We start from the raw sequence: 57372 nt of genomic DNA on the forward strand, positions 1-57372 counted from the left end.
CGTTTGCCGACAAGCACGCCGGCAACCGTAAAACCGTGATCGTCGGCGGCTTCAGCCTGCAGGGCGCGGACGCGGCCAACTATGACCTCGTGCAGCCAGGCAATATCACGGCCGACATCGCCAAGGCCAGCTTGCTCTACACGGCCGCCCCCGTGACCCTGACGGGTGGCCGCACGCCCGAGGGCTTGCGCGGCAGTGTCAGCGGCCTGCTCGGCAACGATAGCCTGGCGGACGCCACGAACGGCAGCCTGGCCTGGATCAGTCCGGCCACGGCCAGCAGTCCGGCCGGCAGCTACGCCATCACCGGTAGCGGCCTGAGCTCGACCGACTATGCCTTCGTGCAAGCCGACGCCAATGCCCATGCGCTGACCTTGCAGTCCGCCAGCCTGCCGCCGCCGGCCCAGGCAGCCGTGGTGCAGTTGCAGGCGCAAGTGCTGGGCAGCTTTGCCTACATGCGTCCCGGCACGCTGGCCGCCGCGCCGACACTCACCGTCACGCAATCCGATACGCCAGCCGAGACGGCCGCTGCGGGCAATGCCATGCCCAACACCACCATGCAGATCGGCAACCGCGGCCCGGCCCTGCAAGTCGTCCTGGGCGGCGTCAAGCTGCCCGCCAACATGCTCAACGTAAATCAATAACACCATGACTTATTCATCGACTCCGCGACACCTGATGCAACAACCGTTGCTGTCCCTGCTGCTGCTGGCCTTTGCGCCATGCGCCGCCGCCCAAACCACCCCGGTCGTGCCCGACGCAGGCGCCATCCTGCGCCAGTTGCAGCCGGCCACGCCCGCCAACGCGCCCGCCCAGGCGCCAGCGCTGCGCATCGAACAGAAAGAGGGCGCGCCGCTGCCCGCCAGCGCGCCATTTCTCGTCACGCAGATCGACATCGCCGGCAACAGCGCGGTCGACACGGCCACCTTGCAGGCGCTGGTGGCCGATGCGCGCGGCACCACGCTGACCTTGGAGCAGCTGGGAGAACTGGCCGCCCGCATCACCCGCCACTACCGCGCGCATGGCTATCCGCTGGCGCGCGCCATCGTGCCCGCCCAGACCATCCGCCAGGGCATCGTGCGCATCGACGTACTCGAAGCGCGCTATGGCCAGGTCGGCATCGACAACCGCAGCGATGTCAGCGATGCCTTGCTGAACGCCACCCTGGCGCCGCTGCAAACGGGCCAGACCATCGGCCAGGCGGAACTCGACCGCAGCCTGCTGCTGCTGTCCGACATGCCGAATGTCACCATCACGGCCACGCTCAAGCCCGGCGCCGAGGTCGGCAGCTCCGACCTGCTGGTCGATGCCTGGTCCGGTCCTCGCGTGGCCGGCGCTGCCTTCCTCGACAACAATGGCAACCGCTACACGGGCCGCGCCCGCCTTGGCGCCACCATGTACCTGTACAACCCGCTGCGCCAGGGCGACGTGGCCAGCGCCAGCGTGCTCAGCTCAGGCAAGGGCATGCACTATGCGCGTCTCGGCTATGACCTGCTGCTGAACGGTGCAGGCACGCGCGCCGGGGTGGCCATGTCCGCCCTGCGCTACCGCCTGGAAGGCGCCATGCGCCCGCTGGAAGCGCATGGCACGGCTCAGGTCGTCAATGGGTGGCTGCGCCATCCGCTGCTGCGCAGCCGCGATGCGAATATGTCGATCCAGCTGCAATATGACCAGGTGCACTTGCGCGACCGCATCGACGCCAGCGCCATGCGCAGCGACCGCCGCCTGGACAACTTGAGCGCCACCCTCGGCGGCGACGTGCGCGATGCCACCCTGGCTGGCGCCCTCACCAGCTGGAGCGTGGCCGCGACGGCTGGCAAGCTCGACATCAGCGACCCGTTGGCGCGCCTGAACGATGCCTTCAGCGCACGCAGCCATGGCACTTACGCAAAATGGAACGTCAACCTGTCGCGCCTGCAAAACCTGGACCAGCGCAATGCCGTGTATCTGACCTTCGCGGGGCAGTGGGCGGACGGCAACCTCGATTCGTCCGAAAAGATGAGCGTGGGAGGCCCGTACTCGGTACGCGCGTATGACGTGGGCGCGGCTGCTGGCGATCTCGGCTATTTCGGCAGCGTGGAATGGCGCCATGACTTCGATACCGGCAGCGCCGGGCAATGGCAAGCCGTCGCCTTCCTCGACAGTGCACGCGTGACGGTGAACCAGCAACGCTGGACGCCAGGCCCGAACAGCGCGCGCCTGCACGGCGCAGGGCTGGGCGTAAACTGGGCCGGCGGGCAACAGTGGAATGCCCGCGCATACGTCGCCAAGCCCTTCGGCAACACGCCTGCCCTGATCGCCTCACGCAGTTCGGCTCGCCTGTGGGTCGAGCTCAATCGCCGCTTCTGATGCAGCAGCACCAGCCGGAAGCCTGGCTTCCGGCTGGTGATTCATACACGCAATACTTACCCACCAGCTATCCACCGGCTGTGCAGGGCTTTTCCACAGGCTTACCCACAGCAATAATAGGCAAGCCAGTGGCAAAAAGACAGTTATCCCCACTTGTACCCAGACTATCCAGCGCTTATCCGCAGCCTTACACACAGACTTATCCACAATTGGCCGAGAAATGCGGCGGTGATGCCGGGGAACCCCTGAAATCGAAGCAGCATGAAGCGACAGGCGCATGACTGGCCATATTGCAGAACTTGCCAACAGCTTATGCACGGGCTTGCACACAGGCTTATGCGCCACTTCTGCAGCGGCTTGCCCACAGAGTTATCCACACATAAAAAAAGGCAGGCCATGCGGCCTGCCTGGGTGCAAGGGCTGACTGCGCCGCTTACTTTTTGATTTTCACGGGGCGCGTCCAGCCATCGATGGTTACCTGGCGCGCGCGCGACACGGTCAGCTTGCCGGCCGGCGCATCTTTCGACAAGGTCGTGCCGGCGCCCAGGGTGGCGCCCTTGCCGACGGTGACGGGCGCGATCAGCTGGCTGTCGCTGCCAATGAAGGCGTCGTCTTCAATCACCGTGCGGAACTTGTTCACGCCATCGTAGTTGCAGGTAATCGTGCCGGCGCCGATGTTGACCTTCGAGCCGATGGTGGCGTCGCCGATATAGGCCAGGTGGTTGGCCTTGCTGTGCGCGGCGATCTGGCTGTTTTTCACTTCGACGAAGTTACCGATATGCACGTCTTCCGCTAGGACCGTGCCCGGGCGCAGGCGCGCGTAGGGGCCGATGATGGAAGCGGCGCCGACGATAGCGTCCTCGATATGGCAGAAAGGCTTGATGTGCGCGCCAGCGGCCACGGTGGCATTGATGATGACGTTGTTGGCGCCCACGCGCACGCCATCGCCCAGTTCGACTCTGCCTTCGAACACGCAGCCGACGTCGATGGTGACATCGCGGCCGCAAATGAGTTCGCCGCGCACGTCGATGCGGGCCGGATCGAGCAAGGTCACGCCACGTTCCAGCAGCGCTTGCGCGATATTGCTCTGGTGAATGCGTTCCAGCTGCGCCAGCTGCACCTTGCTGTTGACGCCCGCCACTTCCCACACGGCGGCCGGGTGGGCCGAGGTGACGGCCACGCCATCGGCGACGGCCTGGGCGACGATATCGGTCAGATAGTATTCCCCTTGGGCATTGTCATTCGACAAGCCCGACAACCATTGCTTCAGTTGCACGGTGGGCGCGACCATGATGCCGCTGTTGATCTCACGGATGGTCCGCTCTTCTGGCGTGGCATCTTTTTCCTCGACGATGCGCACGATGGCGCCGTGCTCGCGCACGATGCGGCCCAGGCCAAAGGGATCGTCCTGTTCCACGGTCAAAATGGCCAGCTTGTCCTGGCCGGCCGCCTGTACCAGCTGCTGCAGGGAGGCGGTGCTGGTCAGCGGCACGTCGCCGTACAGGATCAGGGTCGGCACGCTGTCGTCCAGCAAGGACACGGCTTGCTGCACCGCATGACCGGTGCCCAGCTGCTGCGTTTGCTCAGCGGCATCGATCGCCAGGGCATGGTTCACTTTATAGCCGTCGAGCAACTTCAGCACCGCAGCGCCCCCATGTCCGTAAATCACGCATAATCGGGACGGCGCCAGGCCACGCGCCGTGTCGATGACGTGCGACAACAGCGGCTTACCCGCCAACGGGTGCAATACCTTGGGCAGTGCCGACTGCATGCGTTTGCCCATACCGGCAGCGAGAATGACAACGTTCATAGACCGTCTTTTATAAGTTAAGAATATGCAAAAGTTTAACACGCAGGCCCCGTCTTCCACGCCCTTTGGCCGTTTTACTTATGCCATGCTGGCCATCCTGCTCGTCGTCATGGCCGGCTGCAGCGGCTTGCGCCTGGCCTACAACAATGGCGATACCGTACTGTACTGGTGGCTGAACGCATATGTCGACCTGGACCGCGACCAGAAGGGCTGGGTGCGCGACGATATCGACAAGCTGTTCGACTGGCACCGCAAGACGCAATTGAAGGATTACGTGGAAATCCTGCGCACGGGCCAGAAGCAGCTGCAAGGCAATACCACGCAAGCTGACCTGATGGCGGACTACAGCGAGATCAAGCAGCGCACCCAGGCGCTGCTGCTGAAGGCGGCGCCCGAGCTGGCCGACCTGGCGCGCTCGCTCAAGCCCGAACAAATCGCGCAGATGGAAAAGAAGTTCAAGTCGAACAATGATGATTACCGCAAGAAATACCTGAGCGGCGACCAGGAGAAACGCCAGAAACTGCGCTACAAGAAAGCCATGGAGCAATTCGAACTGTGGTTCGGCAGCTTCAGCAGCGAGCAGGAAGCCATCATCCACAAGGCGTCCGATGCGCGTCCGCTGAACAATGAGATATGGCTCGACGAACGCATGCGGCGCCAGCAGAACGTGTTGAACCTGGTCAAGAAAGTCCACCAGGAAAAACCCGGCAAGGAAGCTGCCGCTGCCTTGATCACGACCCTGATCAAGGCAAGTTTCGAGCGCCTGGAACACTCGGAGCGCAAGGCCTTCTTTGATGCCTACGAAAGCGGCACGGCGCAGATGGTCATGACGGTCATCAAGATCGCCACGCCGGCGCAAAAAGCCCACGCCGTCAAGCGCATGCAAGGCTGGATCGACGATTTCAATTCCCTGGCCACGCAAGCCAAATAGAGGGGCAGCGCCAGCAGGGGGGAGGGGGCCATATGCTATAGTGGCCGCCACCGAATTGAAGAAATACCCATGCAAAAGAAAACTAAGAAACCCGCAAAAGTCCCCGTCCACCACGCGCCGCCACCGAACCAGGTGCGCATCATCGGCGGCCAGTGGAAACGCTCCGTGCTGCCTGTTTTGCAGGCACTGGGCTTGCGCCCGACGCCAGACCGCGTGCGCGAGACCGTCTTTAACTGGATCAACCACCTACGCGATGGCGACTGGTCCAACGCCCAGGTGCTGGACCTGTTCGCCGGCAGCGGCGCACTCGGCTTCGAGGCGGCCAGCCGCGGCGCCGCCGCCGTCACCATGGTCGACACGCATACGCCCGTGATACGCCAGCTGGAAGAGAACAAGGCGAAATTGCGCGCTGATAACGTGCAACTGTTGCGCGGCGACGCCCTGCTGACGGCGCAAGGCCTGGCGTCGCGCGGCCAGCGTTTCGACCTGATCTTCCTCGATCCCCCTTACCAGCAGGATTTCCTGGCAAAAGTGTTGCCGCTGTGCGCCAATCTGCTCAAGGAAGGCGGCATGGTGTACGCGGAATCGGGCTTGTCGATGGTGTTCGATGAAAACAGCGAACTGGACAAACCGGACTGGATGGCGCCGTGGGAAGTCATCCGCGCCGACAAGGCAGGCACCGTTTATTATCATTTGCTAACTTACAACAAAGTGCCGGCAACTGCCTGAATCTGCCTATAAATGAGGCAAAAAAGCTCGCTGGCCCGAGGCGCAGCACCAAGGTGGTCACCAATTTCAGGCATAATGCGCGTCTATATTGGTGCATCGTTAGGGAGCCGCAATGGTTGTAGCCGTTTATCCAGGAACATTCGATCCGCTCACGCGCGGTCATGAAGATTTGGTGCGCCGCGCATCGGGTCTGTTTGACAAGCTGATCGTCGGTGTGGCCGACAGCAAGAACAAGCAACCGTTTTTCTCGCTCGACGAACGCCTGGAAATCGCCAACGAAGTGCTCGGCCACTACCCGAATGTGCAAGTGGAAAGCTTTTCCGGCCTGCTCAAGGATTTCGTGCGCAAGCATGAAGCGCGTGTCATCGTGCGCGGCTTACGCGCCGTCTCCGACTTCGAATATGAATTCCAGATGGCCGGCATGAACCGCTACCTGCTGCCCGATGTCGAAACCATGTTCCTGACGCCGTCCGACCAGTACCAGTTCATTTCGGGCACCATCGTGCGCGAAATCGCGGCGCTGGGCGGCGACGTCTCCAAGTTTGTCTTCCCCTCGGTGAACCGCTGGCTGCAAAACAAGATTGCCGCCAACGCTGCATCATCGCAATAAGTAAGAGTGAAATCATGGCATTACTGATCACCGACGAATGCATCAATTGCGACATTTGCGAGCCCGAGTGCCCGAATGACGCGATCTACATGGGCGCGGAAATCTACGAAATCGATCCCAACAAGTGTACTGAATGCGTGGGCCACTTTGACGAGCCGCAATGCCAGCAAGTGTGCCCCGTCAGCTGCATCCCCTTCAATCCCGCCTGGCGCGAAAGCCCGGAGCAATTGATGGCCAAGTACGAACGCCTGCAGGCGGAACTTCCCGCCGCAAAAACCTAAGCGTTTCTCCCCCGCCGCCACTGCGCGCGGCCCTCTTTTACCAACTGTTCTACACTGTGTGCTGACTTATCCACAGCGCATGGTTTCCACGGAGGTAGAAGATGCAGATCAGCACATCCCGTTTGGGCCGCTCCCTGGCTGCCGCCTGCCTGTGCGCCGCCCTGGCACAAGGGGCGCTGGCCGTCGAGGTCGGCGGCGTCAAGCTGGACGACACGGTGCAGCTGGCCAGCCGCGAGTTGAAACTCAACGGCGCCGGCGTGCGCTACAAGGTCATCTTCAAGATCTACACGATTGCGCTATACCTGCCGGAAAAGAAAACCCGGCTGACCGATATCCTGGCTCTGCCCGGACCGCGCCGTCTGGAGATCGTCATGCTGCGCGACATCACTTCCGACGAACTGGGCCTTGCCTTCATGCAGGGCTTGAAGCGCAGTTCCGACCAGGCCGACCGCACGCGCCTGCTGAGCCAGACGATGCAGTTCGGCGCCATGTTCGAAATGGTGCCCGGCCTGAAAAAAGGCGACATTCTCACCGTGGACTGGCTGCCGGAAGAGGGCACGTTGTGCAAACTGAATGGCAAGCAGGTGGGCGACACGGTGCCCGAACTGGCTTTCTATAATGCACTGCTGAAAATCTGGCTCGGTGCCCATCCGGCCGACACCTTGTTGCGCGCGCATTTGCTGGGAGACATGGCGTAATCGACTGACGGCAGGCGTAAAAAAAGCCGGCGCATGCCGGCTTCTCATTCTGCAACAGTTGAACGCTCAGGCGCGCGTCGACAGGGCGCGCAATTCGGCGGCGTTGCTTGGCGATACGCCATCCATCTTGCCGAGGGTGCGCTTCAAGGCTTGCGCTTCGCGCATCTGCTGACGCGCCAGGCGCTCTTCGCGGCTCAGCTTGGGACGCACCAGCAGCACTGAGGCGCGGGCAATTCCCACCAGCAAAGGTTTGAACAGCAGGGCGAAGGCGCCCACGGCGACGATCACCAGCACGAATTGCAGGGCGTTGAGCAGGGAAATCTCCAGCACGGGTGCGGATACTGCGTACAGGGCGGAGGCGAAGGTAGACATAGTGTTCCAGTGCATTATAGAATTTGCCAGTACTATAGTGCAGTGCAACATATAAATCTAATTCCATTTCTTGATACCAATTATATGAATCGTGAATGGAAAACTGTAATATTTTTTTACGAGTGAAAATATTCGTGCCTGGCGCGGTTTACACTCTTAAGTAATCAATTCAACTTTTATCTTGGGCTTTCCATGAGTTTTCTGACGCTGGATCTGAACTTGCTGCGTGTTTTCGACGCCGTCATGACGGAACAAAACCTGACGCGCGCAGCCGGCCACCTGGCGATGACGCAGCCGGCGGTATCGAACGCCATCAAACGCCTGCGCGAGAGCCTCGGTGACGAATTGCTGATCCGTACGGCATATGGCGTAAAGCCCACGCCCCGTGCCGAAGCGCTGTGGCCGTCCGTGCGCTCGGCCCTGGCCAGCCTGGAAGCGGCCGTCACGCCGGAAACCTTCGACGTGTCGAAGACCCACGCCACCTTCCGCATGGCCATGGCCGACGCGACGGCCGCGTTCTGGCTGCCTTCCCTGATGCGCTCGATCGAGCGGGAAGCACCGGGCGTCAACGTGCGCATGATGCCGCTGACCACGCGCGAACCGCGTCCCATGCTGCTGCGCGGCGATATCGACCTGGCCGTGGGTTTCTTTCCCGGCGTGGCGGCGCAATTGTCGAGCGAAACGGGTTCGCCCATCCGCCACGAGCGCCTGTATTCCGGCAAGTATGTGTGCGTGATGCGGCGCGGCCATCCGCTGGCCGACAAGGAATTGACGCTGGATAACTACTGCGCGGCGAACCATTTATTGGTGAGCTTTTCCGGCCGCGCGCATGGCTTGATCGACGAAGCGCTGTCGCAGATCCACCGCGAACGGCGCATCCTGTTGACGGTCAACCAGTTCTTCACGGCCGGAAGAGTCGTCGCCAATTCCGACCTGATTACGGTCTTGCCGCGCCACCTGATCGCCTCGACGGGCATGACGGAATCCCTGCTGTACAAGGATTTGCCATTGACCTTGCCGGCCGTCCACCTGGACATGCTGTGGCACGAACGCGACGCGCGCAGCCCCGCCCACAAATGGCTGCGTAATCATCTGGAAAGCATGAACACGCCCACTTTACGGACGGCCACCGCGGCCGGCGGCGGCGTGGCGCCGAAACCGCACGTCGAGTGAAAAACATTAGCGGCACGAACGTCTGAGAAAATCGTAGCGAGCGGAAGTAAGTTGTGGCCGAGAAGCGGAACTGTGCTCAAGCACAGTGAGCATCGCAGGCCGCAAATGACGACGCGCAGTAGATTTAATCAGATGTTCATCATGCGTGGCTGCTGGAACGGTAACCGATCCTGAAACCGCCCCAGTGCTTGCCCTCGACGTGGATGGGCACGGATAAATCGTGCATGACTTCGCCCGTGTCACGCTTGTACGTCTGCAACAGGAACGGCTTGGTGTTGCTGCCGCAGCGCTTGCCCGTGCGGTCGCTGAAGATGCGCTTGGTGCGGTTATGCACCATGTCGGTGGCGTAGTCGCCCGTCAGTGGCTGGGAAAACTTCTTGTTATGCGTGGGAAAATATCCATTGTTGTCGACGGCGCCCGCATACGCCAGGTGGGGTAATGCCGCCAGCACGCCTTCCTGCAGGTCAGGCAGCACCTTGTCTGTAAACGCGTCGAACTTCGTGTTGTGCTTGGGCGGATTCGTGTTCGGGATGGGGCGGTAATGGCGGTCGAACAGGGCTTCGCGCGTGATGCGCCCCGAGGCGATGGCTTGCTCGAACAATTTGCCCACCTCGCGCGCGGCGCGCTGGGCCGCCTCGCGGATCTCGTCGTGCGGCGTGGCCACGCTCGACTCGCCGAGGGCGCCGGCGATCACTTCGGCACGCTCGGCCAGGGCCATGGCCGACTGCGTGGCGCGCGGCAATTCGGCATTCGTCGACAGCATGCTGTCGCGGATTTGCAGGATGGCATCGGCGATCACTTGCGTCGTATCGACGTGTTCGCGCGAGGCGCGGGCGATTTGCCCGATCTCCTCCTCGGACTCGCCCGATGACTGCTCGATATGGCTGAGCGAGGCGTGCACGCTTTCCACATTGCGCGCCGCTTCCGTGACGCCGGCCGCCAGCGAACTCATGCCACGCGCAGCTTTTTCCGACTGTTCATTGATTTCGCGCACCATCACGCTGATTTCATCGGAGGCTTCCTTGGTGCGCTGCGCCAATTGCCGCACTTCACCGGCCACCACGGCAAAACCACGCCCATGTTCGCCGGCACGCGCCGCCTCGATGGCGGCGTTCAGCGCCAGCAAGTTGGTGCGCGCGGAAATATCGGAAATGGCTTCCGTAAAGCCCGTGATGCGTTTGGATTTTTCCTGCAAGCTCAGCATGGTGCTGGAGGCGCCTTGCGCTTCTTCGCGGGCGATATTGATGCGGCGCAAACCCTGGTCCACTTCGGCACGCGCCGCCACGCTTTCCACGCGCACGCCGGCAGCCACCTTGGCGGCCCGCTCCGCATTGGCGGCGATCTTTTCCGTCATCGCGGCGTTTTGTACGGAACTGTCGGCAATGTCGCTGGCCGTGCGGACATCGAGTTCCACTTTCTGTTTGACGGAATCGACAAAATACGAGGTTTCCGCCGCGCCGATCATGATGGCATCGATGGCGTTGCCCACCGTGTCGGCGAACTGGTGCAAGCCCGGCTCGCCGCGTGGACGGCAGGCAAACGCCAGCAGCGCAGCACCGATGGCGGCGGCCACGCAAGCGATCAGATACGGATGTTCGCCGCCCGATAGCAGCAGCAGATAGGCCAGGCAGCAGGCGACGGCCATGGCCAGGATCGTGAATACAAAGAAACGCACCAGCTGATGCTGCAACTGCTTCATTTGTCCCCCGCTGCGCGAACCCGTCACGTCCCGCGAACGGGACGTGCTGTAACCGTATGCGGGTGGGCACGATTGCCCACCTTGCACCCTGAACACAACGTCTGCGCGTCGTTTTCAGGCCGGCTACCGGATAGCAGAATTGTAGTTCTACCCTACAACATTTGTTCCGATAGCTCAATCAGAAAAGTGGGGCGGCTACACCAGGGTCACTTAATTGGCAATTTGGTGGTGTTTTTGACCTCTTCCATGACGGCATAAGTGTGGGTTTCCCGCACACCTTTCTGCAACAGCGTCTTGCCCAGGAATTCGCGGTAGGCGGCCATGTCCTTGACGCGCGCCTTGACCAGGTAATCGAAACCGCCGGCCACCATATGACATTCCAGTACCTCTGGAATGATTTGTACGCTATGCTTGAAGGCGTCGAACACTTCCGGAGTCGTGCGATCGAGCACCACTTCGATGAACACCAGCAGCGACACGTCGAGCAACTGCGGGTTCAACTGGGCCGTATAGCCCATGATGTAACCGGATTCGTGCAATTTGCGCACGCGCTCCAGGCAGGCGGCCGGCGACAGGTTCACGCGCGCGGCCAGCTCCACATTGCTGATGCGTCCATCGCTCTGCAATTCCATCAAGATTTTCTTACTGATCTTGTCCAGCATTACCATCACCCCCAAATTAATATTATTTGGTTAAATTGTCGCATCAAAAACTATCTATTGCTAGCCCCCTGTATTACCAGAATTAATCCATAAGAATCCCCTTTACAATCGAATCATCTTAACGTCCGACTTTCTGTATTTTTTTGCACCAAAAAAGAGCAAGAATTACGTCAGTTTTCGTCCCCTTTTTCCTTGTAAAGAGCACTTATGCACCCTGCAGGCCCCTCGGCTTTTACCCCGATTCCCTTTGCTGCGTTCCAGGCAGAAATCCTGCCCGAAGCGACACCACACCGCGCCGCCATCACCGCCGCCTATAGGCGCGATGAGGTTTCCGCCGTGCAGTGGCTGTTGCAACAAGTGCGCCCCAGCAGCACCGAAACGACGGCCGAAGGGCAAGCGCTGGCGCACCGTCTGGTATCGAACGTGCGCCAAAAACGCACACGCGCGTCCGGCGTCGATGCACTGATGCACGAGTTCTCGCTGTCGTCGGAAGAGGGTGTTGCATTAATGTGTCTGGCTGAAGCGCTGTTGCGTATACCCGACAGTCAAACGGCCGATCGCCTGATTGCCGACAAAATCAGCAAGGGCGACTGGAAGAAGCACCTGGGCGTATCGCCGTCGCTGTTCGTCAACGCCGCCACGTGGGGCTTGCTGATTACGGGAAAATTGGTCAGTACCAGCAGCGAATCGGGCCTCGGTTCGGCCATGACCAAGCTCATCGCCAAAGGCGGCGAACCGCTGATCCGCAAGGGCGTCGACCTGGCCATGCGCATGCTGGGCAACCAGTTCGTCACGGGCCAGACCATCGAGGAAGCGTTGAAAAACAGCCGCGAGAATGAAACGCGCGGCTACCGTTACTCGTACGACATGCTGGGCGAGGCGGCCCTGACGCAGCAGGACGCGGCCAACTACTACGCCTCGTACGAAACGGCGATCCACGCCATCGGCAAGGCCTCGAACGGCCGCGGCATCAAGAACGGCCCCGGCATTTCCGTGAAACTGTCGGCCCTGCACGCGCGCTACAGCCGCGCCCAGCGCACCCGCGTCATGGAAGAATTGCTGCCGAAGGTCAAGGCGCTGCTGTTGCTGGCCAAGCAGTACGACATCGGCTTCAACATCGACGCGGAAGAAACGGACCGCCTGGAACTGTCGCTCGACCTGATGGAAGCACTGGCGTTCGATGCGGATCTGGCCGACTTCGACGGCATCGGCTACGTGGTGCAGGCGTATCAGAAGCGCTGCCCGTTCGCCATCGATTACCTGATCGACCTGGCGCGCCGCAGCGGCCGCAAGTTCATGGTGCGCCTGGTGAAGGGCGCCTACTGGGATGCGGAAATCAAACGCGCGCAAGTCGATGGCCAGGAAGGTTATCCCGTCTACACGCGCAAGGTCTACACGGACGTCTCCTACCTCGTGTGCGCGCAAAAACTGCTGGCCGCCAGCAGCCTGATCTATCCACAATTTGCCACGCACAACGCGCAAACCCTGTCGACCATTTATACCTGGGCCAAGCGCGACGGCATTACCGACTACGAATTCCAGTGCCTGCACGGCATGGGCGAGACCTTGTACGACCAGGTCGTCGGCCCCGACAACCTGGACAAGCCGTGCCGCATCTACGCCCCCGTCGGCTCGCATGAAACCCTGCTGGCCTACCTGGTGCGCCGCCTGCTGGAAAACGGCGCCAACTCGTCGTTCGTCAACCAGATCGTCGACGAGAGCGTGGCCATCGATAGCCTGATCCGCGATCCGCTCGAGCAGGCGCGCCTGCAGGGCGGCTTGCCGCACCCGTCGATTCCCCTGCCGCTGGACATGTTTGGCAGCGAACGCAGGAACTCGGCCGGCCTGGACCTGTCGAATGAAGATACCTTGCGCACGCTGGCCACCGGCCTGGCGCAGCAGCAGACATGGCAGGCCGCGCCGCTGATCGATGGCGCCGTCAGCCTGAACGGCCCCACGCACATGCTGCACAATCCGGCCCAGCACGACGATGTCGTGGGCAAGGTGATGGAAGCCGGTCCGGCCGACGTGGAAACGGCGCTGGCCAGCGCCAGCGCGTATGCCATGGATTGGCAAACGACGCAACCGTCGGTCCGCGCGCAAGCGTTACAACGCGCAGCCGACCTGTTCGAGGAACACCATATCGAGCTGATGGCCCTGGCCGTGCGCGAAGCGGGCAAGTCCCTGCCGAACGCGATCGCGGAAATCCGCGAAGCCGTCGATTTCCTGCGCTACTACGCGGCGCAGGTGGAACACGCGCCGAATACCCTGGCGCTCGGCCCCGTGACCTGCATCAGCCCGTGGAATTTCCCGTTGGCCATCTTCACGGGCCAGCTGGCCGCCGCCCTGGCCGCAGGCAACGTGGTGCTGGCCAAGCCGGCCGAGCAAACGCCGCTGATCGCCCACCGCGCCGTGCAATTGCTGCATGCGGCGGGCGTCCCGCGCGGAGCGCTGCAATTTTTGCCTGGCAGCGGCGAAATCGTCGGCGCCGGCCTGTGCAATGACACGCGCGTGAAAGGCGTGATTTTCACGGGCTCGACGGAAGTGGCGCAGTTGATCAACCGCAACTTGGTCGCGCGCGCCGTGGCCGAAGGCATCGACATTCCCCTGATCGCCGAAACGGGTGGCCAGAATGCCCTGATCGTCGATTCGTCCGCCTTGCCGGAACAAGTGGTGCAGGACGTCATGTCGTCCGCCTTCGACAGCGCCGGCCAGCGCTGCTCGGCCTTGCGCGTGCTGTTCCTGCAAGCGGAAATCGCCGACAAGACCATACACATGCTCAAGGGCGCCATGCAGGAATTACGCGTTGGCAATCCTGACCGCCTGGCCACCGATATCGGTCCTGTCATCGATGCGGAAGCGCAGGGTAACTTGCTGGCGCACATCAACAAGATGAAAACCATGGCCATCGACCATTATTCGCTCGATTTGCCGACCGTCAAAGGCACATTTGTCGCCCCGACCGTGCTGGAAATCAAGTCGCTGGCGCAATTGACGCAGGAAGTCTTTGGCCCCGTACTGCACGTGATCCGCTACAAGCGGGCCGAACTGCCGCAACTGGTGCAATCGATCAACGACAGCGGTTACGGTTTGACCCTGGGCATCCATACGCGCATCGATGAAACCATCGACTTCATCACCAAGCGCGCGCATGTGGGCAATATTTATGTAAACCGCAACATCGTCGGCGCCGTCGTCGGCGTGCAGCCGTTCGGCGGCGAAGGCAAATCGGGCACGGGACCGAAAGCCGGCGGCCCCCTGTACCTGAAACGCCTGCAGCGCAATGCGCCGGCTGGCGCGCAACACCAGCGCCAGGCGCCGCCGGCGCTCGACGCGCTGACCGTGTGGGCGAAGATGCATGGCCACGACCAGGTGCAGCAACTGGCGCAGGAATACGCACGCACCACCTTGCTGGGCAGCACTACCGTCTTGCCAGGCCCGACCGGCGAGCGCAATACCCTGAGCTTTGCCGCGCGTGGCACGATTTTATGCGCGGCCGCCACCTCCGGCACCTTGATGAACCAGCTGGCAGCCGTGCTGGCCACCGGTAACCAGGCCCTCGTGCTGGCGCAAGCGCCGGATCTGATCCCGGGCGACCTGCCGGCTGCGCTGAAGGACCGCATCCAGGTCGTCAGCAGCCTGGCGTCGGTCCAGCATGATTTCCATATTGCCATGATCGAGCCCAGCCTCGATGGCCAGCTCAAACCGCTGCTGGCGGCCCGGGAAGGGGCCCTGGTGGGCACCATCGCCACCACGCAGGAGGGTGTCATCCCCCTGTGGCGCCTGGTCGCTGAGCGGGCGCTGTGCGTGAATACGACGGCCGCCGGCGGGAATGCCAGTTTAATGATGCTCAGCGTCTAAAATATAAGCAGCTGTTGAATGTAAAAAGGGCGGAACCAGTGGTTCTGCCCTTTTTTTATGCACGCTTGATGAAGAATCAGCCAGCCAGGCGCTGGCACAGCTGTTGAATCACCGTCAACGCATACGGCGAAGCGACGGTTTGCACGAAACGCATGAAGTCGACGGCCGCCTCTTCGTTGGCGTTATCGGAAATGGTGCGCATGACCGTAAACGGCACGCCCAGTTCAAAACACACTTGCGCCACGGCCGCGCCTTCCATTTCGACGGCCAGCAGGTCGGGGATATCTTCTTTCAGCTGGTGCATATGCGCGGCACTGCTGATGAACTGATCGCCGCTGGCGATCAGGCCGCGGTGCACTTGCGCGTGCTGCAAGCCAAATGCCTCGATATCGGCCGCCTTGAGCACGCTGGAAACATCGTCACGCAGGAAATCTTCGGCGGCAGCTGCCAGTTGCGTGCTCAGTTCCAGGTCCGTGGCAAAGCGCTGCAAGCCCGTCAATGGCACTTCGAAGCGGGGAAACAATGGCCGGGCATCCATATCGTGCTGCAGCAGCGCTTCGGCCACCACGATATCGCCGACTTTCACGTGTTTATCCCCACTGCCGGCTACGCCGGTGAAGACGATGTGGGTAACTCCGTACTTTTCCACAAGGATAGAAGCTGTCATGGCAGCGGCAACCTTGCCCAGACGCGACAGGACGCACACAGCGTCGATATTCCACAGGGTTCCCAGGGTGTAGTCGCGCATGCCGTGCGAACGCCTCTGGGGGCCTTGCATGGCTTCTACCAGCCCCTGCTGTTCTTCGTGCAAGGCGCTGATGATGCCCAAACGCATTTTTTTGTGTGAATTCATGCTGTTTTTACAGGTTTTTTGGATTGCAAAACGGTTTATACGGTGAAAACAGCCGTTTCGGCGACTTTTCCACCGTCCGTGTTTGTTTCTGTGTTTTAAATAAAGATGTATACATAAAAATAGTAGTGATAGTAAACGGCCATTTTTTTGTGGATAAGTCGGTATACCGTATAAGAATCATCAACTTGGCGTACAAAAAAGTAGGCGCACAAGCATTGTATCTATGGAGGACTTGTTTGGGATAAAAATCGGGCTGTGGACAAAGATCGACTTTTCCCACATCTCATCCTGTGGATATGCAGGCACTTATCCACATGGGGTGGCAAAAATCCTGGGTTTTCTTGCTGTAGTGGCATGTTTGACGTGTTTCGTCAGCACGGATCCTTGCCTGGTAATCGATATTGAGCGAGCACGAACGCTGTTCTTTCATGGACGCCGGCATCCCCGTGATTCCTGGAAGACGGTTTGGCAGTGGGTCGCGATGTCGCCGTTGGCTTCTTTTTTTGATGTTTTGGCATGCTTTGTGGAAATATCCCCGGACTTCCGCTTTTTTTATCGGTTTACAATAAAGCTATATATAAAAATAGTAGTAATAGTAAACGCGTTTTTTTCTGTGGATAAGTCGCTTTTTTTCAACAGGATCAAGCGTTTACGCGCAAAATAAAGCGTGCATAATCGCTGTATCACGCGAGGAGCAAAATTGTATAAAATGCGGGCCTGCGCAAAAGTTCGTGTTTACGCACAAGTCATCCTGTGGATATCAAGTGACTTATCCACAACCGTCTTAAATTCCCCCTCTTTTCAACATCGAAGCGCTTGCTGGCCCAGTGCGTGCTCAGGCTGGTTGACGTTTGCATTTTGTAAAACGGTTTGGCAGTGCTGCGCGCGCGATGTTGGCCGTGCCGGTTTTCGTCGCTCAGTTGTTGGCTCGATTTTTTTTGTCAGCAGTAAGTCGATTTTTTTGAAGACAGGCTTGCGTTCCTTCCCGAAGGCGAAGGGCAGGCAAAGCGAGGTTGTCGGGTTTATCTTAACAAGATCGTATACAAGAATAGTAATAGTAGTTAACGGTGGCATCTTCTGTGGATAAGTCCCGATTTATCCTTGTAAACAATCGCTTGGCGTGCGGATAAGCGCTGAGTAAGGGTTGTATTTGCCGGGGATGGTTTCTGGACAAAAAAATGCCGCTGAAAAAATTTTTCGTTTACGCACATATCGTCCCTGTGGATATCCATACGCTTATCCACAGCTCGGCGACCCTGTTTTTGAGCTTGCCGTGACACGCGTGTGTATCGCGGGCCACGATTAATGTCGCCCTGACCCGGCACTGGTGGTAATCTCAAGGCGGCTCAGCAGCCATGCATGCATGAAGAAAGACAGACTCTGGTAATGGGACGCGGCGGGGAGACACGCCGCGCGACAGCTTGATGGCATACCGAAAGGAGCTTCATTGGAATCGGCAGGCGAATACGACTACATCATCGTGGGCGGCGGCACGGCAGGTTGCGTGCTGGCCAACCGGCTCACGCGCGACAAGGATGCCAACGTTTTGCTCGTGGAAGCGGGCGGCAAGGACGATTACGTGTGGATCCACATCCCCGTCGGCTATCTGCATTGCATCGGCAATCCCCGCACGGACTGGCTGTATTCCACGCAGGCGGACGCGGGCCTGGGCGGACGCAGCCTGATGTATCCGCGCGGAAAAGTGCTCGGCGGCAGCTCTTCCATCAACGGCATGATTTACATGCGCGGTCAGGCCGGCGATTACGACCACTGGGCCGACCTCACGGACGACGCTTCCTGGCGCTGGGACAAGGTCTTGCCGCTCTTTAAACAAAGCGAGGATTACTACGGCGGCGCGTCGGAAAACCACGGCGTCGGCGGCGAGTGGCGCGTGGAAAAACAGCGCTTGTCATGGGATATCTTGAACGCGTTCCGCGATGCGGCGCAGCAGGTCGGGATTCCGAAAACCAGCGATTTCAATGGCGGCGACAATAGCGGCAGCGCGTACTTCGACGTCAATCAGCGCCGCGGCATCCGCTGGAATACCTCGAAAGCGTTCCTGAAACCGGCGTCTCGGCGGCCGAATCTGACCATCATGACGGGTTGCCACGTGGAACGTCTGTTGCTGGAAACGACAGAAACCGGGCCGCGTTGCACGGGCATCGTGTTGACGGGCGGCGGCACGCAGTGGCAGGCGACGGCCAGGCGGGAAACCCTGCTGACGGCGGGCGCCATCGGTTCGCCGCAATTGCTGCAGTTGTCCGGCATCGGCCCGGCCGCCTTGCTGCGGCAGCATGGCATCGCGCCCGTGCTGGATGCTCCTGGCGTGGGCGGCAACCTGCAAGACCATCTGCAGCTGCGCATGGTATTCAAGGTGAGCGGCGTGAAAACCCTGAACGTGATGGCGGGCAATATGCTGGGCAAGATGCAGATCGGCTTGCAATATGCGCTGTTCCAGAGCGGGCCTATGTCGATGGCGCCGTCGCAGCTGGGGGCGTTCGCCAAGTCCGACCCGCAGCAAGCCACGCCGAACCTGCAATACCACGTGCAACCCTTGTCGCTGGACAAATTTGGCGAACCGCTGCATGCGTTTCCCGCGTTTACGGCCAGCGTCTGCAATCTGCGCCCCACCTCGCGCGGCCACGTGCAGATCGCCTCGGGCGACAGCTATGTGGCGCCGCACATCGTGCCCAATTACCTGAGTACCGAGCAGGACCGCGCCGTGGCGGCCGACGCCTTGCGCCTGACGCGGGCCATCGCCGCCGCGCCGGCGTTAAGTAAGTTTGCGCCGCAGGAATACAAGCCCGGCGTGCAATTCCAGAGCCAGGAAGAGCTGGCGCAGGCGGCCAGCCAGATCGGCACCACCATTTTTCATCCGGTCGGTACCTGCCGCATGGGCTTGGCCAGCGATGCGTCGAGCGTGGTCGACAGCACCTTGCGCGTGATCGGCGTGGCGGGTTTGCGCGTCGTCGACGCATCGATCATGCCGTACATTACTTCTGGTAATACGAACTCGCCGACGGTGATGATCGCGGAAAAAGCGGCGCAAATGATACACGCGGCCTGGAAATAGTTGCGTAAAGCCGCGTGTTTGCGCCATTCGGGCTGGTGAAAAATCCCCGTAGTTATACTGTATTGTGCGTTAAATTTAAGTTGTGTATTATAAAAATGACTAAGTAGTACAAAAAGTACAACTAGGAGACACGATGTCAAACGTAATCTTGGAAACAAGAAATTTGACCAAGGAATTCAAGGGTTTCACCGCTGTGAGCGACGTGAACCTGAAGGTAGAGCGCGGCCATATCCACGCCTTGATCGGTCCGAACGGCGCCGGCAAGACCACGTGTTTTAACTTGCTCACCAAATTCCTGGTCCCCACCGGTGGACAGATCCTGTTCAATGGGAAAGATATCACTGCCGCCAAACCGGCCCAGATCGCCCGCATGGGCGTGATCCGTTCCTTCCAGATTTCTGCCGTCTTTCCGCATTTGTCTGTGCTGCAAAATGTACGCATCGGCTTGCAGCGCCAGATGGGCACGTCATTTCACTTCTGGCAAAGCGAACGCTCCTTGAACCAGCTCAACGACCGGGCCATGGCCTTGCTGGCCGAAGTCGACCTGACGGAATTTGCCGACACCATCACGGTCGACATGCCGTACGGGCGCAAGCGGGCGCTGGAAATTGCCACCACCCTGGCGATGGAGCCGGAAATGATGCTGCTCGACGAACCGACGCAGGGCATGGGCCACGAAGACGTGCACCGGGTGACGGAATTGATTAAAAAAGTGTCGGCTGGCCGCACCATTTTGATGGTGGAACACAATATGAGCGTGGTCTCTGGTATCTGCGACAAGATTTCCGTTCTGCAGCGCGGCGCCATGCTGGCCGAAGGCAGTTATGCGGAAGTGTCGCGCAATCCGCAAGTGATGGAAGCGTACATGGGCACCACCCACGCCGAACTGGAAGGGGCGCATTGATGGCGACACAAGTGAATGGCGGCGCACCCGCGCTGGAAATTACGCAACTGCACACCTGGTATGGCGAATCGCACATCCTGCACGACGTGAACTTGAAAGTGCAGCCGGGCGAAGTGGTGACTTTGCTGGGCCGCAACGGCGCCGGCCGCACCACCACCTTGCGCGCCATCATGGGCTTGACGGGGGCGCGCACGGGCTCCATCAAAGTCAATGGCGTCGAAGCGATAGGTTTGGCCACGCACAAAATCGCCCACCTGGGCATCGGGTATTGTCCTGAAGAGCGCGGCATTTTTTCCTCGCTGTCGACCGAGGAAAACCTGCTGCTGCCGCCGACCCTGGCCAGCGGCGAGAAGGGCATGTCGGTGGAAGAAATCTACGCCATGTTCCCGAACTTGCAGGAACGCCGCCACAGCCAGGGCACGCGCCTGTCGGGCGGGGAACAGCAGATGCTGGCCGTGGCGCGCATCCTGCGCACGGGCGCGCGCCTGCTGCTGCTCGATGAAATATCCGAAGGCCTGGCGCCCGTCATCGTGCAAGGGCTGGCGCGCATGATCACCACGCTGAAAGCGAAGGGTTACACCATCGTCATGGTGGAACAGAATTTCCGGTTTGCCGCGCCGCTGGCGGACCGGTTTTATGTGATGGAGCACGGTCAGATCGTCGAGACTTTTGCTGCATCCGAACTGGAGGCCAAGATGCCGGTATTGACCGAGCTGCTTGGCGTGTAGTCCCCATGTAGTACGCGTACATCTTGTACGCGTCATCGTCAGCAATTGACTGAATAGCAAACAATAATCTCAACGGAGACACCATGAAACGTAACGCTATCGCCATTGCCACCGCCACACTTTGCGCCCTGGGCTTGTCCAGCGCCGCGCACGCCCAGGTATCGGGCGACACCATCAAGATCGGTTTTATTTCCGACATGTCGGGCGTGTATTCCGACGTCGATGGCCTCGGTGGCGCGGAAGCCATCAAGATGGCGATCGCCGATGCCGGCGTCGTTCTTGCAGGCAAGAAGGTGGAATTCATTTCCGCCGACCATCAAAACAAGGCCGATATCGCCGCATCGAAGGCGCGCGAATGGTTCGACCAGCAAGGCGTCGACATGCTGATCGGCGGCACCAATTCCGGCGCCAGCCTGGCCATGGCCAAGGTCGCGGCGGAAAAGAAGAAAATTTTTATTGCCATCGGCGCCGGCTCCTCGCGCCTGACGAATGAAGAATGCACGCCCTACACCGTGCATTACGCCTATGACACGGTGGCGCTGGCGCGCGGCACGGGCGGCACCATCGTCAAGCAGGGCGGCAAGAACTGGTATTTCATGACGGCCGACTATGCGTTTGGCCATTCGCTGGAAAAAGACACGGCCGAGGTCGTCAAGGCGGCTGGCGGCAAGGTGCTGGGCAGCGTCAAGCATCCGCTGGGCGCTTCGGATTTCTCTTCCTTCCTGCTGCAGGCGCAATCGTCCAAGCCGCAGATCCTCGGTCTGGCCAACGCCGGCGGCGACGCCATCAACAGCATCAAGGCGGCCAATGAGTTCGGTCTGACGAAATCGATGAAACTGGCTGGCTTGCTGATCTTCATCAATGACATCCATTCGCTGGGCCTGAACCTGACGCAGGGCATGTACCTGACGGATGGCTGGTACTGGGACTTGAATGCGGACACGCGGGCCTGGTCGAAACGCTATTTTGCCAAGATGAGGAAAGAGCCGTCGATGCTGCAGGCAGCCGACTATTCGGCCGCGGCGACCTACCTGAAAGCCGTCAAGGCGCTGGGGACGGATGACACCGAGAAGGTCATGGCTTACCTGAAAAAGACCAAGATCAACGACATGTTCACCCAGAATGGCGAAGTGCGTCCCGATGGCCGCATGGTGCACGATATGTACCTGATGGAAGTCAAGAAGCCATCCGAGTCGAAATACCCATGGGATTACTACAAGGTGGTCGCCACCGTGCCCGGCGCGCAGGCGTATGTGACCAAGGCCGAATCGAAGTGTTCGTTGTGGAAGTAACGCGGTAGCCATACCTCCAGCGGATCGCCTGCCAGTGCGCCGGTGGTCTGTCCTGCACGCGCTTCGCTTGCAGGGTTCGCCTTGCGCCACCGCACCAGTCTGGTCTGCGGTGGCGTGCTTCCCTTGATACCACACCGTCTTGCGGCGGTGCTTTTTATACTGTGATGCCATGGAAATTTTCGGCGTTCCAATACAAGCGATGATGAGCCAGCTGCTGCTGGGTCTCGTCAACGGCTCGTTCTATGCCATGTTGTCCCTCGGTCTGGCCGTCATCTTCGGCTTGCTCAATGTCATTAATTTTTCGCACGGCGCCATGTACATGATGGGTGCCTTCCTGGCCTGGATGGGCCTCAGCTATTTCGACATCAGTTACTGGGCCATGCTGGTCATCGCCCCGATTCTCGTCGGCCTGGTCGGCATCCTGATCGAAAAGACCATGCTGCGCTGGCTGTATAAACTCGACCACCTGTATGGCTTGCTGCTGACTTTCGGCATCACCCTGATCATGGAAGGCGTGTTTCGCTCCTTCTATGGCGTTTCGGGCCAACCGTATGCCGTGCCCGAAGCGCTGGCCGGCGCGACGGACCTCGGTTTCATGATCTTGCCGAACTACCGCGCCTGGGTGGTGATCGCCTCGCTCTCCGTCTGCCTGGCCACCTGGTTCGTCATCGAAAAAACCAAGCTGGGCGCCTACCTGCGGGCCGGTACGGAAAACCCGAAACTGGTGGAAGCGTTCGGCATCAACGTGCCGCTGATGGTGACGTTGACATTCGGCTTCGGCGTGGCGCTGGCCGGTTTCGCCGGCGTGCTGGCGGCCCCCATCATCCAGGTCTCGCCGCTGATGGGTTCGAACCTGATCATCGTCGTGTTTGCCGTGGTGGTGATCGGCGGCATGGGTTCCATCATGGGTTCCATCCTGACGGGCCTGGGCCTGGGCGTGATCGAGGGCCTGACCCGCGTGTTCTACCCGGAAGGCTCTGCCACCGTGGTGTTCGTGGTGATGGTCATCGTGCTGCTGCTGCGTCCCGCCGGCCTGTTCGGCAAAGAAAAGTAATCCTCATCAGTCATGTATTGGAGCTACCACGATGAATAAAAATGTAGGCTACGCCATTGCCTTGCTGCTGGCGTTGGCGGCCCCGTTTTACGGCTATCCCGTCTTCCTGATGAAGTTGCTGTGCTTTGCCCTGTTTGCCTGCGCATTCAACTTGTTGATCGGCTACACCGGCTTGCTGTCGTTCGGCCACGCGGCCTTCTTTGGCGGCGCCGGCTATGTCACCGGCTACGCGCTGCGCACCTGGGGCTGGCCAACGGAACTGGGCTTGCTGGCCGGTGTCGCCACGGGTGCCTTGCTGGGCCTGGTGATCGGCGGCCTGGCGATCCGCCGCCAGGGCATCTACTTTACGATGATCACCCTGGCGCTGGCGCAGATGGTGTACTTCCTCGCCTTGCGCCTGCCGTTCACGGGTGGCGAGGATGGCTTGCAGGGTGTTCCACGTGGAACCTTGCTGGGTACGATAGACCTGGGCAATGACACCGTCTTGTATTACGTCGTGCTGGCCATTTTTGTCGCCGGCTTCGCCCTGATCGTGCGCACCATCCACTCGCCGTTCGGACAAGTGCTCAAGGCGATCAAGGAAAACGAACCGCGCGCCATCTCGCTCGGCTACGACGTCAACAAGTACAAGCTGATGGCCATCGTGCTGTCCGCTTCACTGGCTGCGCTGGCCGGTGCCACCAAGACCCTGGTGCTGGGCTTTGAGACATTGACCGACGTGTACTGGGGCATGTCGGGCCTGGTCGTGCTGATGACCTTGGTAGGCGGCATGGGCACCTTGTCCGGCCCCATCATCGGCGCCGTATTGATCATTGCGCTGGAAAACAAGCTGGGCGATGTCGGCACCTATCTGGCCACGCACACGGGCATCGAGTGGTTCGGCACCCTGGGCGAATCGGTGGGCATGGTGACCGGCGTGATCTTCGTCATCTGCGTGCTGATGTTCCGGCGCGGCATCGTCGGCGAAGCCATCGCGCGCTTCGGCGGCAGGGCTGCCAAAGCCGCTGTCTGATTTTCAAGCAACGCCGGACGGATCGTCCGGCGTTTTTCATTGTGCGTTCACTGTTACCTCAACGGAGAGAATCACCATGCAAACGACGATCACGCGCGCGGGCACCAGCATGAGCCTGTGCACCCTGCTGGCGTTGGCAGCCTGCGGCAGCAACCATGCGCCGGAAGAGCTGAACCAGATGCCCGGCTACCTGGGCAGCATCACGCGCGCCGACTACGATGGCAAGACGAACGATCTGCTGACGGCCGGCCTGGGCAAGACGGGCCTGGCGGGCGCCGCGCCCGCGTATGCGAACGTGGAACAGCCGACTCCGCTCGAACTGCGCCGCAATGCCATCTACGCCAATTACCGCGCCGTGCTCGACATCGCCGCCAACAGCGGCTACGGCACCCTGTACGGACCGAACGTGGATGCGTCCGGGAACGTGGGTACGGGCGAGGGCCTGGTCGCGGGCAGTGAATACATCGCCTATGCCGATGATGGCACGGGCAAGAAGAATGTCACCTTGATGGTGCAGGTGCCGGCCAGCTTCGACCCGGACCGCGCCTGCATCGTCACGGGCACGTCCAGCGGCTCGCGCGGCATCTACGGCGCCATCGGCAGCTCCGGCGAATGGGGGCTGAAGAAGGGCTGCGCCGTGGCGTATGCCGACAAGGGGTCCGGCACGGGCCTGTATGTGTTTGAAGATGACAGCGTCAACCTGCAGAACGGCGTGCGCGCGGGCCGGGCGGCCGCCGGCAAGAACGCACTCTTCGCACCGGACTTGCACGATGCCGACCGCCTGGCCTGGGCTGGCACCTACCCGAACCGCATCGCCTTCAAGCATGCGCACTCGCAGCAGAACCCGGAGAAGGACTGGGGCAAGGTCACCTTGCAGGCGGTCGAGATGGCATTTTATGTGTTGAACGAACGCTATGGCGTGCTGGCCCGCGATGGCAGTGCACGCATCGTGCGCCTGACGCCGAAGAACACCATCACGATTGCCTCGAGCATTTCCAATGGCGCCGGCTCGGCCTTGCTGGCGGCGGAACACGATAGCAAGGGCCTGATCAGCGGCGTGGCAACCAGCGAGCCGCAAATCCAGCCGGCGGCGTCGAACGCCTACAGCGTGCGCCAGGGCGGGGCGGTGGTCGCCAATCCCGGCCGTGCGCTGTTCGACTATGCCACCTATGCGGCCCTGTATCAACCGTGCGTCGCTGCCGTGGCGGGCAATGCGGGACGCTGCACGGCGCTGGTAACCAAGGGCTTGCTGAACGGCGCCGACCTGGCGGCGCAGCAGGCGGATGCGAAGCAGCGTTTGCGCGCGTATGGCTGGCTGGTCGATTCCGATCCGCTGCAGGCAGCCCACGCGGGCACGAATATCCTGGTGGCCGTCACGTATGCGTATGCCTACGGAAAATTCTCCGTCACAGATAAGGTATGCGGTTTCACGTTTGCGCAGACCGACGGCAGCGGCAATCCGATCCCGTTTACCCCGGCGCAAAAGGCGGTCAGCTTTGCCGCGCAGAACGGCATCCTCGGCAGTGTCTTGTATGAGAACAGCGTGGGCGGCGCCAGGGTGTATACGGCCGGCGTGTCGCCATCGAACAGCCTGGCAGACCAGTCGCTCGATGGCTTCCTGTGCCTGCGCAGCCTGGCGACGGGCAAGGATGCCGTCAGTGGCGCCAGCTTGCAGGGAGCGCTGGCGGTGCAAAGCGAGCGCGTGCGGGCAGGCATGGCCGAGGTGGCGGCCAGCGGAAAATTGAATGGCAAGCCGGCCATCATCGTGCACGGCCGCAGCGATACCCTGATTCCCGTCAATCACGCGTCGCGCGCCTATCTTGGCCTGAACGCCGCCGTGGAAGGGGGCAATAGCAAGCTGCGCTATATCGAGGTGACCAACGCCAACCATTTCGATTCCTTCAGCAGTGCCTTGCCGACCCTGATCGTGCCGCTGCACATGTATCTGAACCGGGCGCTCGATGCCATGTATGCGCATCTGACTACCAAACAGGCCTTGCCGCCATCGCAGGTGGTGCGCACGGTGACGCGCGCCGATGCATCGACCGTGATCACGAATGTCAACGTGCCAGCGATCGCCACGGCGCCGGCGCCCGGCAATGCCATCAGTGTGACGGGAACGCAGGTGGATATTCCCAACTAGGCTGTATCGTCTGTGGAACCTGCGGCCACGTTTCACGTGGCCGTTTTTATTCCCAGGCCGTATCGGCGATGTGGCCCAATCCCTGGAAGACCGGTTTGGAAAACCAGTAGCCCTGCATCAGGGAAATGCCGCAGCTGGCCAGGAAGTCGCGTTCGGCGCGTGTCTCGATGCCTTCGGCCAGCACGCGGATACCGAGCTCACGGCACAGGCTGGCGATGGCCCGCACGATCGCCTGGCGCGGCGCTTGCATATCGATCCCGCGTACCAGGTCCATGTCGATCTTGATGATGTCGGGTTGGTATTCGGCCAGCAAGTTCAAGCCCGCATAGCCGGCACCGAAATCATCGATGGCTGTCTGGAAACCGTAGCGGCGGTAGGCGCGGAAAATCTCGACCAGGTGGGGACGGTCTTGCACCCGTTCGCCTTCCGTTACTTCAAAGATGATTTTGTCGGTAGGGAAATGATGCAGCCTGGCCGCTTCCAGGGTGCTGCGGATGCACACTTCAGGACGGTAGACGGCGTTGGGCAGGAAGTTGATCGACAGAAAGCCCTGCATGCCCAGCCTGGCCGCGCCCGCCACGGCCTTGACGCGGCAAGCCTGGTCGAAGCGGTAGCGGTTGTGGTCATTGACTTGCGCCAGCACGCTGGCCGCGCTTTCGCCGGTGGGGCCGCGCACCAGCGCTTCGTGCGCATAGATGCTGCGCGTGGCGAGGTCGACGATGGGCTGATAGGCATACTCGAAGGCGAACGGCAGCGGCGCGCTGTCGTGGCAACCGGCACAGGCACCATGTGGAAAGCAGGTGCTGTCAGGATGAATCGCGATATCGGGAGGTGTCATGATGGTAGTGTAGGAGGGCGGGTTGGCAGACTCCGTCTGCTGGCTCACATTGCGGCGGCATAGATGGCGCGCGCATCGCCGCGCGTGACGGGCCGGGGATTGTTGCCCAGCAAGCGCGTCTGCAGCATGGCTTCATCGGCCAGCCGGTCCAGGTCGCTGGCGGCGATACCTACCTCGCGCAGGGTGCGCGCAATGCCGGTGGCGCGGGCCAGTTCCTGCATGGCGTCGATCAGGGCCACGGCCCGGGCTTCCTCGCTGCCCGTGATACCGGGCTGCAAGACGGCCGCCAGCTGTGCGTACAGGGGCGCAGCGTGGGACAGATTAAAGCGCAGCACGTGCGGCAGCACCAGCGCATTCGACAAGCCGTGTGGCACGTGGAACAGTCCACCGATGGGATAGGCGAGCGCATGCACGGCGGCCACGGGGGCATTCGCAAACGCCCGGCCGGCCAGCATGGCGCCCAGCAGCATGGATTGGCGCGCCGGCAAATTGCTGCCATCGCGGCAGGCGGTGACCAGGTTGCTGGAGAGCAGTGACAACGCCTGGGTGGCCAGCATGTCGGACAGGGGATTTTTCAGCAGGCGGCTGGTGTACGCTTCGATCGCATGCACCATGGCGTCGATGCCGGTGGCGGCCGTCACGGCGGGTGGCAAGCCCAGGGTCAGGCTGGCGTCGAGGATGGCCAGGTCCGCATACAGTTGCGGCGCGACCACGCCCATTTTGCTGGTGGCGCCCGTGGTGACGATGGCGATGTGCGTCACTTCCGAGCCCGTGCCCGCCGTGGTCGGCAATTGCACCAGGGGTAGGCGCTGGCCATGGACATTGCCGATGCCATACAGTTGGGCCAGTTCCTGGTGGCCCGGTGCCAGTACGGCGATCAGCTTGGCCACGTCCAGCGAGCTGCCACCACCGAGGCCGATAATCAGTTCCACGTGAAACATCTGTGCCTGGGCCACGCCGGCCATGATGATGGCTTCGGGCGGATCGGCTTGCACGTCGGAAAAGACATGAACCTCGATGCCCGCCGCCTGCATGCTGTGCAGGGGGGCATCGGCCAGGCCTGTGCGCAAAAAGCCTGCGTCGGTGACGAGCAGGGCGCGGCGCACGGTGGGGAAGTGACGGGCGATGTACGCACCCAGCTGGGCGGCGGCACCCGCTTCAACGATCAGATGCGGCACGGTGCGGAACTGGAAGGCGGACATGCAGACTCCTGACAGTGAGGACAGAAGCCAAGCTTACTCCGCTTTCCCGCCCCGCGCCTGTTTCACGTGGAACAGGAGGTGCAGACCACCTCGATATCGCACAGGATGAAGAAGATGCCGATCAGAATGTACCGCAGGACGGGAAAATAATGCTCGAGGAACATGGGGATTCCTCTCAGTGGCTGGACGACAGTTTCATCAACACGATGCCGCACACGATGAGAATGGCGGCGCCCACACGCATGGCATTGAGCTGCTCGCCCAGAAAGACGACGCCGACGATGAAGGCGCCAACGGCACCGATGCCGGTCCAGATCGTGTACGCCGTGCCGAGTGGCAGGGTACGCATGGCAAGCGACAGCAAGCCGAAGCTGGCGATCATCATGGCGATGGTCATCACGGAGGGAGTGAGTTTGCTGAAACCCTCGGAGAGTTTCATCGAGTATGCCCACACGACTTCCAACATGCCGGCAATCAGTAAAAGTATCCAGGCCATGGCGGCTCCTTATACAGAGCGGGCCGTCCCGGTGTGTGCCCATGATGGGGGAGGCCGTCCTCCTGGATGATCGTCACTATGGCCACTGGCGTGACCACGATGATGCAGACGACGCGACAATTGTAGCAAACATTTCACGCGACCGCAGCCCTCCTCCTGGCCCCGCTGCGTGTTCCACGTGGAACAGAAATCACCGCTTGCTTGCCCATGCTGAGTAAAAATTAAGCAAAAATTGGCCGGTGGAAGGTTGCGTTCGCAAAAAGACTCTATAATCGGAGCTCTCTTCCCGCATTTTTACTTGCACTGTTACCTATTTATCATGTTATTTCCTACAGAATTCGACGTCATCGTTGTCGGTGGTGGTCACGCCGGTACCGAGGCGGCCCTCGCTTCCGCCCGTATGGGGCAGAAGACGCTATTGCTCACGCATAATATTGAGACACTGGGCCAGATGTCGTGCAACCCTTCCATCGGCGGTATCGGCAAGGGTCACCTGGTCAAGGAAGTCGATGCCATGGGCGGCGCGATGGCGATTGCCACCGACGAGTCCGGCATCCAGTTCCGCATCCTGAACTCCTCGAAAGGCCCGGCAGTGCGCGCCACGCGCGCCCAGGCCGACCGCATTCTCTATAAAGCCGCCATCCGCACGCGCCTGGAAAACCAGACCAACCTGTGGCTGTTCCAGCAAGCCGTCGACGATCTGATCGTCGAGGGCGACCGGGTCGTTGGCGCCGTGACGCAGATCGGCCTGAAGTTTCTCGCGCGCGCCGTGGTCTTGACGGCTGGCACTTTCCTCGACGGCAAGATCCATGTGGGCTTGAATAACTACTCGGCCGGCCGCGCCGGCGACCCGCCCGCCATCTCGCTGTCCGCGCGTCTAAAAGAATTGAAACTGCCGCAGGGGCGCTTGAAGACGGGCACGCCGCCGCGCATCGATGGCCGCACGATCGACTTTTCCGTGATGCAGGAACAGCCGGGCGACCTCGATCCCGTGCCCGTGTTTTCCGTGATGGGCAACACGGCCATGCACCCGCGCCAGGTGCCGTGCTGGATCACGCACACGAATAGCCAGACGCACGACATCATCCGCGCCGGCCTCGACCGCAGCCCCATGTACACGGGCGTCATCGAGGGCGTGGGCCCCCGTTACTGTCCCTCGATCGAAGACAAGATCCACCGGTTCTCGGGCAAGGAATCGCACCAGATCTTCCTCGAGCCGGAAGGCTTGACGACGCATGAGTTCTATCCGAACGGCATCTCCACCAGCCTGCCATTCGACGTGCAGATCGCCCTGGTGCAGTCGATGAAGGGCATGGAAAACGCGCACATCCTGCGCCCCGGCTACGCCATCGAATACGATTATTTCGACCCGCGCGGCTTGAAGGCCTCGCTGGAAACGAAGGCTGTCGCGGGCCTGTTCTTCGCCGGCCAGATCAACGGCACCACCGGCTACGAGGAAGCGGCCGCGCAAGGCATGCTGGCGGGCCTGAATGCGGCCTTGCTGACGCAGGACAAGGACGCCTGGGTACCGGGCCGCTCCGAGGCCTATCTGGGCGTGCTGATCGACGACCTGATTACCCAAGGCGTGCAGGAACCATACCGCATGTTTACCAGCCGCGCCGAGTACCGCTTGAGCCTGCGCGAAGACAATGCCGACATGCGTCTGACGGAAATCGGCCGCGCGCTGGGCTGCGTGGGCGACGCCCAGTGGCAGACGTTTGAAACGAAGCGCGAAGCGGTGGCGCGCGAGCTCGAGCGCCTGCGTTCCACGTGGGTCAATCCGCGCATCCTGGCGGCCGCCGAATCGGAACGCATCGTCGGCCAGGCCATCGAACGCGAGTATTCGCTGGCGGACTTGCTGCGCCGTCCGAACGTGGCCTACGACACCCTGATGAGCATGACGGGCATGGAAGGGCAGGCCCTGGCCGGCCCCGGCGTGGAAGATGCGGCCGTGCGCGAGCAGGTGGAAATCCAGCTCAAATATGCGGGCTACATCGAGCGCCAGAGCAAGGAAATCGAGCGCCACGAACACTATGAAAACCTGGCTTTGCCAGAGGGTTTCAATTACCTCGATATCGGCGCGCTGTCGGTCGAAGTGCGGCAAAAACTCGACAAGCAGCGCCCGGAAACCCTGGGCCAGGCCTCGCGCATTTCCGGCGTGACGCCGGCGGCGATTTCGCTGCTGCTCGTGCATCTGAAAAAGCGCGGCTTTGGCGCCGTGCAGACCACTACTTTAAAGGACGAGGTTGTTGAATGAAGCAGTTTGACCGGGCCGCATTGGCCCCCATTTTGAATGAAGGCATCGCCGCGCTGGGGCTCGACCTGAGCGCGGATCAGACGGAAAAACTGCTCGATTACCTGGCCATGCTGGCCAAATGGAACAGCGTGTACAACCTGACGTCGGTGCGCGATCCCCTGCAGATGCTGACCCTGCACGTGCTCGATTCGCTGGCCGCCGTGCCGGCCTTCGCGCATGCCAAAAACGTGCTCGACGTGGGCGCCGGCGGCGGCTTGCCGGGCATGGTATTGGCCATCGCGCGGCCCGATGTGAAGGTCTCAATGATCGATACCGTGCATAAAAAGACGGCATTCCTGACGCAAGTGAAGGCCGAACTGGGCCTGGCCAACGTCACCGTGTACACGAAGCGGGTGGAACAGCTGGAAGTGCCGCAAAAATTCGACGTGATCACCTCGCGCGCCTTCGCCGACCTGTCCGACTTCGTCAACTGGTCGAACCACGTGCTGGCAGAGGGCGGGCAATTCATCGCCTTGAAAGGGGTGGCGCCGCCAGACGAGAGAGAGAGACTGCCGGCAGACTGGAAAGTGACGGAATTGCGATCTATCCAGGTGCCAGGGCTAGATGCGGAGCGTCATCTGGTCTTTATAGCAAGAATTTAAAAGCTGCAGAATTAAATGGTATAAATCATATAAACAGTTTATACGGTATAAATCATATAAACGATTTATATCGTATAAATGAAATAAATAGTATAAATCGTTTCGGCCGGATGCCGGGGCGCACGATGAAGTTTGCATCTCTTTACAACTAGAAGATACATGGCCAAAATTTTTTGTGTAGCAAATCAAAAGGGTGGTGTTGGTAAAACCACAACAAGCGTCAACCTCTCCGCCGGTCTGGCCAAGTTGAACCAGCGCGTGCTGCTGGTCGACCTCGACCCGCAGGGCAACGCGACCATGGGGGCCGGCATCAACAAGGCCGGCCTGAAGGCGTCGACCTATGAAGTCATGCTGGGCGAGTCCGATGTCAAGACGGCACGCCAGCGTTCGGAAGCGGGGCGCTTCGATGTCTTGCCGTCGAACCGCGAGCTGGCCGGCGCCGAAGTGGAGATGGTCGAACTCGACAACCGCGAACGCCGCCTGAAAGATGCGCTGGCCGAAGTGGACGGCGAATACGACTTCATCCTCGTAGATTGCCCACCGGCACTATCGATGCTGACCCTGAACGGCCTGTGCGCCGCGCATGGGGTGATCATCCCGATGCAGTGCGAGTATTACGCCCTGGAAGGATTGTCCGACCTGGTCAACACCATCAAGAAGGTGCACGCGAACCTGAACCCGGATCTGAAGATCATTGGCCTGTTGCGCGTGATGTTCGATCCGCGCATGACATTATCGCAACAAGTGTCGGCCCAGCTGGAACAGCACTTCGGCGACAAGGTGTTCAACACCATCATCCCGCGCAATGTGCGTCTGGCCGAAGCGCCATCGTACGGCTTGCCCGGCGTCACCTTCGATCCCAGCTCGAAAGGCGCCCAGGCATACATCGCCTTCGGCGCCGAGATGGTCGAACGCATCAAACATATGTAAACAAGGGGCGAGCGTCTGCACAATATGATGTAAGCGCTTACTCTGAAAACACGATTAGGACAGCATGGCTACGAAAAAATTAAAAGGACTGGGTCGCGGACTCGACGCCCTGTTGGGCGGCGGCGGCGACTTCGCCAGTCCGGACACGCATCAACCGTCGAACTTGCCCGTGTCGCAAATGCAAGCCGGCAAATACCAGCCGCGCACGCGCATGGACGAGGGCGCCCTGAATGAACTGGCCGCCTCGATCAAGGCGCAGGGGCTGATGCAGCCGATTCTGGTGCGCCCGATTGGCCAGGACACCTTGAGCGGACTTATCAAATATGAAATCATTGCCGGCGAACGCCGTTTCCGCGCCTCGCAACTGGCCGGCCTGACGGAAGTGCCGGTGCTGGTGCGCGACGTGGACGACCTGGCCGCGGCCGCCATGGCGCTGATCGAGAACATCCAGCGCGAAGACTTGAATCCTCTGGAGGAAGCGCAAGGCATACACCGTCTGATCGCCGACTTCAGTTTTACGCATGAGCAAGCGGCCACTGCGCTGGGACGCTCGCGTAGCGCCGTGTCGAACCTGTTGCGCCTGATGAATCTGGCCGCTCCCGTGCAGACCATGCTGATGGCCGGCGATATCGACATGGGCCATGCGCGCGCCTTGCTGGCCGTCGATGCGGCCAGCCAGATCACCCTGGCGAATCAGGTCGTGGCCAAACGCCTGTCCGTGCGCGAAACGGAAAAGCTCGTCACCCGCACGGTCGAGGAAGCGGCCAACCCGGTCGAATCGCGGCAGAAGGAAAAGTCCGGCGACATTGCGCGCCTGGAAGAAGAGCTGTCCGATGCGCTGGCCACGCCCGTGGTGTTCAAGATGGGCAACAAAGGCCGTGGCCAATTGGTGATCGATTTTGCCGATCTTGACGTACTCGATGGTTTGTTGACCCGCTTGCGTGGTTAAATAGCAAGCTGCCAAGGCCGGGACCATGCGGGTGTGGACGATCCGGCCATGCGTTCCAGATGCACCACGTGATTCCTTGATAACACGGCTGGAAGCGGCCAGACAAGCGCCTTTGCCATATAGTGGTGCAAATGGCGGCGAATAGTCGGTAAAGCGTCAGTTTCACGCAGCAATTGCCCTGCTGCGGTGCAGCAACGTTTGACTCTATAGATCAAAGCCAACTATAATCCCGTGTCTTTGCGTGTGTAGATTTTTTTGGGAACTTGGCAATTGAGTGATTCACAACAAAGTATTGCCAAGCCAGTCTACAAAGTAGTTGCCTTGCAGCTAGCAATCGTGATCAGCTTTGCCACGGCCACCCTGTTTTTCGGTGGTAGTGTCAGAGGCTGGTCCGCCGCATGCGGCGGTGCGATCGCCGTCGCCGGCAGTCTGGCGTATGCCTTGCTGGTCGTTCGCGCTACTAGCGACGCCAAAAAGGCTTTTCGCGCGCACTTGCGTGCGGAAATGGTGAAAATATTTATTACAGCGGTGCTGTTTATATTGGCACTGGTGTTGTTTCAGTCGGCCGCCTGGTTATGGCTGATCTTGGGTTTCGCGGTGGCAACCTTAGCATACTGGTTTTCATTGCTCGCTGTTTAATCATTGGTTTTAGGGCCTGTTGTGCTCTGAAACGACAAATCTAAATTCATTATGACCACAGAACACGCTATTGAAGCGGGCCATGCTGCCCCGGCCAACGCCACAGAATACATCAGCCACCATTTGGCCCACTTGAAAAGCGCCGATGGCGCCTTCAACCTGGACACATTCTGGGTGTCTGCCATCATGGGCTTTGTTTTCCTTGCCGTTTTCTACATGGCTTCGCGCCGCGCGACGGCCGGTGTTCCTGGCAAACTGCAAAACTTCGTCGAAATGATCATGGAAATGGTCAATGAGACTATTAATGGGGCCTTCCACGCAAAAAGCAAGATCATTGCGCCACTGGCGATCACGATTTTCGTGTGGGTCTGGTTGTTGAACGCAATGGACTTCCTGCCGGTTGACCTGCTGCCGAAAGTGTTGAGCTGGTTTGGCGTGCACAAGCTGCGCGTGGTGCCGACCGCCGACGTGAACCATACTTTTGCGATGTCGTTCTCGGTAGTTCTGTGCATTATCGCGTTTTCCGTCAAGGCCAAGGGCCTGGGCGGCTGGATCAAGGAATTGTTTACCGCGCCTTTCCATGCAAGTGGCATCATCGGCACGATCTTGTTGGCACCAGTTAATTTCTTGCTGCAAATGGTTGAGTTGGTTGCAAAACTGATCTCCCTGTCGCTGCGACTGTTCGGCAATATGTATGCCGGCGAGCTGATTTTCATCTTGATCGCGTTGTTGCCTTGGTGGGCACAGTGGGCGTTGGGTGGTCCATGGGCAATTTTCCATATCTTGATTGTAACTTTGCAAGCTTTTGTGTTTATGGCGTTGACGGTTGTGTATCTGAGCCTTGCGGTTGAGAAACATTAATCAGCAACTTTATATTTTGTTTTTTTTAGTATCTTTCGTTTTTAAATTTAGGAGAATTTTATGCAAGCTCTGATCGCACAAGTACAAAGCATGACCGTTCTGGCAGCAGCAATCATCATCGGCCTGGCCGCAATCGGCACCGCTCTGGGCTTCGCTATTCTGGGTGGCAAATTCCTGGAAGCTTCGGCACGTCAACCAGAACTGATGCCACAACTGCAAACCAAACTGTTCGTTATCGCTGGTCTGCTGGATGCTATCTCGATGATCGGCGTTGGTATCGCTCTGCTGTACACGTTCGCTAACCCGTTCCTGTCGGCTCTGACCGCTGTTGCTCAGTAATTCGCTCCAACCCTAGGAGAAACTTTTAGTTAGGAGCAAAGGTATGGACATCAATATGTCGCTCATCGGCCAGATGATCACCTTCGCGGTGTTGGTCTGGTTCTCGATGAAGTTCGTATTTCCAGCGCTGAACACAGCGCTGGATGAGCGTGCCAAACGAATCGCGGATGGATTGGCTGCGGCCGATCAAGGTCAGGCTTCGATGGCTGTCGCTGAAAAGCGTGCGCAAGAGGCATTGAACAGTGCACGTGAAGAAGCGTCGCAACGCGTTGCGGACGCTGAAAAGCGCGCGCAGCTGGTTGCTGAAGAGATCAAGCAAAATGCACAAGCTGAAGCTGCGCGTATCATTGCGCAAGCCCAGTCGGACGCCGAACAGCAACTGTCGAAAGCACGCGAACAATTGCGCGCTCAGGTGGCTGACCTGGCTGTCAAGGGTGCCGAGCAGATCTTGAAGCGTGAAGTCAACGCTACGGCTCACGCCGAAATGTTGCAGCGTCTTGCTGTCGAGCTGTAATCATGGCAGAACTCGCAACCGTCGCCCGTCCCTACGCGGAAGCTTTGTTCCGCGTAGCCCAAGCTGGTAAGGAGTCAAGCAACCTCGCGGCGTGGTCCGAGCTGGTGTCCGAACTGGCACAGATCGGTAGCCACCCCGAGGTACAGGCGTACGCGCGCAATCCGAAAGTTTCGGAAAGCGACGTCGCCGCCACCATCCTGTCGTTGTTGAAATCGCCGCTCAATGAGGAAGTGAAAAACTTCGTCACGTTGTTGATCGAAAATGGCCGCATCAGCCTGCTGCCGGAAATCGGCGCGCAATTCCATACCTTGAAAAACGGTCTGGAAGGTGCGGCTGACGCCGAGATCACGAGCGCTTTCGATCTGAGCGAAGGCCAAACGGCCGAGCTGGTCGCAACGCTGGAAAAGAAATTCAGTCGTAAGCTCAACCCTGCCGTCACAGTGGATCCATCGCTGCTCGGCGGCGTGCGCGTGGTCGTTGGCGACCAAGTGCTCGATACCTCGGTGCGCGCCAAGCTGCAGCAACTGCACGCTGCACTGGTGTCGTAAGACACGCGCTTCGGCAGGCCAGCTAAGACAGACCCTTACCCCTCGCGCAAGCTGAGAGAAACACTTTTAGGAGTTAGTATGCAACTCAACCCATCTGAAATCAGCGAGTTGATCAAGAGCCGGATCCAAGGTCTTGACGGCGGCGCTGAAGTGCGTAATCAAGGCACGGTTATTTCCGTCGCCGACGGTATCTGCCGCATCCACGGTTTGTCGGACGTGATGCAAGGCGAGATGCTGGAATTCCCAGGTAACACGTTTGGCCTGGCAATGAATCTGGAACGCGACTCCGTCGGTTCCGTGATTCTGGGTGCCTACGAGCACATCTCCGAAGGCGACACGGTGAAATGCACCGGCCGCATTCTGGAAGTGCCAGTCGGTCCTGAGCTGCTCGGCCGCGTGGTCAACGCGCTGGGTCAGCCGATCGACGGCAAAGGCGCCATCGAAACCAAACTGACGGCCGCGATTGAAAAAATCGCTCCGGGCGTGATCGCCCGTGAGTCCGTTTCGCAACCAATGCAAACCGGCCTGAAGTCGATCGATGCGATGGTTCCAGTTGGCCGCGGCCAGCGCGAACTGATCATCGGCGACCGTCAAACCGGCAAGTCGGCTGTGGCGATTGATGCGATCATCAATCAAAAAGGCCAGGGCATGAAATGTATCTACGTCGCGATTGGCCAAAAAGCCTCGTCGATCAAGAACATCGTGCGCTCGCTGGAACAGCACGGCGCGATGGAATACACCATCGTTGTCGCCGCTTCCGCTTCGGAATCGGCCGCCATGCAATACATTTCGCCGTACTCCGGTTGCGCCATGGGCGAATACTTCCGTGACCGCGGTGAAGATGCACTGATCGTCTACGACGATCTGTCCAAACAAGCTGTTGCATACCGTCAAATCTCGCTGCTGCTGCGCCGTCCACCAGGTCGCGAAGCGTACCCAGGCGACGTGTTCTACCTGCACAGCCGCCTGCTGGAACGCGCAGCACGCGTGAACGCCGACTACGTCGAGAAGTTCACCGACGGCGCCGTCAAAGGCAAGACCGGTTCCCTGACGGCACTGCCGATCATTGAAACGCAAGCTGGCGACGTGTCCGCATTCGTTCCAACCAACGTGATTTCGATTACCGACGGTCAGATCTTCCTGGAAACCTCGCTGTTCAACGCCGGTATCCGTCCTGCCATTAACGCCGGTATTTCCGTATCGCGCGTCGGTGGCGCCGCCCAGACCAAGGTCATCAAAAACCTGTCCGGCGGTATCCGTACCGACTTGGCGCAGTACCGTGAACTGGCTGCGTTTGCGCAGTTCGCGTCCGACCTGGATGAATCGACCCGCAAGCAGCTGGACCGTGGTGCCCGCGTGACGGAATTGCTCAAGCAAGCCCAGTACTCGCCACTGTCGATCTCGCTGATGGCCGTATCGCTGTTCTCGGTGAACAAAGGCTTCATGGACGACGTGCCAGTCAAGCAAGTGCTGTCGTTCGAAGCTGGTGTCCACGCTTACATGAAGACCAAGCAAGCTGCTCTGCTGGCCAAGATCGAAGAAACCAAGCAACTCGACAAAGACAGCGAAGCAACTCTGTCGGCGGCCATTGCTGATTTCAAGAAATCCGGCGCATATTAAGCGGCCAGGCGGCGCCCGCCTCGAGTGAGGCGCCGCCCTACGCGCAGAAGGAGTAAGGACTCATGGCATCAAGCAAAGAGATACGAGGCAAGATCAAGAGCGTAGAGAATACGAAGAAGATCACCAAGGCGATGGAAATGGTCGCCGCGTCCAAAATGCGCAAGGCGCAAGACCGGATGCGGGCCGCCCGTCCCTACAGTGACAAGATTCGGAATATCGCCGCCAATCTGGCGACCGCCAATCCGGAATACACGCACCCGTTCCTGGCAGTTGCCCAGGGTACGCAAGCGAAGGCAGTGGGTTTCATCGTTGTCACGACCGACAAGGGTCTGTGCGGCGGCATGAACACCAACATCCTGCGCCAGGTGACGTCGAAGTCGCGCGAGCTGGAAGCAGCTGGCAACCGGATTGAAGCAGTTGCCATCGGTAACAAGGGTTTGGGTTTTTTGAATCGCATCGGCGTCAAGATCATTGCGCACGCCATTCAAACCGGTGATACGCCCCACCTGGACAAACTGATCGGACCTGTCAAGGTCATGCTCGAAGAGTTCCAGGCAGGCAAGATCGATGCAGTGTACCTGTGCTACACCAAATTCATCAACACGATGAAGCAGGAACCAGTCGTGGAGCAATTGCTGCCCCTGACGGCCGACAAGATGGTCGCCGACAAGAGCGCCCACACGTGGGATTACATCTACGAGCCGGATGCGCAAAGCGTGATCGACGAATTGCTGGAGCGCTATGTAGAAGCGCTGGTGTACCAGGCAGTCGCGGAGAATCTGGCGTCCGAGCAATCGGCACGGATGGTCGCGATGAAAGCTGCAAGCGACAACGCGGGTAGTGTGATCGGCGAATTGAAGCTGATCTACAACAAGACCCGCCAAGCTGCGATTACCAAAGAACTCTCCGAAATCGTCGCCGGTGCGGCTGCGGTTTAAACGAATTTAACTATATTGAAGGAACGAACATGGCTGATGGCAAAATCGTTCAGTGTATCGGCGCTGTGGTGGACGTTGAGTTTCCCCGCAACGCGATGCCTAAGGTATTTGATGCCTTGAAGATGGCAGGCTCGGAACTGACCCTGGAAGTACAACAGCAGTTGGGCGACGGCATTGTCCGTACCATTGCACTCGGCTCGTCCGATGGCTTGCGTCGCGGCATGATGATCCAGAACACCGGCAAACCTATCATGGTGCCAGTCGGTAAAGCAACCCTGGGTCGCATCATGGACGTGCTGGGTAACCCGATCGACGAATGCGGCCCAGTGTCGCACGAGCAAGTCGCGTCGATCCACCGCACCGCTCCTGCATACGACGAACTGTCGCCATCGCAAGAACTGCTGGAAACCGGCATCAAGGTGATCGACCTGGTTTGCCCGTTTGCAAAAGGCGGTAAAGTTGGTCTGTTCGGCGGCGCTGGCGTAGGCAAGACCGTCAACATGATGGAATTGATTAACAACATCGCCAAGGCGCACAGCGGCGTGTCCGTGTTCGCCGGTGTGGGTGAGCGTACGCGTGAAGGTAACGACTTCTACCACGAGATGGCTGACGCGAAAGTGGTCGATCTGGAAAACCCAGAGAACTCCAAAGTCGCGATGGTCTACGGTCAGATGAATGAACCGCCAGGTAACCGTCTGCGCGTCGCGCTGACTGGCCTGACGATCGCTGAATCGTTCCGTGATGAAGGCAAAGACGTTCTGTTCTTCGTCGACAACATCTACCGCTTCACGCTGGCTGGTACCGAAGTCTCGGCACTGCTGGGCCGTATGCCGTCGGCTGTGGGTTACCAACCGACCCTGGCTGAAGAAATGGGCCGTCTGCAAGAGCGTATCACGTCGACCAAGACCGGTTCGATCACCTCGATCCAGGCCGTCTACGTTCCAGCCGATGATTACACCGATCCGTCGCCTGCTACCACGTTTGCTCACTTGGATTCGACCGTTGCGCTGTCGCGTGACATCGCTTCCCTGGGTATCTACCCAGCCGTGGACCCACTCGATTCGACCTCGCGTCAGCTCGATCCGTTGATCGTTGGTCAAGAGCACTATGACACCGCGCGTGCCGTGCAAACGACCCTGCAACGCTACAAGGAATTGCGCGACATTATCGCGATTCTGGGTATGGACGAGCTGGCACCGGAAGACAAACTGCTGGTCGCCCGTGCACGCAAGATGCAGCGTTTCCTGTCGCAGCCTTTCCACGTCGCTGAAGTCTTTACCGGCGCGCCTGGTAAATACGTTTCGCTCAAAGACACGATCAAGGGCTTCAAAATGATCGCTTCGGGCGAACTCGATCACCTGCCGGAACAAGCGTTCTACATGGTCGGCACGATCGAAGAAGCAATCGAAAAAGCCAAGAAACTTAACTAAGTTAAGTCTGGGCCTAACCCCGCCCCTTACAAGGCGGGGTTCTTCAACCCGATAGGACACACATGGCACACACAATTCACGTTGACGTGGTTTCCGCTGAAGAACTGATTTTTTCAGGCGAAGCAGAATTCGTCGCGTTGCCGGGTGAACAGGGCGAGCTGGGTATCTACCCACGCCACACGCCTTTGATTACCCGCATCCGTCCGGGCGCGGTCCGCATCAAGGTAGTCGGCCAGGCTGAAGAAGAGTTCGTCTTCGTTGCCGGCGGCCTGCTGGAAGTGCAACCGGATACCGTGACCGTCCTGGCCGATACCGCGATCCGCGGTCACGACCTCGACGAAGCGAAAGCGCTGGAAGCGAAGAAGTTGGCGGAAGAAAATATCCACAACAAGGATTCGGGCATCGACTACGCGCAAGCGCAAGCCGAGCTGGCCAGCGCGATTGCGCAGCTGGCAGCGATCCAGAAGCTGCGCAAGCATTAATTCGCTTGCAAGCAGCAACAAGAAAGGCAGCCTGCGGGCTGCCTTTTTTTTCAGCAAAACTCACTTCAGCAAAAACTAGCGGCGCTTGTCTTTTCCCCTTTCCAGCCCCGCCTTCAAGATCGTCTTCCACTTGGCGCGCGCGGCTATGCGCTCGAGCGGCGTCTCGTCGATGCGGCGGGCGTCGCGCAGCAGCTTGTGATAATTGCGCAGGCGGTCCGCATCGATGGCGCCGCGCACGGCGCAACCGGGTTCGCTGGCATGCTGGCAATCGCGGAACTGGCACGTCGCCGCCAGCGCCGCGATATCGTCAAACGTGGCGGCCAGGGTGTCCGCATCGGCGTCGGCGCGCCAGCTGCGCAAGCCCGGCGTATCGATGATGCAGGCGCCGCTGGCGCACAGGTGCAGCGAGCGCGCTGTCGTCGTATGCCGGCCGCGTCCATCGCCATGGCGCACGCCATTGGTCGCCTGCTCCACCGTGCACAGGGTATTGGTCAGGCTGGACTTGCCGGCGCCCGATGAACCGAGCAGCACCAGGGTCTGGCCGGCACCCAGCCAGGGTGCCAGGATGGCCACGTCATACGCGTGGCGCGTATCGACGGCAAACAGCGGCACGTGGGGCGGCAGGCGCTGTTTCAGCTGCGCCAGTTTGCCGGCCACGTCGTCGGCCACGTCCGCCTTGCTCAGCACCACCAGGGGCATCACTTGCGCCGCCAGCACGATGGCCAGATAGCGCTCCAGGCGGCGCGGGTTGAAGTCCCCGTCCAGTCCCATCACCAGCAGGGCCGTATCGACATTGCTGGCGAGTACCTGGCGCCGGCCGTCATTGCCGCGCCGGGCGATCTGCGTGACTGGGGATAAGCGCTCTCTTATCCACAGCGTGCCGTGAGCATCGGGTTCGGCGGCGACCCAGTCGCCCACAGCAAGGATGGTGTCCTGCGCCTGCAGCTGGTTCAGCAGGCGCGGCAGGATCTGCGCCGGGTGTTCCAGGCTGCCGTCGTGCACGCCGATGCTGTCACGGTGCACGGCGCTCACGCGTAGCAGCTGGGTGGCGGGAGAAGAGATGTCAAGTTGAATGGCTGCGCTGGCGATGGCCTGCTGCAGCCCGATAAGGCGTAGTTGCGCAAAATCGAATGCGATCATGGTAGCGTGATTCCAAATTCTGTCGTCCGCGTGCGGACGTGAAGCCTGCGCGTGCAGGCACCGCCAGTCGCGATGACTGGCACGAAAGAAGGGGAACGTCGGCTACGCGATCACGCGTATGGGGAAGTGCGGGCTAAGGGGCTTAGCGGGAAAAACAGTGATCAGGCAGCCGACAGCACGGCAGTATCCGAATGGCGCATGTTGTCTACTCCTGAGGTGTGAGGGAAAACGCCAGTGTGCCAGCGGTACGCGCCGCCGTCAATGGACGGTGTGGCTCAGCTGCACATGCCGTAAGCCTGGCGCTCGGGGAAATAGCGGTACGTAAACGTGCGTACCGGGTAGCGCTTGCCGGCGACGAGCATGTCGGGCATGGATAAATCAAAGCGCTGCGGCAGCTGGCGCGGCAGCTGCAGGCGCAAGCGCCACTGGGTTTCGGCGCTAGAGCCGACGGCGGCAAACATGATGGGCAGCTGCTCGATGACGTCGACGATTTCCGCTTTCTGGTTCATGCCGCGCTGGTAAATGGTCAGCACCTTCGCTTCGGCGAAGGGCGGCTTTTTCGGTTCTTCCAGCAGGAAGGACAGGCGCGTAAAACTGGCTTGCGTGCCGATGGGAAGAGTAAAAATCAGCGCCAGCTCGGTGCCGCCTTCCTTCAGCGTGACGGGCGGCGTGGCGTAGATGCTGATACCGCGCGGCAGTTCGAAACGCGAGCCCTCCGTCCACGTCTTGCACTCGGGCGTGGTGGCCTGGTACAGGCTGGGCGCCGTGTAGTCATCGCAGGCGGAAACCAGCAGCAGCAGGGGCAAGGCAAGGAGGGCGGAACGGCGCATGGGAGTCACGGTTGGAGGATCAGCCGACAGTGTAAGCGATCGCCACGCGATCCACCAGCGAGCTTACGCCGGCGGCGCGCGCCGCACGGATTGCAGCTGGCAGTGCGCCGCCTGCAGCGCATCCTTGATGGCGTCGAGCGCCAGTTGCGGCCGGGCCGCGCCGCACATGAAGATGTCGACGGCGGCAAAGCCGGCTTCGGGCCAGGTATGCAGCGAGATGTGCGACTCGGCCAGCAGCAGCACGCCCGTGACGCCCTGGCCCGGGCCAAAGCTGTGGAAATGGCCGTGCAGCACCTGCGCGCCAGCCGTGATGGCAGCATCGCGCAGCAGGCGCTCGAGCGCGGCGCAATCGCGCAGGCGTTCCGGCGCGATGCCCGACAGGTCGGCCAGCAGATGGGTGCCCAGGGGCAGATGCGCAGTGGTCGCCATGCCTATTTGTGGCTGCCGCCGCTGGAGCCGCCGCCATAGCTGCCGCCGCCGCTGCCCGTGCGCGAACTCCAGCTGCTGCCGCTGCTGCTGCCGGCCACCTTGAACATGCGCACCCAATTGGCGGCCGTGACGGAAAACGTCACCATCAAGGCATAGATCACATATTTGCTCATGGGGGATTCTTTGCATTCTTGTCGAGAAAAACGGCGGGCAGGAACAGCGCCAGGCAGCCCAGCAGGCTCCACATCAAGGTGCTGGAAAACGAGACAAACATGGGGATCGCATTCAAGACCAGCACGATGACGATGAAGACCTTGGCGATGCCGCGGTGGCTGAGCTGGATATTCTGTACCTTGGCGCCGCCATGGAAGGCGGCGCCGAACCAGGCGGCCATCTGGTCATAGGCGACGGGCACGGAGCGCGACCAGGTCATTTCCTCACCGGTGACTTCCGCCGCCAGCTTGGTCTGTCCCTGCTCGAATTCATAGACGCGCGTGCTGTCGCCGACGGCCACCTTCCAGTTGAAGGCGCCCGCCGCGTACACCACCTGCGAGCCGTAGTCATACAGTTTGCGATACGTGGCGCCATCGAGCGTGCAGGTATCGGCGTCCAATGACGCCCAGTTGGGCCAGTTCGGCAGCACGTTCGAGCGCGACCAGCCATCGTCCGTCTCCACCAGCCAGAAGAAGCCGGCGCGCGCGTTGTACAGCAGGTATTCGTTCCACTCGCTGCCTTCATCGTCGGCGCGGCGCATCATGCCGATCACCGTGAAGTCGGCATTGCTGATCTTCGCGCTGGCGCCCAGCTCCAAGGTGATGTCGGCGTTGTCGTGCACCTGCTTGCCGATGGCCAGCACCTGCGCTTCCGGGCCGCTCGCATCGAGCTGCGCGTGGCAGGCGGGACACACCAGCTGCGCCGCCGCGCCGGGCACATACCCGATGCCGCTGCCGCAGGAGGGGCAGTCGAGCGCGTCGAGCTTGCCGCGGTACTTGCCGGCGCTTTTGGCGATGGCATCGTCGTCACGCAGCAGCTGGCACTGCAAGCCGTCCAGGGTGACGGCCACACCCTGGTAGACGACGGGCTGCGGGCCATCCGTGTAGTCGAGCGTGACAAAGCTGGCGTAGTTGCGCAAGTCCGCCACCTGGATGCGCCAGCCGGCGCCCACCTTGAACGGCAGTTCACCCTGGCCGGCGATGCATTCGGCGTTGCGGATCTCGGCCGCCGTGTACGGTTCGCCGCAGATCGTGTAGCGCTTGCCCGGCGCCAGCTCGCCAAAGACGGGCAGGGCGTCTTGCGTCTTGCGCTCGCGCGTCAGGGTGTACAGGCCGGACGAGTCTCCCAGCCAGGCCGTGCTGGCGTCGTCGAACAGCAGATACCACTCGTTCCACGTGCCGGCGCTGTAGCGCTGCTGGATGCGGCCGACGACGGTGAAGTGCACGCCGTCGTGCACGCCGGCCGTGCCGATCTGGATCGGCGAGTAGTCTTCCAGGACGGCCGACATCTTGCCTACGTCCCTGACGGAATCGGCGTCCTTGAGGATGGTGCTGTGACAGTACTCGCACACGGCGAGCACGGAAGCGTGCGAGCGGAAGCGGACTTCCGCGCCGCAGCTGGGACAGGAAACAGTTTGCATGCAGTCGCGCTTAGCCGATCAGTTTTTTCAGCAGTTCAGCCTTGGCGCCGTCGTAGTCGGCCGGCGAAATGAGGCCCTTGTCGAGCAGGCCCTTGAGCTTCTCCAGGCGTGCCTCGATCGGTTCCTCGGCAGACGCCGGTGGCGCCGCCGGCGCTGGTGCCGGAGCGGGCTGCTGCAAGGCGCCACCCATGCTTTGCGCCATCACCTGGCCGATCGACAGCCCGGCGCCGAGACCGGCGCCGATGCCGGCCATGCCGCCTTCATTCTGCGCCGCCAGGGGGATCGCGTTGGCCACCTGGAATTTCGTGTAGCCGCTCATCTTGTCGGCGCCCAGGCCACCCTTCATGCCGGCCGAGATGCGCTCGTCGAGCGCCGCCTGCAATTCCTCGGGCAGGCTGATGCTGGCCACGTTGAATTCATCGAGGCCCACGCCATAGCGGGCGAATGCCTGCGCCAGGCCATCCTTGACCTCTTGCGCCATCAGCGCCTGGTTGGCCGCCATGTCGAGGAAGGGCACGTTCGCGCCGCCCAGCGAGCTGGCCATGCTCGACATCAAGATGCCGCGCAACTGATCTTCCACCTCGTCGCGCGTATACACTTCGCGCGTGCCGCTGATCTCGGTGAAGAAGGTGCGGGCGTCGGCGATGCGGTACGAGTACATGCCAAAGGCGCGCACGCGGATCATGTCGAAATCCTTGTCGCGGATGGTGATCGGCTGCGGCGTGCCCCACTTGCGGCCTGTCTGCACGCGGGTGCTGAAGTAATACACGTCCGACTTGAAGGGCGAGTCGAACAGCTTGTCCCAGTTTTTCAGGTTGGTCAGCAACGGTAATGTTTGCGTCGTCAGCTTGTGCGTGCCGGGACCGAAGACGTCGGCGATCTTGCCTTCATTGACGAAGACGGCGACCTGCGATTCGCGCACGTTCAGGATGGCGCCGTTCTGGATTTCGAAGTCCTGCATGGGGAAGCGCCACGCCAGCACGCCTTCCGTCTCTTCGTTCCACTGCAGTACGTCGATAAACTGCTTCTTGATAAAGCTGCCGAGGCTCATGATGGTGTCCTTGAATGAGGTAAAACGTCAGGAAATGCAGGCGGCGTTGATGGCGCCGATCGACAGGGAAATGGCGGCCAGCAGGCCGCCGAAGGCGCTGTTGTTCGACTCGATCTGGTCTTTCGACATGCGCAGCAGGCGCGTGGTGACCACATAGGCGAGCAATTGCACCACCATGGCGCCGAAGGCCCAGGCGAAGAACTGCTGGTAGCCGGCCGTGTGCATCAGGGACGAGGCGATGGTGGCGGAAAAACCCAGCAGCGCGCCGCCCAGCGACAGGGCCGCGGCCTGGTTACCCTGGCGGATCAGCAGTACTTCGTTATACGGCGTGACGCGCGTGTAGATGACAAAAAATACAATCAGCAGCGCGGCGGCCAGTAAAAGGTGGATCAGATAGTTTAGGATGTCGGGCACGGCATTCCTCGCAATGAGCATTTGATAACGTCAACGCATATTAGAACAAAAAAAAGTCCAATGAACAAAAAGATTCTGATTTTGTCCGTCTTCGTGGTCGCCTCCTGCGGCCTCGCGTATGAGCTGATCGCCGGCGCCATGTCCAGCTACCTGCTCGGTGACTCCATCCTGCAGTTTTCCACCATCATCGGCTGCTACCTGTTCGCCATGGGTGTGGGCGCCCACTTTTCCAAGTATGTGAAGGATGACGACGTGCTCTCGCGCTTCGTCGACATCGAGCTGGCCGTGGGCTTGATCGGCGGCCTGTCGGCCGCCATCCTGTTCATGACCTTTTCGTGGATGGCCGCGCCCTTTCGCACATTATTGTATGTGATGGTGTTCCTGATCGGCGCACTGGTCGGCATGGAAGTACCGCTGGTGATGCGCGCCCTGAACACGCGCCAGACGGAATTTTCCGAGCTGGTCAGCCGCGTGCTGACCTTCGATTACCTGGGCGCGCTGGCCGTTTCCCTGCTGTTCCCGCTGGTGCTGTCGCCGTACCTGGGCCTGGTGCGCACGGGCTTCCTTTTCGGCATGCTCAATGTCGGCGTGGGCCTGTGGAGCATTTATGTGTTTCGCGCCGAACTGAAGAACATGACGGGACAATTCCTGCGCGCCTGCGCCGTACTGCTGCTGCTGATCGCCGGCTTTTCCATGTCGGACCGCATGGTGGAGTGGGGCGAACACGGCCTGTTCGGCGACCAGATCGTGTATTCCACCACCACGCCCTACCAGCGCCTGGTGATCACGCGCTGGAAGGACGATACGCGGCTGTACATCAACGGCAATTTGCAGTTTTCCTCGCGCGACGAGTACCGCTACCACGAGGCGCTGGTGCACCCCGTGCTGGAAGCGTTGCCGTGGGCGCGCCGCGTGCTGGTGCTGGGCGGTGGCGATGGCCTGGCGCTGCGCGAAATCCTGCGCTATCCCCACATCGAACACGTCACCGTGGTCGACCTCGACCCGGCCATGACGGCCGCGTTTACCACGCGCCCGGAACTGGCAAAATTGAATAACAGCGCGTTCTCGGACAAGCGCGTCACCGTCGTCAATGCCGATGCCGCCGTCTGGCTGCGCAACAACGGCGACATGTTCGACGCGGCCATCGTCGATTTCCCTGATCCGTCCAGCTTTGCGCTCGGCAAACTGTATTCCGTGCCGTTCTACGACCTGGTGAAAAAGCACCTGGCGGCCAAGGGCTTGATGGTGGTGCAGTCGACGTCGCCGTTCTTTGCCCCGCATGCCTACTGGACCATCAATTCGACCCTGCGCGAAGTGGGCATGCGCACCTGGCCCTACCACGCCTATGTGCCCTCGTTCGGCGAATGGGGTTTTATTCTGGCCTCGCCCCAGCTCGATTACACGCCGCCGACGACATACCGCCTGCCGATGCGCTACCTGAACGCGGACACCACGCGCGAAATGTTCATCTTCCCGCCCGACATGCAGCCGCTGCCGATGGCGCCGAACCGCCTCAACACCCAGTCGCTCGTGCATGAATTCGAGCAGGACTGGAACCGGGTGATCCGCTGATGCAGCGCCGCTCCTTCATGCTGTGGGCCGCCGGTGGCACCGCGGCAGCCGCCGCCGGCATCGGCAGCATTGCCGCCTATTTGCGCTGGCAGGAAATCACGCCGAAGGTGCTGTATCCGGGCCGCAGCGAAGGTCATTTCCTTCGCGACCGCAAGGCGCTGCCGCCGCCATCGCGCACCTTGAGCACCGACGTGGCCATCCTCGGCTCCGGCATCGCCGGCCTGACGGCTGCCTGGCGCCTGAACAAGCTGGGGCACAAGGATTTCCTCATGATCGACGGGCCGCAGCCGTATGGCAACGCGGCCGGCGGGCAGTTCGACGACCTGGCCTATCCGACCGGTGGCCATTACCTGCCGCTGCCTTCGCCCGAATCGACCCATGTGCGCGAAATCCTGTTCGACCTGGGCATCATCGAGCGCGACCCGCAGGCGGAGCAGCCCACTTACGACGAACGCTATATCCTGCACGCGCCGGAAGAGCGATTGCTGTTCAACGGCCAGTGGCAGGATGGCTTCATTCCCACCGAAGGCGTCTCTGCCGAAGAACTGGCGCAGCACGCGCGCTTCTTTGCGCAGGTACGGCACCTGCGCCAGGCGCATGGCAATGACGGCAAGCGCGTCTTCGTTTTCCCTACCGTGGCGTCGTCGCAAGACCCTGTCTGGCAGGCGCTCGACTCCATCACCTTGAAGCAGTGGATGGAGCGCGAAGGCTATACCTCGCCCACGCTGCGCTGGTATTTGAACTACTGCTGCCGCGACGACTATGGCACGCGTTACGACCAGGTCTCGGCCTGGGCCGGCCTGCATTACTACTGCAGCCGCTGGGGCCAGGCGGCGAATGCGGGCAATGGCGCCTGGCTGACCTGGCCGGGCGGCATGCAACCGGTCGCCACGGCCATGGAGCAGGCCTCAGGTGTCCAACGTCATGCGGGCACGGTAGTTTCCATGCAGACGACGGACAAGGGCGTGGAGGCGCTGTGCCTGGAACTGGTCGACGGCCAGCCGCGCACCTACCTGGTCAAGGCGCGCAAGGCCATCTGCGCCATGCCGCTGTATGTGGCGGCGCGCGTGGTGAAGAACATCGCCGAGTATGGCTTTGACGCGAAGCGCGATACGCCCGCGTATGCGCCGTGGCTGGTGGCGAATTTTTTACTGAAACGCTTTCCCGACGAATTGCCGCATGCGCCCCTGTGCTGGGACAACGTGGTGTACCAGGAACCGGGCCTCGGCTATGTCGTCTCGACCCACCAGGATATCCGCGTGCGCCCGCCCGAGAAAACCGTCTTCAGCGCCTACGTCGCCTTGTCCGACCGCACGCCGCAGGCAGCACGCAAGTGGTTAGATGTGGCCAGCCCCGAACAATTGCTGGAGCTGGCCAGCGTCGATCTGAAAACGGCGTATGGGCGCGATTTCGCGCGCTGCGTCGAGCGCGTCGACATCACCGTGCGCGGCCACGCCATGGCGGCTCCCTTGCCGGGATTTCGCAGCAATGCGGGGCTCAAAGCCTTGCGCGAGCACGACGGCGCGATTTTATTTGCGCATGCCGATCTGTCGGGGTTTTCCGTGTTCGAGGAAGCGGCGTGGTGGGGGGATCGGGCGGCGCGATTAGCCGCCGCATAAGGATATCAATGAAAAAGGCCGGCGCGAACGCCGGCCAGAGCCCCCTAAGGCTCGAACCGGTCTACTTGTTCTTGTTAATCACGTCGATGAACACGGCCGCCAGCAGCACCAGGCCCTTGATCACCTGCTGGTAGTCGATACCGATGCCCATGATGGACATGCCGTTGTTCATCACGCCCATGATGAAGGCGCCGATGACAGCCCCCATCACCTTGCCCACGCCGCCGGAGGCCGAGGCGCCGCCGATGAAGCAGGCGGCGATCACGTCCAGCTCGAATCCCGTGCCGGCCTTCGGCGTGGCCGTGTTCAGGCGCGCCGCGAAGATCAGGCCGGCCAGCGCGGCCAGCATGCCCATGTTGACGAAGGTGTAGAAGCTGACCCGTTCCGTCTTGATGCCGGACAGGCGCGCCGCCTTCTCGTTGCCACCGACGGCATACACGCGGCGGCCCAGCACGGTGCGGTTGGCAATGAAGGTGTAGGCGACGATGAGCAGCGACATCACGGCCAGCACGTTGGGGAAACCGCGGTACGACGCCAGCAAATAGCTGAAATACACCATCATGGCGGCGAAGATGGCGTTTTTCAGCAGGAAGAAGGCGCGCGGCTCGTTTTCCATGCCGTGTTTCAGCTGCTTGGCGCGGCTGCGCAGCGAGGTGATGATCAGCGCCGCGGCGGCGATCACGCCCAGCAGCAGCGACAGGCCACGCAGGTTGTCGCCGCCGAACGGGTCGGGCAGGAAGCCTGAGCTGAGCATCTGGAAGCCTTCCGGGAAAGGGCCGACCGACTGGCCTGCCAGCAGCGCCAGGGTCAGGCCCTTGAATACCAGCATGCCGGCCAGTGTGACGATGAAGGACGGGATTTTAAAGAAGGCGACAAAATAGCCTTGCGCGCCGCCGATGATGGCGCCGGCGATCAGGCAGAGGATGCTGGCCGCGACAAAGTTCATCTGGTAGTTGACGATCAGGACGGCCGCCAGCGCGCCGACGAAGCCGACCACCGAGCCGACGGACAAATCGATATGGCCGGCCACGATGACCATCAGCATGCCCAGCGCCATGATGATGATGTAGCTGTTCTGCAGCACCAGGTTCGTCAGGTTCAGCGGCTGCATCAGGGTGCCATCGGTCATGTACTGGAAAAAGCCCATGATGACGATCAGGGAGAGCAGCATGCCGTAGTCGCGCATATTGTTTTTCAAAAAGCCGGCATAGCTTTTCGCTTGCGGCGCGGCCGCTGGCGCTCCTGCTGCCGCTGCTGGCACGCCCGCTGTCAATTTATTGTCCATTGTTTTCTCCGTGTGTAACGATCGCGCGCATGATGCGCTCCTGCGATGCTTCTGCTGCGCTCAGTTCTGCCGCGAAGCGGCCTTCGTTCATGACATAGATCCGGTCGCACATGCCCAGCAATTCCGGCATTTCCGAGGAAATCATGATGATGCATTTGCCCTCGGCGGCCAGCTCGCTGATGATGCTGTAGATCTCGTACTTGGCGCCCACGTCGATGCCGCGGCTCGGTTCATCGAGGATCAGGATGTCGGGGCGCGAAAACAGCCACTTCGCCAGCACCACTTTCTGCTGGTTGCCTCCGGACAGGTTGACCACCTTCTGCGCCACGCTCGAGCAACGGGTCTTGAGCTTGCGGCGGAAATCCTCTGCCACGCTGAATTCACGCTGCTCGTCGATCACCATGTGCTTCGAAATTGCATCCAGGTTGGCCAGGCTGGTGTTCTTCTGGATGTCTTCCTCAAGGATCAGACCCAGGCCCTTGCGGTCTTCCGTGACATATGCGAGGCCATGGTCGATTGCCTTGCCGATGCTGCTGACGTCGATCTCCAGGCCATTCTTGAGCACCGTGCCGCTGATGCGCTGGCCGTAGGCGCGCCCGAAGAGGCTCATCGCCAGTTCCGTGCGGCCGGAGCCCATCAAGCCGGCGATGCCGATGATCTCGCCCTTTTTGGCGTGCATGTTGATGCCCTTGATGACGGGGCGGTCGGCATGCTCTGGATGGAAGACGCGCCAGTCGCGCACCTCGAAAATGGTCTCGCCGATGGTGGGCGTGCGCGGCGGATAGCGGTCGGCCATCTCGCGCCCGACCATTTTCTCGATGATGCGGTCTTCGCTGACGGGTTCGATGCGGCAGTCGAAACTGTCGACCGTGTTCCCGTCGCGCAGCACCGTGATGGCATCGGCGACCCGCGAGATTTCATTCAGCTTGTGCGAGATCAGGATCGAGGCGATGCCTTGCGCTTTCAGGCCCAGCAGCAGGTCGAGCAGGGCCGCGCTGTCGCTTTCGTTCAGGCTGGCCGTCGGCTCGTCGAGGATCAAGAGCTTGACGTCCTTGCACAGCGCCTTGGCGATTTCGATCAGCTGCTGCTTGCCCACGCCCAGGTTGGTGATCAGGGTGTCGGGCGACTCTTTCAGGCCGACTTTGTGCAGCAGTTCGCGCGTCTTCGCTTGCGCGTATTCCCAGTCGATGACGCCCATGCGGGACGGTTCGTTGCCGAGGAAGATATTCTCGGCGATCGACAGCTGGGGCACCAACGCCAGTTCCTGGTGGATGATGATGATGCCGATTTCTTCGCTGTCCTTGATGCCGCGGAAGTGCCGCGTCTGGCCCAGGTAATCGATGTCGCCCGTATAGCTGCCATGGCCGTAGACGCCGCTCAGCACTTTCATCAGGGTCGATTTGCCGGCGCCGTTTTCGCCGACGATGGCGTGGATCTCGCCGCTGCGTACCCGCAGGTTGACATTGTCGAGCGCAACGACGCCCGGGAATGTTTTGCGTATCCCGCGCATTTCCAGGATAGTGTTCGTCATATAACCTCTCTGGCACGGCCGCGCTGGTCGGCATCGGTCGTGCGGCAGTCTTGTTCTGGATCGTGCATGAAGCGTAAGGCCCGGCAGCGCCGGGCCTTCAGTATCGTCGATGCTTATTTCACTTGCGCTTCCGTGTAGTAGCCGCTGCCGGTGACGAGCACCTGCTTCCAGTTCACCTTGTCGACGGTGACCGGTTTCAACAGATAGGACGGCACGACTTTCACGCCGTTGTTATAGGTCTTCGTGTCGTTGACGGTCGGGACTTTGCCCGACATCATGGCGTCGACCATGTTCGCCGTCACCTTGGCCAGTTCGCGCGTGTCCTTGAACACGGTCGATGCCTGTTCGCTGCGGATGATCGATTTCACCGACGGGATTTCCGCATCCTGGCCCGTCACGACGGGGAACGGTTGTTTCGGCGTGCCGTAGCCGACGCCCTTGAGCGAGGACAGGATGCCGATGCTCAAGCCGTCATACGGCGACAGCACCGCGTCGACGCGCGCATTGCCGTAGTAGGCGCTGAGCAGGTTGTCCATGCGCGCCTGCGCCACGGCGCCGTCCCAGCGCAGGGTGGCGACCTTTTCCATGCCCATCTGCTTCGAGCGCACCACCAGCTTGCCGCTGTCGATGTACGGTTTCAGCACCGACAGCGCGCCGTTGTAGAAGAAGTGCGCGTTGTTGTCGTCGGCCGAGCCGCCGAACAGTTCGATATTGAACGGACCCTTGCCTTCCTTGAGTTTCAGCGTCGATTCGATATAGCCCGCTTGCAGCACGCCGACCTGGAAGTTGTCGAAGGTGGCGTAGTAATCGATGTTTTTCGTGCCGCGGATCAAACGGTCATACGAAATGACCTTGATGCCCTTGTCGGCCGCCTTTTGCAGCACGTTCGACAAGGTGGTGCCGTCGATGGCGGCGATCACCAGCACCTTGGCGCCCTTGGTGATCATGTTTTCCACCTGCGCCAGCTGATTCGGGATATCGTCGTCGGCAAACTGCAAGTCCGTCTTGTAGCCGCGCTCCTTGAATACCTTGACCATGTTGTCGCCGTCGGCGATCCAGCGCATGGATGACTTGGTTGGCATCGAGATGCCGATCGCGCCCTTGTCGGCGGCGCTTGCCACGGGCATTACTGCCATGCCGGAGATGGCCAGCGCCAGGCTCGCGGTCAGCATTTTCATTGTTGTTTTCATTTCAGGTCTCCACCGTCTTCGATAGTTGAATGTGCCAGGGCCGTCGTCCAGTGGGCGGGCTCCGTGCGGATAGCCGATTGCAGGCCACGGCTGATACTAGTTTGTCCATCCATCCCTCACCAATCACTTTTTTCGCATTGGTGATATCCAAAACGATATCGATAGACCAATTGATGCAATGCGCCATGCCGCGCCTTCCCGCCTGCCGGCAAGGCGGAAACGGGGGCCGGGCGGCGGCTTTTTTTGGTGCACTGCAATACCAATAATCATCATTCAATTTGGTGATTTTCGTAATTGCGGCGGCACAGGGCGGCGCGCAGAATCGCTTCGAACTTGAAGACCAGCCATCCCGTCCCGACCCTTTGAAAGCTTGCCATGCAGCCGATTTCCCCCGCCTCCCTGTTGCCCGCCGATCTGGCGCAGGCCCTCCTCATCGGCCGCATCTGGCATGACGGCCCCTGCGTCGTCGCCGTGCGCGGCGGCGAGGTGGTCGACATCACGCAGACGGTGGCGACGGTGGCCGAGCTGTTCGAACGCAGCGATGCGCTCGATATCGCCCGCCATGCGCCCGGTGTCGCGCTCGGCCCCGTGCAGGCGCTGCTGGAGCAGGCGCTGGCCGCGCCGGCCGGCGAGCCATTGCTGCTGGCGCCGTGCGACCTGCAGGCCGTCAAGGCATGCGGCGTGACCTTCGCCGTCAGCCTGCTCGAACGGGTGATCGAGGAACAGGCGGGCGGCGACGCGGCACGCGCGGCGAGCCTGCGCGCCGCACTGCAAATGACATTGGGCAGCGACTTGTCGGCCCTGCAGCCGGGCTCGGAGGCGGCGCAGCGGCTGAAACAGCAGCTGCAGCAGCGCGGCGCCTGGTCGCAATACATGGAAGTGGGCATCGGCCCCGATGCGGAAGTGTTTACCAAGGCGCAGCCGATGTCGTCGGTGGGCTGCGGCGAGCAGGTGGGCTTGCTGCCATCGTCCGCCTGGAACAACCCGGAGCCGGAGATCGTCCTGGCCGTCAACAGCCGCGGCCAGGTGCTGGGGGCGACCTTGGGCAACGACGTCAACCTGCGCGACATCGAAGGGCGCAGCGCCCTCTTGCTGGGCAAGGCCAAGGATAACAACGGCTCCTGCGCCATCGGCCCCTTCATCCGTCTGTTCGACGAACACTTCACGCTCGACACCGTGCGCCAGGCGGAAGTGTCGCTGCTGATCGAAGGCGCGGACGACGGCTTTGTGCTCGAAGGCGCCAGCTTCATGCGCGAGATCAGCCGCGATCCGCTCGACCTGGTGCGCCAGACGGCAGGCCAGTACCACCAGTATCCGGACGGCTTCATGCTGTTCCTGGGGACCATGTTCTCGCCCGTGAAGGACCGCGGCGCGCAGGGCGGCGGCTTTACGCACCACCTGGGCGACCGCGTGACGATTGCCAGCGCCGCGCTGGGCGCGCTGGTCAACGAAGTGCAGCGCTGTGATGCGATCGCCCCCTGGACGTTCGGCGTGCGCGCGCTGTACCAGAACCTGGGCCAACGCGGCCTGCTTTGATCCGATTTTTTTAAGAAGAGAGACACCATGCAACACGCAATCTATCCCAGTCTGGCAGGCCAGCGCGTCGTCATCACGGGCGGCGGCACCGGTATCGGCGTGGCCATCGTCGAAGCGTTCGCGCGCCAGGGCGCCCACGTCACTTTTCTTGACATCGCCCGCGAGGCGTCGCTGGCGCTGCAGGAAAAACTGGCGCACCTGCCGCAGCCGCCCGTGTTCCGCCATTGCGACCTGACGGACCTGGGCACCCTGGCCGCCACCTTCGCCGAAATCGAACACAGCGCGGGCGCCACGGATATCCTCATCAACAACGCGGCCAATGACGACCGTCACCAGCTGCAGGACGTCACGCCCGCCTATTGGGACGAGCGCATCGCCGTCAACCTGCGCCACCAGTATTTCTGCGCCCAGGCTGTGGCGCCCGCCATGCGCGCCAAGGGCGCTGGCGTGATTCTCAACCTGGGGTCGATTTCCTGGCACCTGGCGCAAGCCCGCCTGTCGATCTACATGACGGCCAAGGCCGGCATCGAGGGTTTGACGCGCGGGCTGGCGCGCGACCTGGGCGTCGACGGCATCCGCGTCAACTGCATCATTCCCGGCGCCGTGCGCACGCCGCGTCAGGAGCGGCTGTGGCATACGCCGGAAGCGGAAGCCGTGATCCTGCAGGGACAATGCCTGCAGACGCGCGTGGAGCCGGAAGACGTGGCGGCGCTGGCGCTGTTCCTCGCGTCCGACAACGCGGCCAAGTGCGCCGGCCGCGAATACTATGTCGACGCAGGCTGGTACGGCGCATGAGCACCCCAAGCAATCGCCAGGCGCGGCGCTTCCGCTCGCAGGACTGGTTCGACAATCCCGAGCACATCGACATGACGGCGCTGTACCTGGAGCGCTTCATGAACTACGGCATCACGGCCGAGGAGCTGCGTTCGGGCCGGCCCATCATCGGCATTGCGCAAAGCGGCAGCGATATCAGTCCCTGCAACCGCATCCACCTGGAACTGGCGCAGCGCGTGCGCGACGGCATCCGCGACGCGGGCGGCATCCCGATGGAATTCCCGCTGCATCCGATCTTCGAGAACTGCCGCCGTCCGACGGCCGCGTTGGACCGCAACCTGGCGTATCTGGGCCTGGTGGAAATCCTGCATGGCTACCCGATCGACGCCGTGGTGCTGACGACGGGCTGCGACAAGACCACGCCGGCGCAATTGATGGCCGCCGCCACGGTGGATATTCCTGCCATTGTGTTGTCGGGCGGCCCCATGCTCGACGGCTGGATGGACGGCGAACTTGTGGGTTCTGGCGCCGCCATCTGGAAGGGCCGCCGCCAGCTGTCCGCCGGCTTGATCGACAACGACAAATTCCTGCAGATCGCCGCCGCCTCGGCGCCGTCGGCCGGCCACTGCAACACCATGGGCACGGCGTCGACCATGAATGCGCTGGCCGAGGCGCTGGGCATGTCCCTGACGGGCTGCTCGGCCATCCCCGCGCCGTACCGCGAGCGGGGCCAGATCGCCTATGCAACGGGGCGCCGCATCGTCGGCATGGCGCATGACGACGTGCGCCCGTCGAGCATCCTCACGCGCGCAGCGTTTTTGGACGCCATCATCGTCAATGCGGCCATCGGCGGCTCCACCAACGCCCAGCCGCACCTGATGGCCATGGCGCGCCATGCGGGCGTGGAACTGCATTCGAGCGACTGGATGGAACACGGCTACGACGTGCCGCTGCTGTTGAACATGCAGCCGGCCGGAAAGTATCTGGGCGAACGCTTCCACCGGGCCGGCGGCGTGCCGGCCGTGATGTGGGAGTTACAGCAGGCGGGCTTGCTGCACGCGGATCGATTGACGGTCACGGGCCAGAGCATGGCGCTAAACCTGGCCGGGCGCGAGAGCGCGGACCGCGAGATGATCCGCCCGTTCGCCGTGCCGCTGAAGGAAAAGGCCGGTTTCATGGCCATGCAGGGCAATCTGTTCGATTTCGCCATCATGAAGACCAGCGTGATCTCGCCCGCTTTCCGCGAGCGCTACCTGTCGCGTCCCGGCAGCGAAGGCGTGTTCGAGGCGCGCGCCATCGTCTTCGACGGTTCGTCTGACTACCATGCACGCATCAACGACCCGGCATTGGCTATCGATGACAGCTGCATGCTGGTCATGCGCGGCGCCGGCCCTGTCGGCTGGCCCGGCTCGGCCGAAGTGGTCAACATGCAGCCGCCCGATGCATTGCTGAA

General features: G+C 61.0%; 52 protein-coding genes (1 of these 52 only partly in view). 34 read left to right on the plus strand and 18 right to left on the minus strand.

The window, feature by feature from the left end:
• Nucleotides 1-641: MBG domain-containing protein (locus tag AC54AF_RS18900; RefSeq protein ID WP_496637763.1), on the plus strand; the 641-nt coding region annotated here is incomplete at its 5' end.
• A 34-nt stretch (nt 642-675) separates the two neighbouring features.
• On the plus strand, nt 676-2346 hold the full coding sequence (locus tag AC54AF_RS18905) for a ShlB/FhaC/HecB family hemolysin secretion/activation protein (protein WP_496637764.1): 1671 nt from the start codon (nt 676-678) through the stop codon (nt 2344-2346).
• 433 nt (nt 2347-2779) lie between these two features.
• On the opposite strand, the gene glmU is transcribed toward AC54AF_RS18905, so the two are convergent.
• Nucleotides 2780-4156 (minus strand): bifunctional UDP-N-acetylglucosamine diphosphorylase/glucosamine-1-phosphate N-acetyltransferase GlmU, encoded by a 1377-nt coding sequence (gene glmU, locus AC54AF_RS18910; protein WP_496637765.1) that lies wholly within the window; start codon nt 4154-4156, stop codon nt 2780-2782.
• 25 nt (nt 4157-4181) lie between these two features.
• Here glmU and AC54AF_RS18915 point away from each other — a divergent pair, with 25 nt between their 5' ends.
• The 5 genes from AC54AF_RS18915 (at nt 4182) to AC54AF_RS18935 (ending at nt 7405) form a co-directional block, all read left to right on the plus strand.
• Nucleotides 4182-5087: a DUF6279 family lipoprotein gene (locus tag AC54AF_RS18915; protein ID WP_496637766.1), complete on the plus strand. Its 906-nt coding sequence runs from the start codon at nt 4182-4184 to the stop codon at nt 5085-5087.
• Nucleotides 5088-5156: 69 nt separating this feature from the next.
• A complete protein-coding gene (rsmD, locus tag AC54AF_RS18920) occupies nt 5157-5816 on the plus strand; it encodes a 16S rRNA (guanine(966)-N(2))-methyltransferase RsmD (RefSeq protein ID WP_436476234.1) in 660 nt (219 codons plus the stop codon).
• Nucleotides 5817-5928: 112 nt separating this feature from the next.
• Nucleotides 5929-6426: a pantetheine-phosphate adenylyltransferase gene (gene coaD / locus AC54AF_RS18925; protein WP_034752633.1), complete on the plus strand. Its 498-nt coding sequence runs from the start codon at nt 5929-5931 to the stop codon at nt 6424-6426.
• A 14-nt stretch (nt 6427-6440) separates the two neighbouring features.
• A complete protein-coding gene (locus AC54AF_RS18930) occupies nt 6441-6707 on the plus strand; it encodes a YfhL family 4Fe-4S dicluster ferredoxin (protein ID WP_034752637.1) in 267 nt (88 codons plus the stop codon).
• Nucleotides 6708-6808: 101 nt separating this feature from the next.
• Nucleotides 6809-7405, plus strand: a complete 597-nt coding sequence (locus tag AC54AF_RS18935; RefSeq protein WP_131686891.1) for a chalcone isomerase family protein — start codon at nt 6809-6811, stop codon at nt 7403-7405.
• A 66-nt stretch (nt 7406-7471) separates the two neighbouring features.
• Here the strand turns inward: AC54AF_RS18935 and AC54AF_RS18940 are convergent, their stop codons facing one another.
• Nucleotides 7472-7777, minus strand: a complete 306-nt coding sequence (locus AC54AF_RS18940) for a hypothetical protein (protein ID WP_131686890.1) — start codon at nt 7775-7777, stop codon at nt 7472-7474.
• 192 nt (nt 7778-7969) lie between these two features.
• Here AC54AF_RS18940 and AC54AF_RS18945 point away from each other — a divergent pair, with 192 nt between their 5' ends.
• Entirely contained in the window at nt 7970-8950 is a 981-nt protein-coding gene (locus tag AC54AF_RS18945; RefSeq protein WP_034783859.1) for a LysR family transcriptional regulator, read from the plus strand.
• A 139-nt stretch (nt 8951-9089) separates the two neighbouring features.
• On the opposite strand, the gene AC54AF_RS18950 is transcribed toward AC54AF_RS18945, so the two are convergent.
• Entirely contained in the window at nt 9090-10649 is a 1560-nt protein-coding gene (locus AC54AF_RS18950) for a methyl-accepting chemotaxis protein (RefSeq protein ID WP_496637767.1), read from the minus strand.
• A 206-nt stretch (nt 10650-10855) separates the two neighbouring features.
• On the minus strand, nt 10856-11311 hold the full coding sequence (locus AC54AF_RS18955) for an Lrp/AsnC ligand binding domain-containing protein (RefSeq protein WP_010393827.1): 456 nt from the start codon (nt 11309-11311) through the stop codon (nt 10856-10858).
• Between the two features lie 207 nt (nt 11312-11518).
• On the opposite strand from AC54AF_RS18955, the gene putA reads away from it, so the two are divergent.
• A complete protein-coding gene (gene putA / locus AC54AF_RS18960; protein WP_496637768.1) occupies nt 11519-15172 on the plus strand; it encodes a trifunctional transcriptional regulator/proline dehydrogenase/L-glutamate gamma-semialdehyde dehydrogenase in 3654 nt (1217 codons plus the stop codon).
• 76 nt (nt 15173-15248) lie between these two features.
• Here the strand turns inward: putA and AC54AF_RS18965 are convergent, their stop codons facing one another.
• Complete coding sequence (locus tag AC54AF_RS18965) at nt 15249-16025, minus strand: 5'-methylthioadenosine/adenosylhomocysteine nucleosidase (RefSeq protein WP_496637769.1); 777 nt, start codon at nt 16023-16025, stop codon at nt 15249-15251.
• A gap of 1447 nt (nt 16026-17472) precedes the next feature.
• On the opposite strand from AC54AF_RS18965, the gene AC54AF_RS18970 reads away from it, so the two are divergent.
• The 7 genes from AC54AF_RS18970 to AC54AF_RS19000 all read left to right on the plus strand — a co-directional run bounded on the left by AC54AF_RS18970 (nt 17473) and on the right by AC54AF_RS19000 (nt 26231).
• Entirely contained in the window at nt 17473-19098 is a 1626-nt protein-coding gene (locus tag AC54AF_RS18970; RefSeq protein WP_496637770.1) for a GMC family oxidoreductase, read from the plus strand.
• Between the two features lie 133 nt (nt 19099-19231).
• Nucleotides 19232-20002 (plus strand): ABC transporter ATP-binding protein, encoded by a 771-nt coding sequence (locus AC54AF_RS18975; RefSeq protein WP_496637771.1) that lies wholly within the window; start codon nt 19232-19234, stop codon nt 20000-20002.
• Nucleotides 20002-20730, plus strand: a complete 729-nt coding sequence (locus tag AC54AF_RS18980) for an ABC transporter ATP-binding protein (RefSeq protein WP_496637772.1) — start codon at nt 20002-20004, stop codon at nt 20728-20730. The genes AC54AF_RS18975 and AC54AF_RS18980 overlap by 1 nt, the downstream gene beginning before the upstream one ends.
• Before the next feature lie 83 nt (nt 20731-20813).
• Nucleotides 20814-22022, plus strand: a complete 1209-nt coding sequence (locus AC54AF_RS18985) for an ABC transporter substrate-binding protein (RefSeq protein ID WP_496637773.1) — start codon at nt 20814-20816, stop codon at nt 22020-22022.
• Between the two features lie 169 nt (nt 22023-22191).
• Nucleotides 22192-23076, plus strand: coding sequence for a branched-chain amino acid ABC transporter permease (locus AC54AF_RS18990; RefSeq protein ID WP_230540105.1), 885 nt, complete (start codon nt 22192-22194; stop codon nt 23074-23076).
• Between the two features lie 31 nt (nt 23077-23107).
• The gene (locus tag AC54AF_RS18995) at nt 23108-24088 is read left to right on the plus strand and encodes a branched-chain amino acid ABC transporter permease (protein ID WP_496637774.1); all 981 of its coding nucleotides are present in this window, start codon (nt 23108-23110) and stop codon (nt 24086-24088) included.
• Between the two features lie 76 nt (nt 24089-24164).
• The gene (locus tag AC54AF_RS19000; RefSeq protein ID WP_496637775.1) at nt 24165-26231 is read left to right on the plus strand and encodes a 3-hydroxybutyrate oligomer hydrolase family protein; all 2067 of its coding nucleotides are present in this window, start codon (nt 24165-24167) and stop codon (nt 26229-26231) included.
• Between the two features lie 46 nt (nt 26232-26277).
• On the opposite strand, the gene AC54AF_RS19005 is transcribed toward AC54AF_RS19000, so the two are convergent.
• From AC54AF_RS19005 to AC54AF_RS19015, 3 genes are all read right to left on the minus strand, one after another.
• A complete protein-coding gene (locus AC54AF_RS19005; protein ID WP_496637776.1) occupies nt 26278-27069 on the minus strand; it encodes an EAL domain-containing protein in 792 nt (263 codons plus the stop codon).
• Nucleotides 27070-27113: 44 nt separating this feature from the next.
• Nucleotides 27114-28271: an iron-containing alcohol dehydrogenase gene (locus tag AC54AF_RS19010; protein WP_496637777.1), complete on the minus strand. Its 1158-nt coding sequence runs from the start codon at nt 28269-28271 to the stop codon at nt 27114-27116.
• 175 nt (nt 28272-28446) lie between these two features.
• Entirely contained in the window at nt 28447-28767 is a 321-nt protein-coding gene (locus AC54AF_RS19015) for a DMT family transporter (RefSeq protein ID WP_496637778.1), read from the minus strand.
• A gap of 319 nt (nt 28768-29086) precedes the next feature.
• On the opposite strand from AC54AF_RS19015, the gene mnmG reads away from it, so the two are divergent.
• The 13 genes from mnmG (at nt 29087) to AC54AF_RS19080 (ending at nt 40915) form a co-directional block, all read left to right on the plus strand.
• Complete coding sequence (mnmG, locus tag AC54AF_RS19020) at nt 29087-31024, plus strand: tRNA uridine-5-carboxymethylaminomethyl(34) synthesis enzyme MnmG (protein ID WP_496637779.1); 1938 nt, start codon at nt 29087-29089, stop codon at nt 31022-31024.
• Nucleotides 31021-31665, plus strand: a complete 645-nt coding sequence (rsmG, locus tag AC54AF_RS19025) for a 16S rRNA (guanine(527)-N(7))-methyltransferase RsmG (RefSeq protein ID WP_496637780.1) — start codon at nt 31021-31023, stop codon at nt 31663-31665. Before mnmG ends, rsmG begins: the two co-directional genes overlap by 4 nt.
• Before the next feature lie 159 nt (nt 31666-31824).
• A complete protein-coding gene (locus AC54AF_RS19030; RefSeq protein WP_034752687.1) occupies nt 31825-32595 on the plus strand; it encodes a ParA family protein in 771 nt (256 codons plus the stop codon).
• 64 nt (nt 32596-32659) lie between these two features.
• Complete coding sequence (locus AC54AF_RS19035; protein ID WP_496637781.1) at nt 32660-33544, plus strand: ParB/RepB/Spo0J family partition protein; 885 nt, start codon at nt 32660-32662, stop codon at nt 33542-33544.
• A gap of 270 nt (nt 33545-33814) precedes the next feature.
• Entirely contained in the window at nt 33815-34183 is a 369-nt protein-coding gene (locus AC54AF_RS19040; RefSeq protein ID WP_496637782.1) for an ATP synthase subunit I, read from the plus strand.
• A 51-nt stretch (nt 34184-34234) separates the two neighbouring features.
• Entirely contained in the window at nt 34235-35044 is an 810-nt protein-coding gene (gene atpB / locus AC54AF_RS19045; protein ID WP_131686873.1) for a F0F1 ATP synthase subunit A, read from the plus strand.
• A 60-nt stretch (nt 35045-35104) separates the two neighbouring features.
• Nucleotides 35105-35383: a F0F1 ATP synthase subunit C gene (atpE, locus tag AC54AF_RS19050; RefSeq protein ID WP_071080009.1), complete on the plus strand. Its 279-nt coding sequence runs from the start codon at nt 35105-35107 to the stop codon at nt 35381-35383.
• A gap of 43 nt (nt 35384-35426) precedes the next feature.
• The gene (locus AC54AF_RS19055; protein ID WP_099761157.1) at nt 35427-35897 is read left to right on the plus strand and encodes a F0F1 ATP synthase subunit B; all 471 of its coding nucleotides are present in this window, start codon (nt 35427-35429) and stop codon (nt 35895-35897) included.
• Between the two features lie 2 nt (nt 35898-35899).
• A complete protein-coding gene (locus tag AC54AF_RS19060; RefSeq protein ID WP_010393786.1) occupies nt 35900-36445 on the plus strand; it encodes a F0F1 ATP synthase subunit delta in 546 nt (181 codons plus the stop codon).
• A 78-nt stretch (nt 36446-36523) separates the two neighbouring features.
• Nucleotides 36524-38065, plus strand: coding sequence for a F0F1 ATP synthase subunit alpha (atpA, locus tag AC54AF_RS19065; RefSeq protein WP_034752701.1), 1542 nt, complete (start codon nt 36524-36526; stop codon nt 38063-38065).
• 62 nt (nt 38066-38127) lie between these two features.
• Complete coding sequence (atpG, locus tag AC54AF_RS19070) at nt 38128-39003, plus strand: F0F1 ATP synthase subunit gamma (RefSeq protein WP_102122747.1); 876 nt, start codon at nt 38128-38130, stop codon at nt 39001-39003.
• Between the two features lie 29 nt (nt 39004-39032).
• Nucleotides 39033-40433, plus strand: a complete 1401-nt coding sequence (atpD, locus tag AC54AF_RS19075) for a F0F1 ATP synthase subunit beta (RefSeq protein ID WP_010393778.1) — start codon at nt 39033-39035, stop codon at nt 40431-40433.
• Between the two features lie 62 nt (nt 40434-40495).
• The gene (locus AC54AF_RS19080; RefSeq protein WP_065307860.1) at nt 40496-40915 is read left to right on the plus strand and encodes a F0F1 ATP synthase subunit epsilon; all 420 of its coding nucleotides are present in this window, start codon (nt 40496-40498) and stop codon (nt 40913-40915) included.
• Between the two features lie 75 nt (nt 40916-40990).
• Here AC54AF_RS19080 and rsgA read toward each other — a convergent pair whose 3' ends face one another.
• The 7 genes from rsgA to AC54AF_RS19115 all read right to left on the minus strand — a co-directional run bounded on the left by rsgA (nt 40991) and on the right by AC54AF_RS19115 (nt 46412).
• The gene (gene rsgA, locus AC54AF_RS19085) at nt 40991-42055 is read right to left on the minus strand and encodes a ribosome small subunit-dependent GTPase A (protein ID WP_496637783.1); all 1065 of its coding nucleotides are present in this window, start codon (nt 42053-42055) and stop codon (nt 40991-40993) included.
• A gap of 275 nt (nt 42056-42330) precedes the next feature.
• Nucleotides 42331-42885 (minus strand): hypothetical protein, encoded by a 555-nt coding sequence (locus AC54AF_RS19090; RefSeq protein WP_496637784.1) that lies wholly within the window; start codon nt 42883-42885, stop codon nt 42331-42333.
• 63 nt (nt 42886-42948) lie between these two features.
• Complete coding sequence (speD, locus tag AC54AF_RS19095; RefSeq protein WP_496637785.1) at nt 42949-43314, minus strand: adenosylmethionine decarboxylase; 366 nt, start codon at nt 43312-43314, stop codon at nt 42949-42951.
• A gap of 2 nt (nt 43315-43316) precedes the next feature.
• Nucleotides 43317-43487 (minus strand): hypothetical protein, encoded by a 171-nt coding sequence (locus tag AC54AF_RS19100; RefSeq protein WP_157814714.1) that lies wholly within the window; start codon nt 43485-43487, stop codon nt 43317-43319.
• Nucleotides 43484-44947, minus strand: coding sequence for a DUF4178 domain-containing protein (locus AC54AF_RS19105; protein ID WP_496637786.1), 1464 nt, complete (start codon nt 44945-44947; stop codon nt 43484-43486). The genes AC54AF_RS19100 and AC54AF_RS19105 overlap by 4 nt, the downstream gene beginning before the upstream one ends.
• A gap of 10 nt (nt 44948-44957) precedes the next feature.
• A complete protein-coding gene (locus AC54AF_RS19110) occupies nt 44958-45998 on the minus strand; it encodes an SPFH domain-containing protein (protein ID WP_496637787.1) in 1041 nt (346 codons plus the stop codon).
• Nucleotides 45999-46025: 27 nt separating this feature from the next.
• Complete coding sequence (locus tag AC54AF_RS19115; protein ID WP_131686868.1) at nt 46026-46412, minus strand: DUF350 domain-containing protein; 387 nt, start codon at nt 46410-46412, stop codon at nt 46026-46028.
• 60 nt (nt 46413-46472) lie between these two features.
• Here AC54AF_RS19115 and AC54AF_RS19120 point away from each other — a divergent pair, with 60 nt between their 5' ends.
• Both AC54AF_RS19120 and AC54AF_RS19125 read left to right on the plus strand, forming a co-directional pair.
• Nucleotides 46473-47984, plus strand: coding sequence for a polyamine aminopropyltransferase (locus AC54AF_RS19120; protein WP_496637788.1), 1512 nt, complete (start codon nt 46473-46475; stop codon nt 47982-47984).
• A complete protein-coding gene (locus AC54AF_RS19125; protein ID WP_496637789.1) occupies nt 47984-49603 on the plus strand; it encodes an NAD(P)-binding protein in 1620 nt (539 codons plus the stop codon). The genes AC54AF_RS19120 and AC54AF_RS19125 overlap by 1 nt, the downstream gene beginning before the upstream one ends.
• A 61-nt stretch (nt 49604-49664) precedes the next feature.
• Here AC54AF_RS19125 and mmsB read toward each other — a convergent pair whose 3' ends face one another.
• The 3 genes from mmsB to chvE form a co-directional block, all read right to left on the minus strand.
• Nucleotides 49665-50888 (minus strand): multiple monosaccharide ABC transporter permease, encoded by a 1224-nt coding sequence (gene mmsB, locus AC54AF_RS19130; RefSeq protein ID WP_496637790.1) that lies wholly within the window; start codon nt 50886-50888, stop codon nt 49665-49667.
• Nucleotides 50878-52419, minus strand: a complete 1542-nt coding sequence (gene mmsA / locus AC54AF_RS19135) for a multiple monosaccharide ABC transporter ATP-binding protein (protein ID WP_496637791.1) — start codon at nt 52417-52419, stop codon at nt 50878-50880. Before mmsA ends, mmsB begins: the two co-directional genes overlap by 11 nt.
• Nucleotides 52420-52532: 113 nt before the next feature.
• The gene (gene chvE / locus AC54AF_RS19140; RefSeq protein ID WP_496637806.1) at nt 52533-53555 is read right to left on the minus strand and encodes a multiple monosaccharide ABC transporter substrate-binding protein; all 1023 of its coding nucleotides are present in this window, start codon (nt 53553-53555) and stop codon (nt 52533-52535) included.
• A 429-nt stretch (nt 53556-53984) separates the two neighbouring features.
• Between chvE and AC54AF_RS19145 the strand changes: the two genes are divergently transcribed.
• The 3 genes in view from AC54AF_RS19145 to AC54AF_RS19155 are tightly spaced (at most 27 nt apart) and all read left to right on the plus strand, a layout consistent with a single transcriptional unit that may run on beyond the window.
• Complete coding sequence (locus AC54AF_RS19145; RefSeq protein WP_496637792.1) at nt 53985-55145, plus strand: fumarylacetoacetate hydrolase family protein; 1161 nt, start codon at nt 53985-53987, stop codon at nt 55143-55145.
• Nucleotides 55146-55172: 27 nt separating this feature from the next.
• Nucleotides 55173-55940 carry a D-xylose 1-dehydrogenase gene (gene xylB / locus AC54AF_RS19150; protein WP_496637793.1) on the plus strand — a complete coding sequence of 256 codons (768 nt, stop codon included), beginning with the start codon at nt 55173-55175 and terminating at the stop codon, nt 55938-55940.
• Nucleotides 55937-57372: the 5' portion of an IlvD/Edd family dehydratase gene (locus AC54AF_RS19155; RefSeq protein WP_496637794.1), read on the plus strand. It continues 352 nt past the right edge of the window; 1436 of the gene's 1788 nt are visible here — the first part of the coding sequence; its start codon is at nt 55937-55939; its stop codon lies off the right edge, out of view. Before xylB ends, AC54AF_RS19155 begins: the two co-directional genes overlap by 4 nt.

The organism is Janthinobacterium sp. JF4, assembly GCF_059617925.1.

Coding starts and splice junctions, on each gene's coding strand:
- AC54AF_RS19145 (WP_496637792.1), top strand. CDS start 53,985: ATGCAGCCGATTTCCCCCGCCTCCCTGTTGCCCGCCGATCTGGCGCAG.
- AC54AF_RS19060 (WP_010393786.1), top strand. CDS start 35,900: ATGGCAGAACTCGCAACCGTCGCCCGTCCCTACGCGGAAGCTTTGTTC.
- AC54AF_RS19125 (WP_496637789.1), top strand. CDS start 47,984: ATGCAGCGCCGCTCCTTCATGCTGTGGGCCGCCGGTGGCACCGCGGCA.
- AC54AF_RS18985 (WP_496637773.1), top strand. CDS start 20,814: ATGAAACGTAACGCTATCGCCATTGCCACCGCCACACTTTGCGCCCTG.
- AC54AF_RS18935 (WP_131686891.1), top strand. CDS start 6,809: ATGCAGATCAGCACATCCCGTTTGGGCCGCTCCCTGGCTGCCGCCTGC.
- AC54AF_RS18980 (WP_496637772.1), top strand. CDS start 20,002: ATGGCGACACAAGTGAATGGCGGCGCACCCGCGCTGGAAATTACGCAA.
- atpD (WP_010393778.1), top strand. CDS start 39,033: ATGGCTGATGGCAAAATCGTTCAGTGTATCGGCGCTGTGGTGGACGTT.
- AC54AF_RS18990 (WP_230540105.1), top strand. CDS start 22,192: ATGGAAATTTTCGGCGTTCCAATACAAGCGATGATGAGCCAGCTGCTG.
- AC54AF_RS19080 (WP_065307860.1), top strand. CDS start 40,496: ATGGCACACACAATTCACGTTGACGTGGTTTCCGCTGAAGAACTGATT.
- AC54AF_RS18975 (WP_496637771.1), top strand. CDS start 19,232: ATGTCAAACGTAATCTTGGAAACAAGAAATTTGACCAAGGAATTCAAG.
- AC54AF_RS18905 (WP_496637764.1), top strand. CDS start 676: ATGCAACAACCGTTGCTGTCCCTGCTGCTGCTGGCCTTTGCGCCATGC.
- putA (WP_496637768.1), top strand. CDS start 11,519: ATGCACCCTGCAGGCCCCTCGGCTTTTACCCCGATTCCCTTTGCTGCG.
- AC54AF_RS19090 (WP_496637784.1), bottom strand. CDS start 42,885: ATGCGCCGTTCCGCCCTCCTTGCCTTGCCCCTGCTGCTGCTGGTTTCC.
- AC54AF_RS18915 (WP_496637766.1), top strand. CDS start 4,182: ATGCAAAAGTTTAACACGCAGGCCCCGTCTTCCACGCCCTTTGGCCGT.
- speD (WP_496637785.1), bottom strand. CDS start 43,314: ATGGCGACCACTGCGCATCTGCCCCTGGGCACCCATCTGCTGGCCGAC.
- AC54AF_RS18930 (WP_034752637.1), top strand. CDS start 6,441: ATGGCATTACTGATCACCGACGAATGCATCAATTGCGACATTTGCGAG.
- AC54AF_RS18995 (WP_496637774.1), top strand. CDS start 23,108: ATGAATAAAAATGTAGGCTACGCCATTGCCTTGCTGCTGGCGTTGGCG.
- coaD (WP_034752633.1), top strand. CDS start 5,929: ATGGTTGTAGCCGTTTATCCAGGAACATTCGATCCGCTCACGCGCGGT.
- AC54AF_RS19030 (WP_034752687.1), top strand. CDS start 31,825: ATGGCCAAAATTTTTTGTGTAGCAAATCAAAAGGGTGGTGTTGGTAAA.
- rsgA (WP_496637783.1), bottom strand. CDS start 42,055: ATGATCGCATTCGATTTTGCGCAACTACGCCTTATCGGGCTGCAGCAG.
- AC54AF_RS18955 (WP_010393827.1), bottom strand. CDS start 11,311: ATGCTGGACAAGATCAGTAAGAAAATCTTGATGGAATTGCAGAGCGAT.
- AC54AF_RS18965 (WP_496637769.1), bottom strand. CDS start 16,025: ATGAATTCACACAAAAAAATGCGTTTGGGCATCATCAGCGCCTTGCAC.
- AC54AF_RS19005 (WP_496637776.1), bottom strand. CDS start 27,069: ATGACACCTCCCGATATCGCGATTCATCCTGACAGCACCTGCTTTCCA.
- AC54AF_RS19105 (WP_496637786.1), bottom strand. CDS start 44,947: ATGCAAACTGTTTCCTGTCCCAGCTGCGGCGCGGAAGTCCGCTTCCGC.
- AC54AF_RS19120 (WP_496637788.1), top strand. CDS start 46,473: ATGAACAAAAAGATTCTGATTTTGTCCGTCTTCGTGGTCGCCTCCTGC.
- mnmG (WP_496637779.1), top strand. CDS start 29,087: ATGTTATTTCCTACAGAATTCGACGTCATCGTTGTCGGTGGTGGTCAC.
- AC54AF_RS19035 (WP_496637781.1), top strand. CDS start 32,660: ATGGCTACGAAAAAATTAAAAGGACTGGGTCGCGGACTCGACGCCCTG.
- AC54AF_RS19010 (WP_496637777.1), bottom strand. CDS start 28,271: ATGTCCGCCTTCCAGTTCCGCACCGTGCCGCATCTGATCGTTGAAGCG.
- chvE (WP_496637806.1), bottom strand. CDS start 53,555: ATGGCAGTAATGCCCGTGGCAAGCGCCGCCGACAAGGGCGCGATCGGC.
- atpG (WP_102122747.1), top strand. CDS start 38,128: ATGGCATCAAGCAAAGAGATACGAGGCAAGATCAAGAGCGTAGAGAAT.
- AC54AF_RS19055 (WP_099761157.1), top strand. CDS start 35,427: ATGGACATCAATATGTCGCTCATCGGCCAGATGATCACCTTCGCGGTG.
- atpB (WP_131686873.1), top strand. CDS start 34,235: ATGACCACAGAACACGCTATTGAAGCGGGCCATGCTGCCCCGGCCAAC.
- mmsB (WP_496637790.1), bottom strand. CDS start 50,888: ATGGACAATAAATTGACAGCGGGCGTGCCAGCAGCGGCAGCAGGAGCG.
- AC54AF_RS19110 (WP_496637787.1), bottom strand. CDS start 45,998: ATGAGCCTCGGCAGCTTTATCAAGAAGCAGTTTATCGACGTACTGCAG.
- AC54AF_RS18950 (WP_496637767.1), bottom strand. CDS start 10,649: ATGAAGCAGTTGCAGCATCAGCTGGTGCGTTTCTTTGTATTCACGATC.
- xylB (WP_496637793.1), top strand. CDS start 55,173: ATGCAACACGCAATCTATCCCAGTCTGGCAGGCCAGCGCGTCGTCATC.
- mmsA (WP_496637791.1), bottom strand. CDS start 52,419: ATGACGAACACTATCCTGGAAATGCGCGGGATACGCAAAACATTCCCG.
- AC54AF_RS19000 (WP_496637775.1), top strand. CDS start 24,165: ATGCAAACGACGATCACGCGCGCGGGCACCAGCATGAGCCTGTGCACC.
- rsmG (WP_496637780.1), top strand. CDS start 31,021: ATGAAGCAGTTTGACCGGGCCGCATTGGCCCCCATTTTGAATGAAGGC.
- AC54AF_RS19100 (WP_157814714.1), bottom strand. CDS start 43,487: ATGAGCAAATATGTGATCTATGCCTTGATGGTGACGTTTTCCGTCACG.
- AC54AF_RS18940 (WP_131686890.1), bottom strand. CDS start 7,777: ATGTCTACCTTCGCCTCCGCCCTGTACGCAGTATCCGCACCCGTGCTG.
- AC54AF_RS18945 (WP_034783859.1), top strand. CDS start 7,970: ATGAGTTTTCTGACGCTGGATCTGAACTTGCTGCGTGTTTTCGACGCC.
- AC54AF_RS19015 (WP_496637778.1), bottom strand. CDS start 28,767: ATGGCCTGGATACTTTTACTGATTGCCGGCATGTTGGAAGTCGTGTGG.
- atpE (WP_071080009.1), top strand. CDS start 35,105: ATGCAAGCTCTGATCGCACAAGTACAAAGCATGACCGTTCTGGCAGCA.
- glmU (WP_496637765.1), bottom strand. CDS start 4,156: ATGAACGTTGTCATTCTCGCTGCCGGTATGGGCAAACGCATGCAGTCG.
- rsmD (WP_436476234.1), top strand. CDS start 5,157: ATGCAAAAGAAAACTAAGAAACCCGCAAAAGTCCCCGTCCACCACGCG.
- atpA (WP_034752701.1), top strand. CDS start 36,524: ATGCAACTCAACCCATCTGAAATCAGCGAGTTGATCAAGAGCCGGATC.